This is a genomic window from Pseudomonas sp. B21-017 (assembly GCF_024749245.1).
Taxonomy (GTDB): Bacteria; Pseudomonadota; Gammaproteobacteria; order Pseudomonadales; family Pseudomonadaceae; genus Aquipseudomonas.
The window spans coordinates 5,070,287-5,125,896 of sequence record NZ_CP087194.1; the positions used below are offsets into that span (position 1 = coordinate 5,070,287).

A 55,610-nucleotide genomic window follows, 5' to 3' on the forward strand; every position below is an offset into this window, starting at 1 on the left:
TTACGTTGCTCCCAGTGCGGATGCACATAACGATACCCCGGTCGCTCCGGGACCCAATGGCCATGAACCGCGACATAACGCCCGCCTTCCCAACGCCAGTACCCCCTGGACCAGAGGTAACCCGGTCGCCCCGCGGGCTCTACCTCGACAACGCGTTCCGGCGGCGGCTGCGGTGCGATGACCTCAACATATTCACGCTCCACCGGACGCCGGTCATGAACGACCCGTTCCTGCACACAACCCGCTGCGGTAACCACCACTGCCAGCAACACCATGTAACGTAACAACATGCCGCCTCCTCTGGCTTGAAAGCCAAGTTGAGTGAACCAGCAAAAAAACGCCCCCTTTTCCACCATGCTCCTGCCTGGCTCACTGCTTTTTTAACAGGTCTTGTCTGTCTATTGCCTGAACCCGGATCACTTGACGATCGGAAAACACAGAGGATCTGGATGAGCCTTTTTTATCGCCAAATCGTAGGAAGTCATAACCTAAATGACCGTTCGTCGACCGACCAGCAAAGCAGTTTTGACAGTATAAAAATGGCATCTATAGTCCTATCGCGGCCTGTTGGAAGGAACCCACCCGTCATTTCAAGGCAAGGAGCAAGGCCAGCTCGTCCCCGTGATCGAGTGGGTTCCCCAGTAGTGTGTTCGCAACGGCCACAAGGCAAGCAAGCGTTGTCGTGCCTGGTAAGTAGCCAGACAATCACTATGTTAAAAGGAGCTTCACTATGTCTCGAGTCACGGATGTACTTGTTTCCATCGACACTGAAACCATTCTGAAAAACTACCCGAACATCAGCAAAAACCCTGCTTCGCCGACTCTGATCGACTGGAAGCACGTCTACATGGTCACCAATCAGGACAACGTGGTCAGCGGCCAGGCCGGTGGCGAGCTGGACCTCAAGGCCCAGGTTGGCGATCTGATTCGCTGGCGTGAAACCAGCCTGTCCCAGAGCTTCGAACAGGCCGTGATCTTCTACAAATTCATCGGCAACCAAGGCAACGATCTGATCTCCCCGCCTTCGCCACGCACGGCTACCGCTAGCGTTGCGGTACCCAACCCCAGCAATCCCTCGGTGCCTAGCTGTCAGAAAGTTGCCAACCACTACTGGTCCTCGGAGACCCTGGCGTGTGGTCGCGTGACCTACCATTTCAACTTCCTGATCGTCGACCGCAACTGTCAGATTGTCGGCTGCTGCTCGTGGGACCCGTTCATTTCCATCCATAACTGATGATGGAATCGACCCCTTGGCAACGAGGGGTCACCTCCAGTCCGTTGCCGCCTCGGCTGGAACAGGATGTCTTGCTTGAAACCGAAGCGGCTACCGTTTTGCGTCAACATCATGAAAGGAATCCATGATGACTTCCGAACCGATTACCCCCCCTTCGGCGAGTACCCTGACCGCCAATAGCGTGCTGCTGGTCGTCGATGCCGAATCGCTGCTTTCGCGCTATGCGCAACCCAGCCTTGACCCGCAAAAGCCGACCGTGATTGAAGATGGTTTCATCTTCGGCATCAGCGCTACACCAAAAACGAAAAATGTTAAAAATGACAGCAAAATTACACTGACCACCCACAACGGAAAAGTCTTTCATATTCGCGGCAGGACCGTCAGTTTGCTCGCCGAACACAGCGTGGTATTCCACAACATTACGGTGGACGATACCGGGATCCTTTCTCCGCCCAAGCTGATCGTCCACGGCGACCAGACCGTCCCCGCGCCCGACCCCGCCAACCCGAACCAGCCGGGCAGCCACAAGGCCGATGATCATTATTGGGAGTGCTCGCAACTGAGCACGGGCGTGGCAACTTGCGAACTGAGCTTCATGCTGATCAACCAGCGCTGCGAAGCGCTCGGGTATTTCAGGTGGAAGACTGAGGTGACGCTGTCGGCGTGAATAAAGATTATCGAGTAGGAGGCGGCTTCACAGCCGTCGTCCTCTCACACCACCGTAGGTACAGAAACAAGCAAGTCCAGGCATTTACAGTGGCAAGGTATTGCAGTGCTTGATCTCCTTGAGCGAAAAACCGGTGTACATTTCCTTGATATTGCCGAGCGTACGTATGCGATGCATGGCGACTTCATGGAATGCCTCCATGTCTTTGACGACTACCTGCAGGAGGTAGTCGTATTTCCCCGACACTTTGTGACAGGCAATAATGTTGGGCAGCGCCAGAACGCCCGCTTCGAAATGTTCCATGGCTTGCTCGGAGTGACTATCGAGGGTGACGCTGATGAAAGCGAAAAGTCCCAGCCCTATGGTCTTCGGGTTCAAGTGCGCGTGATACCCGACAATCACCTCCTCTTCCAGGCGCTTCAGGCGCTTCCAGCAGGCTGGCGCTGACAGGCAAACACGAGCGGCGATCTCGGCGTTCGTCAGGCGACCATTCATTTGCAGAATTTCCAGAATTGAACGATCAACCTTATCCATTTCCGCCATGTGTTCTCTCCCTTTAACAATGCGTACGCGGTAGGGCGATTGGCCCCATCCCGCAGGTCCTTGATCAAGCATCCATTTCTAGAAACTACAAATACTAGAAAGAAAATTACGTAAAGAACACATTTTGGATAATTAACGACTGAAAAATAACTAAATACAGACCCGTTTCGAAAACTAATTTTCGAGGCACTGAAATACAATTTCTTGTCATTTCCGACACCCAAGCCACTGGCTCTGACAATAAAAATAAGTAACAACGGAGGCAATATTGAGCATTTTCAGAACAAAAGACCTGGACGCAATGATTGCTGCTGCCCGAGCGCCTGCAGGGTTGAAAAAAGTGCTGGGGCCGATGGATTTGGTCCTGATTGGTATCGGTGCAATCGTGGGGACGGGCATCTTCGTATTGACCGGAACCGGCGCATTGACTGCGGGACCGGCCCTCATGGTTTCATTCCTGATAGCGGCGTTGGCCTGTGCATTTGCAGCACTCTGTTATGCCGAGTTCGCCTCATCTGTACCGGTAGCAGGCTCGATTTACACCTACAGCTACGCGACGCTGGGAGAGTTGGTGGCCTGGATGATCGGCTGGGATCTGATGCTCGAATACGGACTGGCCAGTTCGGCTGTGTCTGTTGGGTGGTCGGGTTACTTCCAGTCCCTGCTGAGCGGATTTGGGCTGAATCTTCCGGTTGTGCTTACGGCAGCTCCAGGCTCTTTGCCCGGCGTGGAAACCTGGTTCAACCTACCCGCGCTGGTGATTATGCTGGCAATTACCTGGATGCTTTCCATGGGCATCAAGGAATCCGCGCGCGTAAACAACGTGATGGTAATCATCAAAATCGCCGTGGTGCTGCTCTTCATCGCCGTTGGTGTGAGACATGTTCAGCCGGCTAACTGGCAACCTTTCTCTCCCTTCGGCGTCAATGGCATTTTGAGTGCTTCTGCCTTGGTTTTTTTTGCTTTCATTGGTTTCGATGCGGTTTCCTCTGCCGCCGAAGAAGTGAAAAAACCGGCGCGTGACCTCCCCATCGGTATTATCGGTTCCTTGGCCGTTTGTGCGGTGTTGTACGTTGCCGTTTCAATGATCATGACCGGCATCGTGCCCTATGCCCAATTCCTTGGCGTTGATCATCCGGTTTCATTGGCGTTGCAACATGCCGGTGAAAGCTGGGTTGCCGGGTTCGTTGATTTAGGCGCAATCGTTGGCATGACGACTGTCATTCTGGTGATGGCTTACGGTCAAACCAGAATCATCTACGCGATGTCGCGCGACGGACTGCTTCCCCAGCGCCTTTCCAGGGTTCATACACGATTCGGCACCCCATTTTTCGCCACCTGGATGGTCGGAATAGTCTTCGGGCTGATCTCGGCACTGATTCCGCTGAACGTCCTCGCCGAGCTGATCAACATCGGTACGTTGGCTGCATTCAGTCTGATCTCGGTGGCAGTGATCGTATTGCGCAAGACCCGACCTGATCTTCCTCGCGCATTCAGATGCCCGGGCGTGCCCATTGTTCCATTGCTCGCCATCGCGTTCTGCGTAACCTTGATGACCTTCCTCAAGCAGACGACCTGGTTGGCATTTGGGGCGTGGTTGGCAATTGGCCTGGTGATCTACTTTGCCTATGCGAGGCGCCGCTCGTTATTGCATTAATCCAGCATTTCGTCAGGTCTGGAGTATCAATCAACCTCCAATAGTTTTCAGGTGCGAAACTGCATTCCAGTTGCGCACCTGATTACATTCGCCTGTCAATCCTCACCTCATTTGTCCTGTTTTTAGCCCTAGGAGACCAGTGGCGCGCATTTGCAGTGGCACGCGAACTCTATTTATTCAGTTACCCCATTTAACTCATGACTTAGGCCCGCCACGGTGGAAGAGCCCCTTCGAAAAGTGAAAAGGCTCGATGCAGGAAACCGTTGAAGCGAGCAGCATCACGCCGCAGCCCTGCCTGTTGACCACCAATCAGGCACAGATGGGCCACCTGACCAATCACTTCTGCTTGGCCTGGCATATGGACCAAGCGGCGGCACGTGCGTATCGCGAAGTCCAGTCGTCTTGTATCAACACGCTGCTGAAACTCGCCTACCAACGGATCATGCAGCGACCAGGCTCGGATGGAAATTTCCCGCCCAGGTTGTTTCTCAGCGGCAATACTCAAGTAGCGTTTCAAGGTTTCGCCCGCGCTACGACCCTGCGCCGCATAAGCGAGCATGCGCTCCGTGTAGTCTTCTTCCCACGCGGCCAGCAAGGTGCGGACAAAGTCTTCGCGATTGCGGAAATGGTGATAAAACGATCCGCGGGTCACATTCAATCGGCGCGATAGACTCTCGGCCGAAACGCCAATGTGCCCGATTTGGTCGAGAGCCTCAAAACCAGCCGCGATCCAATGGTTACGAGTTAGTTTTCTCACCCGTTATTTCGCTCCATGTTTAGCGCCATACAGACTGTGTATGGTACGCAACCGATTGATACGCTGCGAACACCAGCAAAGATGGCCGTTGCGTTTTGCACGCCAGCACTTTTCATGGAGCTCGCCTTGAAGAAAATCGTTCTGGTTGCTTTCGACCAATTCACTGATATCGACCTATTCCTGATGTGGGACATCTTAGGCCGCAACACCGAGGACTGGCACGTCCGAATATTGGGTTCCAGCTCTATCGTGAGATCGGCGCACGGCCTGCCTGTTTCGGTGCACGGTCCGCTTTCCGAGGCCAATAGCGCCGACGCGGTATTGTTCGTCAGCGGCAAGGAAGGGATACCCGCTGCACTTGCCGCCCCAGATTTCCTGCCGTCGTTTGAACTTGACTCCAGACGCCAGCGAATCGGCTCAATATGCGCCGGAGCTTTCATTCTCGAACGGCTTGGGCTGCTCAGCGGCCAAGCAACTACACACCCGGATGCACGATCGAGCTTGCAAGCTCTGGGACTTGAGTCCATGGACCAGCCTCTTGTATGCCAGGGGAACGTTGCCACCGCTGGCGGATGCCTTTCGGCGCTCTATCTGGTGGGATGGTTGGTTGAATCCTGGTTCGATGTCGACAAGCGCCGTGCGACGTTGCTCCCTGTTCTGCCAGCTGGGCAGCAAGAGCTCTATGATGCCTTGATCGGGTTCAGCATCCGACAAGCACTTACAGGGCGACAAGGAGCGTTACACGACAAACCATCGCAACATGAAACGCGACATGGCATGTCGTCTAATTGGTAGTTAGAACTCAGGAGAGATCCCCGATGCCCCGAGAATTTGAGCTCATTATGTCCGTGCCGGTCCCCTCGAGGTCCGGCATCACCCACCTTTACGAGTCGATGCACCTAGCGGACGCTTTTGCGATTCGGCTCCCTGCGGGCACATCCAGCAATCCAGATTTGCTAGCTCGATTCATCCTTTCCCACCAGCCATCCTGGATCGGATGGCTCATGAAAGTCCGAGACACTATCGTTGCCTGTTTTGGTCTCAAAACCACCAAACATCTGGCATCACTTGCTAATCGGATTGGAATCTTCAAGGTCTACAGCACGAACCAGACTGAAATCGTGTTGGGAGAGGACGACAAACACCTCGACTTCCGGATATCGATCCTATGTTCTGGAGAGGCAGAGCCAGAAGGCAGTCGCCAACTCGTTTTTTCAACCGTGGTCCAGTGCCACAACCGTCTAGGCCGGGCCTACATCTTCGTTATTGCCCCATTTCACCGCTTGGTTGTTAAGGCCAACCTCCTCCGTGCAGCGCGCGTCGGTTGGCCTCTGGCTACCTGTCCCTAAGGCTGAGAGCTCTGTGCGCCCCCCTGAGGTCTAACCCTTCTATCGAAAGGCTGTTCTGGCAAGCCTGCCACTACACTCATGTCAAACGTCAGGCCTCTAAGACTCATTCAATATCTCTACGGCGCACCACAAAAAACCGGCCTCAAAGGCCGGTTCTTTTTATGGTACGTATCCAACAGTGCTAGTCGTAATAGCCAACAGTCTTCTTCAAGTGGTCCGAATAATCGTAAATCTCATCAACCGATCCAATCGGATGCCGCGTCTCGTTTTTTTCTTCGTCAAAAATCCCAATGTACTTTTGTGAACGATTGAAGTGAAGGCGACAAATCGGTTTGCGATTGTTGTCATCCAGCAAAATGCCAAAGTAGCTTTGCGTGTCGCGTTGCACTATCCGTTTAGCATCCACAACCGAACGAACCACTGCCCGGACAATGTGATACCCCTCCAACTCCTCCAGAGTCGTCAGTACTTTATCCTCTGATTCATCACGTTGACCTGTCTGATCACTGCCGCCAGCAGGAACCGGTACCGATGCCAGCGCAGGTTGAATGGCACCACTCATAGCTGATTTGAGTCGGTCATTGATCTGATCATTGAGAAACTGCACGACCGCTTTTCTCGTCAGCTCTTGAAACTGCTCACGGACTTTCTGGGTGATGACCCCGTCATACACTCGAGAGGCAAAGACTTTTACAAAGTCGTCATCAGGCTTGAGGACCTGCGAAGCAATGACCTTCTTGATCTGACTGACGTATTTCAACTCACCCGCGGCATTGATGATCGAATCCACATCGAATGCAGACTTGGTGAGTTTGATCAATTCGGGGACGGAGTACTCGTCGATATCCAGAAGATCGAGTTCAAGAAACGGTTTTTCATCCATCTTGTTGGGCGCATCCAGGTCGGTGAAGAATTTGTAGACCTGGCCGTTGGTGAGGATGGAGATTCGAGCGCTGGTGACATGGAAATAGCGAAACAGCTGGGAGGCATGATTGACGTGCAGCGGCTCGCCGATTTTTTTGCACTCGATGAGGATCTGTACCTCCCCTTCTTTCATGATCGCGTAGTCAATTTTTTCTCCTTTTTTCGTTCCGATATCGCAAACGAATTCCGGAGTCACCTCACTCGGATCAAAAACATCGTAGCCCAGCACTGTACTGATAAAGGGCATGACGAAAGCATTCTTGGTGGCCTCCTCTGTCTGAATTGCAGCGCTTTGCAATCGAACCTTGGCGGCTAGACTTGCTAACTTCTCAAAGAATTCCATGAGTGACCTCTTACTTGATGTCGATCCGTGTGTTTGCGTGCTGGCGAATTGACCTCTATTGATACTAGACACAAACCGGCACAAAGAAAGATTCCAATCAAAGATTCCAAATGCAGCAATTTCCCTTCAAAGCCCTTGGCTGTTCATCGACAGTGGGACTTTCCAGCAGAATTTTCATGACACCCGTGCGGTCTGAAAATCAGGCGCATCCCTGTAAGGAGCACGGCAATGAAATTCGCGAAAATCGCACAGAAACTCTCCCTATGGGCGGGCCAACCCCGGACATTTATGGGGGCGATCATTCTGATTGTCCTTTGGGGTCTGAGTGGGCCGATTTTTCATTTCAACGATACCTGGCAACTGATCATCAACACCTCGACCACGATCATCACCTTCCTGATGGTGTTCCTGATCCAGAACACCCAGAACCGTGACACGGACATTTTGCACCTGAAGATCGATGAGTTATTGCGGGTGACCAAGGACGCGCAGAACGCGATGCTGGGGCTCGAGTCCCTGGACCTCAAACAGCTGGAAGCGTTGAGAAAGAAATATCGCACCCTCGGCGAGGGGGAAACGATTTCCCTGGACGGCACGGTCGTCGAGGAAACCAAGAAGGATTCGAATCAGGATTGATCCCGGCAGCGGGTGACCGACGTCACCCGCGCAACAGACTGACTAACGACTGGCTTGCAGCGCCCTGGCCATTTGCAGATGGTTTTGCAGCTTGGGCAGGGTTTCTTCGGCGAACGCTTTGATTTGCGGCACGTCCGTGGTCTGCGCTTGTTGTTGAAGTTGCTCGATGGCTTCCTGGGTGGTTTTTACCTGACTGTCGACGTACGCCTGATCGAAAGAGGTATCGTCCTTAATCTCCGGTATCAAGGCTTTGGCCTTGTCGACCACCTCTTCGCGTGGTGCGACCGGTAAATCGAGTTGCTTGGCAATTTTCGCCAGATGCTGGTTGGCGGTGGTGCGATCGTTGATCACCACGATGGTGTAATCCTTGACCTCTTTGGATGCGGTTTTCTGGTGCGCCAGGCGGCTGGCTTCGATGTCGGCCATGCCTTGGGCCGACGCCTCATTGACGAATTCGGCGGGAGACTGGGCAAAGGCACTGCTGGCGCACAGGCCCAGTAACGTGGCAAAACCGGCATTGCGTAAACGGGTGGCCATCCGGCTCATGGTCGCGCCCTCCTTCCTGAAAATTCAAACGGGAGCTTGCGCCCCCGTCCATTAAACAAAACTACCTTCACCTATTACGGAGTTTTCTGACCGCCTTTGCGGCCCATGCCGCCTTTGGCAGGGTCTTTATCAACAGTCGTCGTGGTAGTTTTCCCACCTTTGCGACCGGCTTCAGACGCCTTCGTTCGATCGATGGCGCTACCCGGGGTCGGATGTTTTGAAGTAGGCATGGTTCTCATCCTCTTGGTGATGATCACAGCGAGCAGACGCCCGCATAGGATATGAATTTCCATGCCTGAAAAGGTTTAGAAAACCTGGCAGCATCGCGACGAACGGTGACGGATTTTCAGACCCCGAGACGTGAATGGTGCTGGCGCTTGGCGGCGTACATTGCCTCATCGGCATGCCTGAACAGCTGCTTTTCTTCGGTGCCATGTTCGGGGTATCGCGCGACGCCGATGCTCGGCTGGATCGTCAGGTTGTGCCCGTCCAGACGCAGGGGCTGAACCAGCACCTGGCGGATTTTCCCCGCCACATTCTCGGCATCTTCGGCAGCGTGGATGTTGTGCAACAACACGACAAATTCATCACCACCAATGCGCGCCACCGTGTCGGTTTCGCGCACGCAGCCCTTGAGCCGATTGGCGACCGCTTGCAGCAACATGTCGCCGACTGCATGACCGAGGGTGTCGTTGACTTGCTTGAAGCGGTCAAGGTCGACATAGAGCAACGCCATTCGACCGGAGTCTGCCCGGGCCAGCGCCAGCGAAGCTTTCAGGCGTTCGCGCAGCAATTCGCGATTGGGCAGCTGAGTCAGTTGATCGTACTGGGCCATGCGCTGGAGCCGGGCGTGCAATTGCTTACGCTCGATCGCGGTCGCGACCTGAGCGCAAACATACTGCAGCAACTCCTTGTCTTGCTCGGTGTAGCGCTCGCCGCCCGGCACGCTTTTGACGATCAGAGCGCCGATGGTGCCGTTTTGCGAACTCAACGGCACGCCCAGCCAGCAGGGTGAGTCCTGGCCCTTGACCAATGCCGCAAACCCTTCCGGCAGATTGTCCTGATCCGGGGTCAGCAGAATCGGCAAGCCACTGCGAATCACTTCTGCGCACAAACGCCCGGTAACAGTCCCGGGATCCTCGGGTTGCAGCTCATGGTCGTCGACGTGATAGGGGAAATTCAGCCGCGCGCAGTGCTCGTCATACAGTGCCACGGAGAAATTCAACGCCGGCAGCCATTCGCCGATGATCGAATGGATGCGTTTGAACAGCGCCAGCAAATCTTCCGCCGCGTGGGCTGCTTCGGAGATCGCATACAGCGCCGCTTGTCGGGACTCGGCCTGTTTGCGCTCGGTGATGTCGCGCGCCACGGCGATACGCAACTGATCGACCTCCGACCAACGTGCCGACCAGAGAATGTGCACCACCCGGCCGTCCTTGCGCAGGTAACGATTTTCAAAGTTGAGCTTGGGTTCGCCCCCCATGATCTCGCGCGCGGCGTCGAGGGTACGCTGTCGGTCGGCAGGGTGAACCAGATCGATCATCGACTGGCCGATCAGCTCGTCGGGGGTGTAACCGAAAATGCGCTCGCAGGCCGCGCTGACAAATACGAAGCGACCTTGTTTGTCCACCGCACAGACGGCGTCCAGCAAGAGATCGATGTAACTCGCCATTGGCGCGGAATTTCTGGTTTCCATGATGCAGAGAGCATGTCCGGACAATGCAACATTGAACAACCCTCCCTGACCGGTCATACGCCCGAGCGATGACTGTGCAGCCGACGCTTCCCTGCGTTCAGCCTCAAGCCTTGTTCGTCACCAGCCCCGGCAGCGCATGCACCAGGGCATTGATGGCGAAACCGATGAACATGACCCCGCACAAGCGGGTAATCGCCAGTTCATGACGCTGATACAACGTGCGCACCTGACGCGCACCGACGATGCCAATGAGAATAGCGTAGGCCAAAAGGCCACCAATGAAGCTCAAGATGATCAACCAGGGCAACATGGACCAATGCAGCAACTCTGCACGGCTGGACAAGGGGCGCAATTCTATCTCAGGACGCCGAACATCGACTCACTGATCGTCGAAGAACTTCATCCCCGCATAGGGTCGCTGCCGACAAGCCGCCAGCCGCGACGCCAGAGACCCGACATGCGCCTCGAGCTTGTGCCCATCCGGGTCGAGAAAATAGAACGACGCACCTTCGCTGCGGTTGTCCCGCCATTCCCGCACGTTGGCGGATCGCAGACGTTCGACGAACGGCAGGAAGTCCACAGCTTCGAGGCTGAAGGCGTAATGGGTGTAGTCGGCGGCGGGCGTGGATTCGCGCCGTGGATCGAAAGAAAGGCACAGCCACAGACCGGGTAGCGAGAGATAGGCACCGGTGTCCCAAGTGGCTGAAAGCTGAAGTTGCAGCAGATCGCGATAGAACGCCACGCTGCGGTTCAGGTCAGTGACGGCGAGGGTCAGGTGGTTGAGGCCGGTTAGCATGGGTTGGGTAACCTTGAGTCTCTCTGGGTGGTCGCGAGCGGAGAGTAAAGCTTAAACATCCTTGAGCGTACAGCCGACGGGGGCTTTGTTGGCTGAGAGTCAGTCTTCGCGAGCAAGCCCGCTCCCACAGGGAGTGGCGGCGGGCACGAATCCTGTGCCCGACGCGGTCAATGTGGGAGCGGGCTTGCTCGCGAAAGCGGTATTTCTGACGCCGCGAACTTCAGAACTTGTCGAGCGTGCGCAGCTTCTGCGGCAACCCCCACAGCAACAACGCAGCGGCGATCAGCGCGGCGACACCGATGACGTACAGCGCCGGGGTGGTGCTGCCGGTCAGGTCTTTGATCCGCCCGACCATGACCGGGCTGACGATCCCACCGAACTGGCCAAGGGTATTGATCACCGCGATCCCGCCAGCGGCGCCTGCCCCGGCACCGGCCAGGAGTTTCGGTGGCAGGGTCCAGAAGCTCGGGATGGACGCGATGATCCCGGCACCGAGCAAGCCCAGGGCAACAATCAGGAAAGTCGTGTGGTTGGCGAAAATTCCTGCGCAGAAGAAACCCACCGCACCTGCCGCCACCAGACCCGCGACAAACTTGCGCCGCTCACCGGTGGCGTCTGATAACCGCCCGATCACCACCATGCTGATGGCGCCGCAGATGTAGGGAATGGCGGTCAGCAAGCCGATCATCACCGGGCTCTCGGTGCCGGCACTGCGGATCAGTTGCGGCGCCCAGAAATTCAAGCCGTAAGACGCCACCTGAATCAGAAAGTAGATCAGCCCCAGCATCAGGAAACCCGGAATCCGGAGTGCGGCCAGCAAGGAGCCGCCGCTCTTGTGGGGTTCGTGGTGCGCGATACGGCTGGCGAGCAGTGTCTTCTCCGAAGGGCTCAACCAATGGGCATCTTCGATGCGGTCCTTGAGCACGGTCAGCACCAACAAGCCAAGGCCGATGCAAGGAACGCCACCGAGCAGAAACAGCCAATGCCAGCCGCGCATATCGAGGAAGCCATCAAGGTGTTGCAGCACCAACCCGGAGAACGGTGCGCCAACCAGCCCGGCAAACGCCGACGCGAGAAACAGCATCGAGGTGATGCGCCCCCGATAGTGCTGCGGGAACCACAGCGTCAGGTAATACAACACGCCCGGAGCAAAACCCGCCTCCATCGCACCGATCACGAAACGCAGGGCGTAGAACTGCCATTCGCTGTTGACGAAGACCATGGCCGCCGTCGCGAGCCCCCACGACATCATGATCCGGGCGATCCAGCGCCGGGCACCCACCTTGTAAAGCATCATGTTGCTCGGCACTTCAAAGATCACATAACCGACTACAAACAGCCCGGCGCCGAGGCCGTAAGCGGTATCGCTCAGGCTCAGGTCGGCCTGCAACTGGAATTTGGCGAAGCTGATGTTGATGCGGTCGAAAAACGCGAACAGGTAGCAGACCATGATCAGCGGCATCAGTCGCCAGGCGACTTTGCGGACCAGGGCTTTTTCGGCGTCGTGACTAACGGACGGGCTCACGCCCGCCTCCAGAACATTGAGGCTCATCGTGGTTTCTCCAGGCAGACGTCCCGTGGGCGTCCGATTGTTTTTGTTGTCTGGTTCGTTGTGGCTTTTTTAGGAGTTTGTTCGGTGGGTTCAGGACGGTGTCGGGTGCAGGTCGCAGTTACGTCCGGCCTTGGCGAGCTGCCCGGGCACTTCATGGCCCAGCAATGCGGGTAAGCCTCGCGACAATCGCAGCAACAACGGCAAGTCGATGCCGGTGTGAATCCCGACTTCATCGCACAGGTTGACCAAATCTTCGGTGCAGATATTGCCCGAGGCACCCGGTGCAAACGGGCAACCGCCAAGACCACCGAGGGCTGCGTCAAAGCGCCGGGCTCCGGCCTCGTAAGCTGCCAATACGTTGCACAGACCGAGGCCGCGCGTGTTGTGGAAATGCAGGGTCAGATCAGCCGGTGAAACCCGATGCAACACCCGTCGCACCAAGCGGTCGACCTGACGTGGATTGGCCATGCCGGTGGTGTCGGCCAGGGTAATGCCCGTAATGCCGAGCTCCTGATAAGCCTCGACAATCTGCAGCACGCGATCCTCATCGATCGTGCCTTCAAACGGGCATCCGAAGGTCGTGGCGATGCTGCCGTTGAGCCGCACCGGCGTGCTGCGAACGAACTCGACGATCTCGCCAAACGCGGCCAATGACGCCTCGCAACGCATCCGCATGTTTGCCAGGTTATGGGTCTGGCTGGCGGACATCACCAGGTTCAGCTCGTCAGCCCCCGAGTCCAGTGCTCGTTGTGCGCCTTTGAGGTTAGGGATCAACGCGACATAGATCACGCCCGGCTGTCGGGCGATGCCCTTGAACACTGGCTCGCCATCGCGCAGCGCCGGAATCGCCTTGGGCGACACGAACGAACCGGCTTCGATGCGGCTGAAACCCGCCAGCGACAACTGATCGATCAACGCAATCTTGTCGGCGGTTTCGACCCAGGTAGGCTCGATCTGCAAGCCGTCACGCGGGGAAACCTCCTGAACGATCAGCGTCTGGGAATAATCAGTGATCATTGCACCACCCCTTCAGCTTTCAACCGTTCGATGTCCTGGTCAGTCAGGCCCAGCCCCGCGAGGATGCCGTCGGTGTGCTGACCCAGACTCGGCCCCGACCAGTTCACGCCACCGGGGGTCTCTGACAGTTTCGGAACGATGCCCGGCATCTTCACCGAGGCACCACCCGGCAGTTCGGCGTTGAGCAGCATGCCCCGCGCTTGATAGTGAGGATCGGCAACGATGTCGGCCACCGAATAGATGCGCCCGGCCGGGACTTCGGCAGCTTCCAGAGCCGCCAACACCTCATCGATGGGCAGGCTGCTGGTCCAGTGAGTAATGGCTGCGTCGAGCACATTACTTTTGGCGGCGCGGCCATCGTTATGCGCAAACTCCGGCGCTTCGGCCAGGTCGGCCCGGCCAATCACCGTCATCAGACGCTTGTAGATCGGGTCGCTGTTGCCGGCGATCACCACGTAGGCACCGTCGGCAGTCAGGTAGGTATTGGACGGCGCAATACCCGGCAACGCCCCGCCGCTGCGCTCACGCACATGACCGAGCATGTCGTATTCCGGCACCAGGCTTTCCATGACGTTGAACACGCTTTCGGCCAACGACACATCAACCACTTGCCCGCCGCCCTGCCCGGTCTTGACCCGCAGCAGCGACATCAAGGCACCGATGACCGCGTGCAGCGAAGCCAGGGAATCCCCCAGACTCACCCCCACTCGGGCCGGCGGCGAACCGGGAGTACCGGTGGTATAGCGAATCCCGCCCATCGCCTCGCCGATCGCCCCGAAACCCGGACGATCACGGTACGGGCCGGTCTGGCCGTAACCGGAAATGCGCACCAGTGTCAGGCTGGGATTGAGGGCATGCAACACGTCCCAGCCCAGGCCGAGTTTCTCCAGGGCGCCGGGGCGCAGGTTTTCGATCAGCACATCGGCGTCGCTCGCCAGTTGCTTGACCAGTTCGATGCCTTCAAAGGATTTCAGATTCAGCGCCAGGGACTTCTTGTTTCGCGATTGCAGGTACCACCACAACGAAGTGCCCTCGTGCAGCTTGCGCCATTTACGCAGGGGATCGCCCTGGCCCATGGCTTCGATCTTGATCACTTCGGCGCCGAACTCGGCCAGCATGCGCGCGGCAAACGGCGCGGCGATCAGCGTGCCGATCTCGATCACTTTGATTGCACTCAAGGGGGCAGTCATCGCGGGGGTACCTCTTGTTCTTGGAATATGCGCCAAGGCTAGAGGACCGAGTGGCATGGAATCCAACCTTCTGTTGGCAACGACCGTTCGCGAAACGCGAATGCCCGTCCATGCAATCGAGAACTGTCAGGTCTGGCCGCGCAAATGCTCAAACAACATCCGGCTCACCGGCGACAGCGCCACTTCATCGCGCACCACCAGAATCAACGCACGATCCGACCAGTCATCCGTCAGCGGCACCGCGTGCAACCCCAGCGCCCGGCCAAACAGTTCGTAGGCCTTTAGCGGCAGGATGCCGATGCCCATGTTGGCCTGGACCATCCGGCACATGGCGTCGAACCCCGGCACATGGATCCGCAACCTCAGCACCTTGCCGGCCTTGCGCGCGGCCGCATGGGTACGCATGTTGATGGAACTGGCCGAATGCAGACCGACGTAATCGCTGTCCAGCGTGTCGGCAAAAGCCAAGGCCGAACGACTCGCCAGCGGATGATCGGCCGGCATCAGGACGACCAGTTTGTCCTGGCGATATACAACGCTGTGCAGCCCCTTGACGTCGCTGTCGCTGGAGCAGATCCCGAGGTCCGCCACGCCATCGAGCACGCCTTGAATCACCCCGCTGCTGGGGCGCTCTTCGAGGTCGGTCTTGACCTGCGGATGGCGCGCGGAAAAGTCCCGCAGGTCTTCGGGCAGGAATTGAATGATCGCCGACAGGTTGGCGAGCATCCGCACATAACCGCGCACACCGTGGCTGTGTTCGCCCAGTTCGAGGCCCATTTTCTCGACGTTGAACAGCATCTGCCGGGCATGGTGCAGCAGGGTTTCACCGGCCGGTGTCAGCGTCATGCCCTTGGCCTGGCGTACGAACAGGCTGATGCCCAGCGCCTCCTCCAGCTCCATCAACCGCTTGCTGGCCGCCGACACCGCGATCGCTTCGCGGGCGGCGGCACGGGTCAAGGTGCCCTCTTCGTGAACGGCCACAAACAGCTGGAGAGTGATCAGGTCGAGACGGCGGATCAGGCTTTTTTGCAGCATGGCAGGGCTCGATGATTTCGGTTCGACTGAGTCGGCAGGATAGCCCGGATTCGATTCGTGCCCGCCATCCAATTACCCACAGCACCCCAGGGCATCGCCCTACAACTAATTCTCTTACAACTCTCAGTACTACCGGAAACAGCCGATTCAAAGCCCATCGGGACTCTCTGTAAAGTCTGGCAACACACACAAACTGCAACAAACCCACGGATAGATTCATTCAAGGAATGTCACTTACACATGAGCCAGATACCGTACACGGCGCACACCTTCACCAACTACCGCAAACTCGTTTCATTGGCTGACCATGATTGGGAGGCCGCCGAAACCGGAAAAATCGCGGGGCTCAACGTTGAGATAAAAAGTGCCAACCGCATGCTGGATCAGTACGGGAGAGCGTTTCATGATTTCTGTACGACGTCATACCTGGGGCTGGATCACCATCCCGATATTCTCGACGGCGCCATGACCACGCTGTGGGAAACCGGCACACTTCGCATCGCCAATTCCAGGAACCGCTGCAAGCTGGCGATTCTGGACCAATACGAAACCGAACTGTCCGAGTTGTTCGGCGCCAGTTGCCTGAGCACTCTGTCGTGCAGCGCGGCGAGTGCCGGGATCCTGCCACTGCTGGCCAGCGGCGTATTCACGGAAAATAGCCCTCCGGTGATGGCTTTCGACCGGTTGGCGCATTACTCGATGAGCCACCTCAAAGCCGCCTGTGCCGATGAAACGAAGGTCGTGACGTGCCCGCATAACGACATGGACTTCCTCGAGACGCTGTGTCAACAGCACACCAGGGTCGCGTATGTCGCCGACGGCGCCTACCGCATGGGCGGGGTTGCGGACATGGACAGCCTTTTGTATCTGAAGGACCGCTATGGGCTGTTTCTCTATCTGGACGACTCCCACGCGCTTTCCTCTGTAGGAACATTCGGCGCCGGTCTTGTGCGTCCCAGGCTGCATACCCTGGATGATGACTGCCTCATCGTCGCCTCGCTGGCCAAGTCGTTCGGCGCCAGCGGCGGTCTGGTGATGCTGGGCAGTGAACGGCAGAAGAAGCTCATTGCGCGTTACGGCGGCCCCAGCAACTGGTCGCAAAGCCTGAACAGTGCAGCCATTGGCGCGGGCCGGGCATCCATCCAGCTACACCACACCCTGGAATTCGCCGAGCTGCAGGAAAAGCTTCAGGTTAATATCCGCCTCTTTGACAGCCTCATACGAACCGCACAACACAACAGCAACATGGCGATTCGACTGGTCAATTGCGGTGAGGCATCGCTGGCCAACCACATCGCCATTGAACTGGCCAATCACGGATTCTTCACCTCGGCAGTCTTTTTCCCGGTGGTTGCACAAGGCAAGGCAGCCATCAGAATCACCCTGCGCGCCGACATGGGGACAACGCTGATCCGCCATTTCTGTGGACTCATCACCGAGCTTTTACGTGCTCACGGCCGGGACATCGGCGGCTGAAAAAACAGGGAAGATTAAATGAAGAGCAGCACCACCCTCCTGATCACCTGCTGTACGGTTTTTCTCGCCCAATTGGGCATGAGCATTTATCTGTCGGCGCTGCCGGATATTGCCCGGGATCTGTCCGCAGATGCCTCACAGGTTTCATGGGGATTGGCGGTGTATCTGATCGGCATGGCGCTGCCGATGCTGTTCTGGGGCAGCCTGGGCCAACGCATTGGCCGCAAGCCGGTATTGCTCGCGGCGCTCGGCCTCTATGGGCTGGGCAACCTGGCCCTGCCTCTGGGCCAGACACTTGAATCGTTCCTGGTTTTTCGCCTGATTCAGGGGATTGGCGCCAGCGGGATTTCAGTCATGGCCCGGGTGCTGATCCGCGACAGTTTTCGCGGCGATCTGCTGGCCAAGGCGTTGTCCTGGATATCGATTTCCTTTGTGGTGGCGCTGGGTATCGGTCAATACCTGGGGTCGATCATCCAGGTGACACTGGGCTGGTCAGCGATTTTCTACTTATTGGGTGGTGTGAGCCTGTTGATGGCGCTGGTGGTGGTGCGGGTCACGTTCCCGATGCTGGCAGAAGAGAACACACCATCATCCGCCTGGACGAGCTACGGGCACATTCTGCGGCATCGGGCCTTCCTGTTACCGGCCCTCGCCGGTGGCTTGGGGTATGGGGTGATTGTCGCGTTCAACACCGCTGCACCGCTGATTCTGCAAGGCGCCTTCAAGTGGTCGGCAGTGGAATACGGCTTGTTGGGCTGGCCCATCAGCGCGGCGTACTTTCTCGGGGCCGTGGCGGTCAATCGCTTCGTACTGCATACCGGTCAGCAATGGCTGATGACGGCGGGCGTCGGGCTGATACTGGCCGGCAGCGCAGTCATGTTGCTGGGTAGCCTCGCAGGCACGTCTATCGCGCTGCTGTTCTGGTTGCCCTATTGTTTTGCAGTATTCGGCCAATCGCTGATTTACCCAATCAGCTTGTCCCTGGCCAACCACGGTTCCCCGGTCGGCGGTGCTTATGCGATGGCGTTGAGCGGTTTCATTCATCAACTGATGGCCGCCGTTATCGGCGGTATCGCCAGCCTGATAGCCAGCCAGCAGGCATGGCCTTTGTCGCTGTTATGCACCTTGCTGGCCTTGGGCGCGTTGCTTTGCGTAGCGCTCGCGCCCGGCCGTCGAACCGCTTAGAACGCGCTGCGGAAAATCTCCTCGATCTGCCGCTGATCCGCCGCCCGTGGGTTGGTCAGTCCACAGGCGTCTTTCAGGGCATTGCTGGCAAGGACCGGGATGTCATTGAGCCTGGCACCGAGCTCACGCAAACCGGCGGGAATGTCCACATCCCTGGCCAGGCTGCGGATCGCCGCGATCGCCGCCTGCGCGCCCTCTTCCGGACTGAGCCCGCGAATGTCAGCCCCCATCGCGTGGGCAACGTCGGTCAGGCGAGGGGCGCAAACCAGCGCGTTGAAGCTCTGCACGTGAGGTAGCAGCACCGCGTTGCACACACCATGGGGCAAGTCGTAGAACCCGCCTAACTGGTGGGCCATCGCGTGAACGTAACCAAGGGACGCATTGTTGAACGCCATGCCCGCCATAAATTGCGCGTAGGCCATGTTTTCCCGCGCGATCATGTCACTGCCGTCCCGCACCGCCTGGCGCAGGTTGTCGCTGATCAATGTGATGGCTTTCAGCGCACAGGCATCGGTAATCGGGTTGGCTGCCGTGGAGACGTAGGCTTCGACGGCATGGGTCAATGCGTCCATGCCGGTGGCGGCGGTCAGGCCCCTGGGCATGGCGACCATCAGTTCTGGGTCGTTGACTGACAGCAGCGGCGTAACGTTGCGGTCGACGATGGCCATTTTTACGTGGCGCGATTCATCCGTGATGATGCAAAAACGGGTCATCTCGCTGGCAGTGCCGGCGGTGGTGTTGATCGCGATCAACGGTAGCTGGGGTTTGGCCGACTGATCGACACCTTCGTAGTCACGGATCGTCCCACCGTTTGTAGCGCACAAGGCGATACCCTTGGCGCAGTCGTGAGGCGAACCGCCGCCCAGAGACACCACGAAATCACAGCGACTTTCCTTGAGCAGGCCCAGGCCGTGCTCGACGTTGGCGATGCTCGGATTCGGCTTGGCGCCGTCGAAAATCACCGAGTCGATGTCCTGCAACGCCAGTTTCTCGGCAATCCTCGATGCCACGCCAGCCTTGGCCAGCCCGGCGTCAGTGACTATCAGCGCCTTGCGAAAACCATACTTGCCAATGGCGTCCATGGCTTCGTCGAGGCAACCGGTGCCCATGATGTTCACGGCGGGGATGAAAAACGTACTGCTCATGCGCGAGTCTCCTGGCTGAAACCGAATCGGCAATGCCGATTCGGCGGGTGCGCACAGGGTCGACCGATCAGTCACGCGGTATGTTGATCTGGCTCAACGCCCGGGCGTGATAAAGTCGCCGTCCATCAGACCTTTTGCTTCGAGACGACAAACGCAATGACCGATTTCCAGGATGTCGATGCCCAACTTGAAGACTGGAACGCCTTGCGCACCACCGCCTCATTCGGCGGCCTGCTGGTGGGTAACGGCGCCAGCCGCGCCGTGTGGGACGACTTCGGCTACGACTCGCTGTTCGAAAATGCCCGCACCGTCGAAGAAAAACCGCTGAGCCAGTCCGAGCTGAGCGTGTTCGACGCGATGCAGACGCGCAGTTTTGAACAAGTGCTTGGGGCGCTGAAGACCACCAGCCGGGTCAACAAGGCCCTGGCCGTCAGCTCTGCGGCACCGCGCAATCGCTACTACGCGATCAAGGAAGCGCTGATCAACACCGTGCACGCGGTGCATATCCCGTGGCGGCTGGTGAAGCCTTCGACGCTGGCGACGATCAATCAGGAACTGGGCAGCTATCGGACGGTGTTCACCACCAACTACGACTTGCTCAGCTATTGGGCGATCCAGCATCGGCCGGACGTCGTGACCGACCTGTTCCAGGGTGCCGAACCCGGCTTCGATCTGAGCGCCAGCGCCACCGACAAACCACGTTTGCTGTACCTGCACGGCGGCCTGCATCTGGTGCGCAATCAGGACGGCACCGCGCGCAAGTTGATGTCGACCGAGGGAACGTTGCTCGGTAATTTCGCGATCAACAATACGATCAAGACCCTCGACGACGTGCCGCTGTTCGTCAACGAAGGCCCGGCGCAAGACAAACTCAAGACGATTCGCAGTTCGGATTACCTGTCGTTCTGCTACGACCAGTTACTCGGCCACGGTGACGGGTTGTGCATCTTCGGGCATGCCCTTGGCGAGCAGGACAGTCACATCGCTCATGCGTTGCGCCAGGCAAAGCCGAAGGTGGTAGCGATCTCGATTTACCCGCGCAGCAAGGCGTTCATCCAGCATCAGAAGCGGCATTACGCGAAGGTGTTCGAGGGGACGGGTGTGGCGTTGCGTTTTTTTGATTCGAAGACGCATGCGCTCGGTAACCCTAAGCTGACCGTGCCGGTCGAGGTCTGACCTGTGGCGAGGGGGCTTGCCCCCTCGCCACAAAAGCCCGATAACCTCATTCCTCGCTGCTATGCACCACCACCAACAACTGCGCCTGCACCTCGCCCACTGACCTGAGGCGATGCGGTTTCTGCGCGTTGAAGTGCAGCGCATCCCCACGATTGAGCAGCACCCGCTCGTTCATGAAGTCCACTTCCACCTGCCCTTCATGGACGAACAGAAACTCTTCCCCCAGGTGTTCCTTGAAGGTTTTGTCGGTGAACTCGCTCGGCGGGTAAATGATGAACGGCAACAGGCTGCGCTCACTGATCTGATGGGCCAACACCGCATAACCCGGGCTCTGGTCGTTGGCGGCCAGGGACTGGCGTTCGTCGTTGCGCACCAGGCTGTAGCTGTCGAGGCTGACGTTGTCTTCGGAAAACAATTCCTCGACCTTCACGTTCAGCGCCCTGGCCAGTTTCAGCGCGGCGGCGATCGACGGGGTATTCAACCCGCGCTCGACTTTCGACAGATAGCTCTTGGTCATGCCGGATTTTTCGGCCAGGGCCTCCAGCGTCACGCCAAGTTTTTTTCTCAATAATTTCAAACGGATAGACATGTAGAGCGATTAACCCATCAAGGAGGCAACGATTTATCCTTGCCAATGACACAAAGTGTCATATAGCCTCTTTAGTGTCATTTGCATGCCCCACCCAAAGGACACCGATATGGCCAAGACATTAGCACTACCCAAAGAGCAACTGGTCAAGCAAGCGCTGACACAGATGCAAAACACCCTGGCGGATAATACGTGGACCGACCGGCAAAAGCTGGCCCTGACCTGCCGCATTCTGTTCGAAAACGGCCACGACTCCGGCCTGGCCGGGCAAATCACCGCTCGCGGCCCGCAACCGGGCACCTATTACACCCAGCAACTGGGCCTGGGTTTCGACGAGATCACTTCAGGCAATCTGTTGCTGGTCAACGAAGACCTGGAAGTGCTTGAAGGCCACGGCATGCCCAACCCGGCCAACCGCTTCCATAGCTGGGTGTACCGCGCCCGACCGGACGTGAACTGCATCATTCACACGCACCCGACTCACGTCGCGGCGCTGTCGATGCTGGAAGTACCGCTGAAGATTTCCCACATGGACCTCTGCCCGCTCTACGACGACTGCGCGTTTCTCGAAGGCTGGCCGGGGGTGCCCGTGGGCAATGAAGAAGGCGAACTGATTGCCGGGGCCTTGGGCGACAAGCGGGCGATCCTGCTTTCCCACCATGGCCAGTTGTCCACCGGCGCGACCATCGAAGAGGCCTGTGTCATTGCGCAACTGATCGAACGCGCAGCGAAGTTGCAGTTGCTGGCCATGGCCGCCGGTGCAATCAAACCGATTCTTCCCGAGCTGGGCCGTGAAGCCCACGACTGGATATCCAAGCCCAAGCGCCACGCTGCCGCATTCAACTACTACGCCCGGCAGAACCTGCGCCAACACGCCGATTGCCTGCACTGACCCCACTCATTCTTGAAAGGAGAGACGCCATGTCGACCGTAAACATTCACGGCATCATCGGCTACACCATCACCCCGTTCACCGCCCAGGGCGAAGGCGTTGATCTCGACGCGCTCGGGCGTTCCATCGACCGCCTGATCGACAGCGGTGTCCACGCCATCGCCCCATTGGGCAGCACCGGCGAAGGCGCTTACCTGAGCGACGCGGAATGGGATCAAGTCAGCGAATTCAGCATCCGCCACGTCGCCAAACGCGTCCCGACCATCGTCAGCGTGTCCGACCTGACCACCGCCAAAGCCGTGCGCCGCGCGCGTTTCGCCGAGGCCCACGGCGCCGATGTGGTGATGGTGCTGCCGGCGTCGTACTGGAAACTCAGCGAGGCGGAAATCCTCGCCCACTACCGCGCCATCGGCGAGAGCATCGGCGTGCCGATCATGCTCTACAACAACCCGGCCACCAGCGGCACCGACATGTCGGTGGAGTTGATCCTGCGGATTTTCAACGCGGTCGACAACGTCACTATGGTCAAGGAAAGCACCGGCGATATTCAGCGCATGCACAAACTGCAACTGCTGGGCGAAGGCCGGGTGCCGTTCTATAACGGCTGCAATCCCTTGGCACTGGAAGCGTTCGCGGCCGGCGCCAAAGGCTGGTGCACAGCGGCGCCGAACCTGATCCCGCAGCTCAATCTCGACTTGTACGAAGCGGTATTGGCCAATGATCTGAGCAAGGCTCGCGAACTGTTCTATCGCCAGTTGCCGTTGTTGGACTTCATCCTCAAGGGCGGTCTGCCGGCGACCATCAAGGCTGGTTTGCGCCTGGTCGGGCTGGAAGCGGGCGACCCGCGGTTGCCGGTGTTTGCACTCGGCGAGACTGGCCGCAGTCAGTTGCAGGGTTTGTTGAACGCGTTGCGCTGATCGTCGGGAACACACAAAACCACTGCGGGAGAGAGCCGTCAGGCTCGCTCCCGCAGTGGGTATGCGGTGTGTTTAGAACACCGGCAAGGTCTTGTCCTTGATCACCGTGGTCGGGCCGTTGGCCTTGACGCTGGCGATGCCTTTTTCCCTCGCGGCATCGGATGAATAAGACTCGCTGCTGCCGATGATTTGATGGTTGGCGGCCTTGAGGTTGAAGTAAGGATGGCCATCCTTGGTGGCTTTTTTCTCGTAGCGTTCGTCCAGCGGGCTATTGGCCTGAACCGAGGCGATTCCGCTATCGACCGCACCGCGCGTGGTGTACAGCTCACTGACCAGAATGGTTTCGGCGTTGGCCGCTTTCAACACAAACTTGAACTGACCATTGCTGGTTTTGCTCACTTCGTACCATCCAGACATGCTTGTTCTCCTTGGCGATTGAGAGGTTTCGCGCTTCAGAGTAAAGACCAAGCCAGGTTTTCTGTCGCCGGTAAGGTCCAAACAAAACCGCCCTACTTCACCACCGTCCGCACCACCGACAACTCAGGTGCCTGCACCCGGCGCTGGCTCAAATAGCGCATGCAACTGACCCGCAAGAACGAGGCGAAATTCACCACCTCGCCGCGGTAGTCCATCACCTCTTCATACAGTTTGGCGATCAACTGATTGGTGGTCATGCCGTCGACCTCGGCGATTTCGCTGAGGATGTCCCAGAACTGGTTCTCCAGCCGCAGGGTGGTCACCACCCCGCAGATGCGCAGCGAGCGGGAGCGCGATTCGTAGAGAATCGGATCGGCCTTGACGTAGAGCTCGCACATGGGCAGGTCCCTCGTTACAGCGTGATTTTGGTGCCCAGCAACCCGAGAAAACCGGCCAGCCAGCTCGGGTGCGCCGGCCAGGCCGGGGCTGTGGCCAGATTGCCTTGAACGTGGCCTTCCGTCACCGGGATATCGATGTACGTGCCGCCAGCCAGGCGCACTTCCGGGGCACAGGCCGGGTAGGCGCTGCACTCGCGACCTTCAAGAATGCCGGCAGCGGCCAGCAATTGCGCGCCGTGACACACGGCCGCGATCGGTTTGCCAGCCTTGTCGAACGCTTGCACCAGCGCCAGGACTTTTTCGTTCAGGCGCAGGTACTCCGGCGCACGACCGCCCGGGATCAGCAGCGCGTCGTAGTCCGCCGCATCGACCTTGGTGAAATCAAAGTTCAGGGCAAACAGATGACCGGGTTTTTCGCTGTAGGTCTGGTCGCCTTCGAAGTCATGAATCGCCGTGCGCACAGTCTGGCCGGCGGTTTTGTCCGGGCAAACGGCATGCACCGTGTGGCCGACCATCAGCAGCGCCTGGAAGGGCACCATCACTTCGTAGTCTTCGACGTAATCGCCAACCAGCATCAGGATTTTTTTAGCAGCCATGGGGAGGACTCCTCTGGAAAATGCGTGGGCCTGCAGGAGTATTCAAGGTAGTCCTTATCCGGCGGGTCGGGTAATAACCGACTACTACGGACGATATGAACTGGATTGGCTTTTTGTGGCGAGGGAGCTTGCTCCCGCTGGGGCGCGAAGCGGCCCTACCGGCTTCGTCAATCAATCGATGGTCTCTGGTTTTGCGACTGCTGCGCAGCCGAACGGGACGGTGCGGCGATCCGACAAGCTCCCTCGCCACAGGGACCGCGCTTAACTGTACGGATAACTCTGCACCCAGCTGTAACAGCGGAAAGCCTCGGGTTTATGGCTAGATGAAGGCTCTTCCCGCCACCCTCGATTCTGGTTGCCATCATGTCCTCGCGCGAAAACACCGGCATGGCCCTCGGCCTGCTCGGCGTCGTTATCTTCAGCCTGACCCTGCCCTTCACACGAATCGTCGTGCAAGAACTCCATCCGCTGCTCAACGGCCTCGGCCGGGCGCTGTTCGCGGCGATTCCGGCAGCGCTTTTATTGCTGTGGCGCCGGGAAAAGTGGCCCACCTGGAAACAGGTCAAAGGCCTGACACTGGTGATCGCCGGGGTCATCCTCGGCTTCCCGGTGCTGTCGGCCTGGGCCATGCAGACACTGCCCGCCTCCCACGGCGCACTGGTCAACGGTTTGCAACCGCTGTGCGTGGCGCTGTATGCCGCGTGGCTGTCCCATGAGCGTCCGTCGAAAGCCTTCTGGGCCTGCGCCGCGCTGGGCAGTGCGCTGGTGCTCGGTTATGCGCTGATCAGCGGCGCCGGCAGTATTCAGGCCGGTGACTTGCTGATGCTCGGGGCGATTGCCGTGGGTGGGTTGGGCTATGCCGAAGGCGGCCGGTTGGCCAGGGAGATGGGCGGCTGGCAGGTGATCTGCTGGGCGTTGGTGCTGTCGACGCCGTTGCTGATTGGGCCGGTGTTGTACCTGGCGCTGCAACATCAGGGCGAGATTTCGGCCAGGACCTGGTGGGCCTTCGGTTATGTCTCGCTGTTTTCGCAGTTCATCGGCTTCTTTGCCTGGTACGCCGGGCTGGCCATGGGCGGCATCGCCCGGGTCAGTCAGATCCAGTTGCTGCAGATCTTCTTCACCATCGCGTTTTCGGCGTTGTTCTTCGGTGAGCACGTCGAGCCGATTACCTGGCTGTTTGCGGCCGGGGTGATCGTGACGGTGATGCTCGGGCGCAAGACCGCAGTGCGCCCGGCGCAACCGGGCACGTTACCGGCGGGGGTTCAGCTCAAGCCTTAGCGACCAGGAACCCGTCAGCCCGCAGCAGGGTTTCCAGGCAATGTTCGCTGATGTGGTAGAAATCCTTCAGCTCCTGAATCTTCACCAACAGCTGAGCCGGGTCCACCGGCTCGGCGCGTTTGACCGCCAGAATCATCTTGTTCTTGTTGGTGTGGTCCAGTGAGATGAACTCGAACACCTTGGTCTCGTAGCCGCAGGCTTCCAGAAACAACGCACGTAAACTGTCGGTGACCATTTCCGCCTGCTGGCCCAGGTGCAAGCCGTATTGCAGCATCGGCTTGAGCAATGCCGGGCTCTGGATCTGCAGGCGTATCTGCTTGTGGCAGCACGGCGAGCACATGATGATCGCAGCGCCGGAACGGATGCCGGTGTGAATCGCATAGTCGGTGGCGATGTCGCAGGCATGCAACGCGATCATCACGTCCAGCTCGCTCGGCGCCACGCTGCGCACGTCACCGCATTTGAACACCAGCCCCGGATGTTCCAGCTTCGCCGCCGCGCTGTTGCACAGCTTGACCATGTCTTCACGCAGCTCGACACCGGTCACCTCGCCCTCGGCTTTCAGGGTGTTGCGCAGGTAGTCATGGATCGCGAACGTCAGGTAACCCTTGCCCGAGCCGAAATCCGCCACTCGCACCGGTTTGTCCAGCGCCAGCGGCGAGGAGGTCAGCGCATGGCTGAAGACTTCGATGAACTTGTTGATCTGCTTCCACTTGCGCGACATCGCCGGGATCAGCTCATGCTGGGCGTTGGTCACGCCGAGGTCTTTGAGGAACGGCCGGTTCAGGTCGAGGAAGCGGTTCTTCTCGCGGTTGTGCTCGGCGGACGGCACTTCACGCAATTGCTGAGGTTTGCTCTTGAACAGCGAAGATTTGCCCTTTTTGCTGTATTCGAGCTGGGCTTCGTCGGTCAGTGACAGTAAATGCGCATTTTTGAACGATGCCGGCAACAGCGCGGCAATGGTCGCCACACCTTCGGCAATCGGCAGGTTCTTGGTGATGTCGCGGGTCTTGTAGCGGTAGACGAAGGACAGGCACGGCTGATCCTTGACCGTCAGCTGCTTGATGATCAACCGCTGCAAGTCCGCTTCGCCACCAACGTACTTGGCCAGCACCAGTTTGATGAAGGCATTGGCGTCCAGGCTGGTTTGCAGCAGGTCGATGAACTGGGCGTGGTGATCCGGCGCGAGGCTGGCGGGAGTGGCGGTGACAGACATGGAAAAAACGGCCTCGGGCGGTGCGAATCGGGGAATGGCGGGTATTTTAGGGGGGATGCGGTTCAGGAACACTGTTATTTGCCAAACGGCAAAGATTCTGTGGCGAGGGAGCTTGCTCCCGCTCGGCTGCGCAGCAGTCGCAAAGCAGACAACGAGGTGTGTCTGACAGCGTGTGTTTGCCGGTTTTGGGGCCGCTTCGCAGCCCAGCGGGAGCAAGCTCCCTCGCCACAAAAGCTGCCGAAAGCTCGGGCCGCGTTCGGACGATTTTTTGATTCAGCTCAACACCACCAACCGATTCGGCAATTCATTGCGCACCTGGGTCACCGGCACGTGCACCTTGAGCAACTCGCCGCACGCCTCGATGCACGTCACAAACCCCTGCAACGTCTGCCCCTGCTTCACCTGCTGGGTAAACGTCGCCACAATCGCGTCCCAATTCTTGTTGTCCAGCCGTTTGGAAATCCCTTCATCCACCAGAATTTCCACGTAACGCTCGGCCTCGGAGACAAAAATCAGCATGCCGGTGCCGCCCACGGTGTGGTGCAGGTTCTGCTCCAGGAACTGCCGACGCGCCAGGTTCGACGCACGCCAGTGACGGACCGAGCGCGGGATCAGGCGCGTGGTGACTTTCGGAATCCGGAACACCAGGCACAACACGATGAAGCTGACCCATTGCACCAGCAACAGACTGTGCATGGTCAGCCAACCGGTCAGGTAATGCACGATACCCGGCACCACCAGCGCCAACAGGCTGGCCCAGAGCAGCGGGATATACGCATAGTCGTCGGCGCGGGCCGCGAGCACTGTCACCAGTTCGGCGTCGGTGTCGCGCTCGACCCGGGCAATCGCCTCGGCGACTTTGCGTTGTTCGTGTTCAGTCAGTAATGCCATGTTTATGAATGCCTGCTCGCTATTGTTGTTGTGTTTCCCGCCGTGTCATCACCAGCCGCCCGACGAACCACCGCCGCCGAAACTGCCCCCGCCGCCACTGAAGCCCCCGCCACCGCCGCCAAAACCTCCGCCACCGAAACCACCCCGACCTCTACCCCCTCCACTTGGCAGAATACCGAACATCTGGCCGACGAAAATCGTCAGGATAAACAGCAGCACCAGGAACACGAATATTCCCGGATGCCGCGCAACGAAATCGCTCTCCTGATTGCCACGCGGCTCATACACCGTCGACGGCTCGTTCAGCGGATTGCCCCCCAGCACCACCAGCATCGCCGAAACGCCATCGCTGATGCCCTTGCTGAAATTGCCGGCCTTGAACGCCGGCGTGATCACCTGATTGATGATCACCGAACTCTGCGCATCGGTCAGGCGATCTTCCAGGCCATAACCGACTTCGATCCGCAATTTTCGCTCGGCACGCGCGACAATCAGCAGCGCGCCGTTGTTCTTGTCCTTCTGGCCAATGCCCCAGTAGCGTCCCAGTTGATAACCGAAATCCGCGATGTCGGCGCCCTGCAGGTCCGGCAACGTGACCACCACCAACTGCTCGCCGGTGGACTTCTCGTGGGCATTAAGCTGCTGAACCAGCTGCTCGCGCACCGCTGGCTCGATCATTTGGGCGTTGTCCACCACCCGTCCGGTCAGTTCCGGAAACTTCAACCCGGCCTGGGCCGTCAGGGCAAAGACCCAGAACAACAGCATCAGGCCCACTTTCATCACGCGCATTGGCAACCTCTTCCTTGGTGGCACTTCAAACCCGGTCCGGCGCCTACTGGAACTTCACTTCAGGCGCTTTTTCGGCACCGGGGCTGGTGGCCTCGAAAGTTTCGCGGATCGGCAAGTCGCTGTACAACACGGTGTGCCACAAGCGACCGGGGAAGGTACGAAGCTCGGTATTGTACTTCTGCACCGCGAGGATGAAGTCGCGACGCGCCACGGCGATGCGGTTCTCGGTGCCTTCAAGTTGCGATTGCAGCGCCAGGAAGTTCTGGTTGGCCTTGAGGTCAGGATAACGCTCGGACACCACCATCAACCGACTCAGCGCGCCGGTCAGCTGATCCTGCGCCTGCTGGAACTGTTTGAGTTTTTCCGGATTGTCCAGCGTGCTCGCATCCACCTGGATCGACGTCGCCTTGGCCCGGGCTTCAACCACTGCGGTCAGGGTTTCTTCCTCATGCCGGGCATAACCCTTGACGGTTTCCACCAGATTGGGGATCAAGTCGGCGCGGCGCTGGTACTGGTTCTGCACCTGGCCCCACGCGGCCTTGGCCTGTTCGTCGAGGGTCGGGATCGTGTTGATGCCGCAACCGGCCAGCAGAGCGGTCAGCAACATCAAGGCTGCAACCTGCAGGCTCGACCGATAGGGGTGTCGTACATTCATCTGGTTGATGCTCCCTTGCACATTGCGTTGATGAAACAACCGGCGAACTTCGAACCCGGCTCTTGGGGCATAATCTGCGCCGCTACTGGATTGCATCGAGCCAATGGGCTAAAAGATGCCCAGCGAAAAAACAGTAAGAAGTGTGCTGCATTTTTCTAAGCAACACCCAAACAACAATAGTCGCTCCCAAAATTTTGGCTGACCGGCGCGTATTCACTGCCGCTTGGGCCTTTTGAGAAGAACATTCATGAAGAAGCTGTGTTTGCTGGGTCTGTTCGTCAGCCTGGCCAGTCATACTGTATTGGCCGCCACGACGCCCGCACCGATAGAGAACAAGGACGCCTTCATCAGCCACCTGATGAAACAAATGACCCTCGATGAAAAAATCGGCCAGTTGCGCCTGATCAGCATCGGCCCGGAAATGCCTCGGGAGCTGATCCGCAAGGAAATCGCGGCCGGTAATATCGGTGGCACCTTCAACTCGATCACCCGCGCCGAAAACCGTCCGATGCAGGACGCGGCCATGCGCAGCCGGTTGAAGATCCCGATGTTCTTCGCCTATGACGTGATCCACGGCCACCGCACGATTTTCCCGATTCCCCTGGCCCTGGCCTCGAGCTGGGACATGGACGCCATTGGCCGGTCCGGGCGCATCGCCGCCCAGGAAGCCGCGGCGGACAGCCTCGACATCACTTTCGCGCCGATGGTCGATATCTCCCGCGACCCACGCTGGGGCCGCACCTCCGAAGGCTTCGGCGAAGACACCTACCTGGTTTCGCGGATCGCCGGCGTGATGGTCAAAGCCTTGCAGGGCAGCGGTGCGAACGCGGCCGACAGCATCATGGCCAGCGTCAAGCATTTTGCCTTGTACGGCGCGGTCGAGGGCGGTCGCGACTACAACGTCGTCGACATGAGCCCGGTCAAGATGTACCAGGATTACCTGCCGCCCTACCGCGCCGCCATCGACGCCGGTGCCGGCGGGGTGATGGTTGCGCTGAACTCGATCAACGGCGTACCGGCCACCGCCAACACCTGGCTGATGAACGACCTGCTGCGCAAGGAATGGGGCTTCAAGGGCCTGGCAGTCAGCGACCACGGGGCGATTTTCGAGCTGATCAAACACGGTGTCGCCCGCGACGGTCGTGAAGCGGCGAAGCTGGCAATCAAGGCTGGCATCGACATGAGCATGAACGACACGCTCTACGGCAAAGAGCTGCCGGGGCTGCTCAAATCCGGCGAGATCGAACAGAAAGACATCGACAACGCCGTGCGCGAAGTGCTCGCCGCCAAGTACGACATGGGTCTGTTCAAAGACCCGTACCTGCGCATCGGCAAGGCCGAGGATGACCCGGCCGACACCTACGCCGAAAGCCGCCTGCACCGCGCCGAGGCCCGTGATGTCGCGCGCCGCAGCCTGGTGTTGCTGAAGAACCAGGGCGATACCCTGCCCCTGAAGAAAACCGCGAAAATCGCCCTGGTCGGCCCTTTGGCGAAAGCACCGATCGACATGATGGGCAGTTGGGCTGCCGCCGGTAAACCTGCGCAATCGGTCACCCTGTTCGACGGCATGACAAATGCCCTCGGCGCGCAGTCGACGCTGATCTACGCCCGTGGCGCGAACATCACCGACGACAAGAAAATCCTCGATTACCTGAACTTCCTCAACTTCGATGCCCCGGAAGTAGTGGACGATCCGCGCCCGGCCAATGTGTTGATCGACGAAGCGGTAAAAGCCGCCAAGGATGCTGATGTGGTAGTGGCTGCGGTTGGCGAATCCCGTGGCATGTCCCACGAATCGTCGAGCCGCACCGACCTGAACATCCCGGGTAACCAGCGCGAGCTGATCAGGGCGTTGAAAGCCACCGGCAAACCACTGGTGCTGGTGTTGATGAACGGTCGTCCGCTGTCGATTCTCGAAGAGAAAGAGCAGGCTGACGCGATTCTGGAAACCTGGTTCAGCGGCACCGAAGGCGGTAACGCTATCGCTGACGTACTGTTCGGCGACTACAACCCGTCGGGCAAGCTGCCGATCACCGTTCCGCGCTCGGTGGGTCAGATTCCGACCTACTACAACCACCTGAGCATTGGCCGGCCGTTCACTCCCGGCAAACCGGGCAACTACACCTCGCAGTATTTCGAAGACACCACCGGGCCACTGTTCCCGTTCGGCTTCGGCCTGAGCTACACCCAGTTCAGCCTGACCGACATGGCATTGTCGTCGACCACGCTGAACAAGACCGGCAAGCTCGACGCCAGCGTCGTGGTGAAGAACACCGGCAAGCGTGACGGCGAAACCGTGGTGCAGTTGTACATCCAGGACGTGACCGGCTCGATGATCCGCCCGGTCAAGGAACTGAAGAACTTCCAGAAAGTGCTGCTCAAGGCCGGCGAACAGAAAGTCGTGCACTTCACCATCACCGAGGATGACCTGAAGTTCTACAACGCCCAGCTCAAGTACGCTGCGGAACCGGGCAAGTTCAACGTGGAGATCGGCCTGGATTCCCAGGACGTGACGCAGCAGAGCTTTGAGTTGCTGTAACCCCGCCTGAAAGCAAAAGATGATCGTTCCCACGCTCTGCGTGGGAACGATCTGAAAAAGTGTTCAGCCCCGCCGATCCAGCAGATTCACCACCACCCGATCCACCCATCCCCAAACCCTTTGCTTGACCCGCCGCCACAACGGTCGGCGCTTCCACGCCTCGAGACTGACTTCCTGGCTCAAGGCAAAGTCATTCTCGAAACTCGCCGCCACCGCTCGGGTCAGCCCAGGGTCCAGAGCTTCGAGGTTGGCCTCCAGATTGAAGCGCAGATTCCAGTGATCGAAATTACATGAGCCGATGCTCACCCAATCGTCGATCAACACCATTTTCAGGTGCAGGAAACACGGCTGGTACTCGAAGATCTTCACCCCGGCCCTGAGCAGTCGCGGGTAGTAGCGATGCCCGGCGTAGCGCACCGACGGGTGATCAGTACGCGGCCCGGTCAGCAGCAGACGCACATCGACGCCGCGATTCGCCGCCCGGCGCAGCGAGCGGCGGACTTTCCAGGTTGGCAGGAAATAGGGCGTGGCCAGCCAGATTCGCTGCTTGCCGCTGTTCAGCGCGCGAATCAGCGATTGCAGAATGTCCCGGTGCTGGCGGGCGTCGGCATAAGCGACCCGGCCCATGCCCTCGCCCATCACCGGCACTCGCGGCAGGCGCGGTAGACCGAAGTGTGAAACCGGTTTCCAGGCACGCCGATAGCGGTTGGCGATCCATTGGCGGTCGAACAGCAATTGCCAGTCGATGACCAGGGGACCGGTGATTTCCACCATCACTTCGTGCCATTCGCAGGTGTCTTCGCCCGGCGACCAGAACTCATCGGTGACCCCGGTGCCACCAACGACCGCCAGGGATTGATCCACCAGCAGCAACTTGCGGTGATCGCGATAGAAGTTGCCCACCCAGCGTCGCCAGCTCAGGCGATTGTAGAAACGCAACTCGACCCCGGCGGCCATCAGGCGCTGACGCAAAGTCAGGGTGAAGGCCAGGCTGCCATAGTCATCGAACAGACAGCGTACCCGCACGCCACGCTCGGCCGCCTGGACCAGCGCCTGAACCATCGCCTCGGCGCACGCTCCCGCCTCCACCAGGTACAGCTCCAGTTCGACTTGTTCTTCGGCACGGGCAATCGCCACCAGCATGCGCGGGAAAAACTGCGGGCCGTCGATCAGCAGTTCGAAGCGATTGCCTTCGCGCCACGGAAAAATTGCACCACGCATTTCAGCGCGCCGTGAAAATCAGCACCGCACCCACCGGTACCGACAGACTGATGGCCGACAAACCGGCGAGCTTGCGCAAGCTTTCCAGGCCTGGGGCCAGGTCGAAATCTTCGGCGCTGATCACCAAAGGCTCGAGGGTCACTACTTGAAAGCGCCGGTCATCGAGACGGGTCGCCAGCAGTTCGGCGTTGTATTGGTGTTGCTTGCCATGCAGGTTGACGGTCACCGGCAAGCGCAGTTCCAGTTGCGCACCGGGCGCCAGGTCGTTGATTGGCCGCAAATCGATTTGCGTGGTGATCAGCGCCTCGGGAAACGTCTGGATCTGGAACAGTTCCTTGCGCATGCGTTCGTCACGCAGCGGAATGCCACTATTAACCGACTCCAGCTCGACTTCCACCTCGGCCAGCCCCTTGGGGTCGACCTTGCCATGCAGCACCAGAAAGCGCTGCACTTCGGAGATGTTGGCGTTTTTGGTGCTGACAAACGACAGCCGCGAGGACTCGCCGTCCAGATACCAATTGGCCTGGGCCGACACGGTGACACCGGCCAGCAGCAGGGAAGCGAGGGTTTTGTAGATGAACCGCTTGAACATAGAAACTCGGGGGCAGATAAACCTGAGCGAACCTTAACTGGCTTGAGGCAGGTTGCAAACTTTCTGTGACTTCGCCCCAATCTTTGTGGCGAGGGAGCTTGCTCCCGCTGGAGTGCGAAGCGCTCCCGAAATCAGACAATGAGTTCCTCCAATCAGATCTCCGCCGCTGGCATTACGACTGCTTCGCAGCCGAGCGGGAGCAAGCTCCCTCGCCACAACGAGTACGACCACGTCAGGGTTGCAGGCGGCAGCCCTGGCGCTCGCCGATCCACTGTGCGCTGTTGCTGCGCCCCAATCCGCCGACCGTCACCCGCTTGCTCGCGGCATCATCGACGAAACCGCTGGTGGGTAAATACTGCTTCACATAACCCTGGCAATACGCCGCCGGATTGTTCATCACATACCGGCACGAGCAGTATTCCTTGGCGGTGTAAGCGCTGATGATGTCGGGAAAAGCCCACAGCGCCACGCGTTCCTGCCAGCCCCAGCCGAGCAAAGCGGTCAGCAGCACCAGCAACAATGTGCTGAACGGCCGACGGCGAATGAAACTGCGACGGCTCATGGCTGCACCTTCATGGCAAACGCCTGGAGCGCGAGTTTGAGCAGTTCGTTATGCCGGTAACTTCCATCGCGATCATCGCCGTAGCGGACGATCACCAGTTTTTCGCTGGGAATCACGTACATCGCCTGGCCCCAATGGCCCAGCGCGGCGAAGGTGTCGACGGGCGCATCGGGCCAGGGTTGTGCCGCACCATCCACCGCTCGATTGAGCCACCAATGCCCGCCGGGCACCGCTTCATCCTGGTTGGCTCGGTAGCGGTCGAACGGCTCACGGCTGAAGTCGACCCACGCCTTGGGCAGCAGCTGCCGCTCGCGCCAGCGACCGTCGCGCGCCATCAACAGGCCAACCCGTGCCAGGTCCCGGGCGGTGAGGTAGGCATAGGACGAGGCGACAAATGTCCCCGTGGCATCCGCTTCCCAAACCGCGCCGCGAATGCCCAAGGGTTCGAACAATGCGGTCCACGGATAATCCGGATATCGGGCCGGGCCAACAATGGCTTTCAACGCGGTGGAAAGCAGATTGCTGTCGCCGCTGGAGTAGCGGAAGGCCTGACCGGGCCTGGCGTACGCGTCATGGTCGGCGGTAAACGCAGCCATGTCGCGATGACCTCGGGTGTAGAGCATCGCTACCACCGAGGACTTCAACGGTGCGTACTCATAGTCTTCCTGCCAATCCAGGCCCGAGGCCCAATGCAGCAAGTCGGCCATGGTCATGGCGGGGTGTTTTTCCAGCGCTGGATAGAACTGCACCGCCGGGTCCTGCAATTTGAACAGACCTTCGCCATAGGCCACGCCGAGCACCGTGGCCATCAGGCTTTTGCTGATCGACCAGGTCAGGTGCGGGGTGTCGGCACGGGTCGGGTCGGCGTAGCGCTCGTAGACGAGTTGGCCGTCATGGATCACCAGCAAGGCATCGGTGCGGATGCCCTCGCGGGTGGTGTCGTTGCGGAGTGGGAAAGCGTAGTTTTCCAGGGCTTGAACGGCCGGACCGGTGACTGTCGGGCCGGGCAACCATTGCTCGGCCGGCCAGTTTTCGGCCTGGGCCGTGAAGCTGAACAGCAGGATGGAAATCAGCGACAAGCCTTTGAACATGGAGGACGCTCGGAGGATGAACCTGCTGAGCCTAGTCGAGGTTGATGACAGTTTTGGGAGGCCCGTCACCCTAACGAAGATCCCGCCAACGCCTTGGCCAACCGCTTGCCCCGAGCCCCTGCTGCCAGATCCATTACAGCCTGATCGCGCTGCCACACCGCCGCCCATTGCGGCGGGCCATCGGTCATGGCCTGATTCACTTCAGCCTTGAGCCCGTCGAACTGTGCGAACAAACCGCCCAGCAACACATGCCCGGCCGGATTGTTCGGCGCCTGGCGGCTGACTTCCGCGCACCCGGCCAGCAGCGCCAGCAAACGCAGTTGCAAGGTGTGCGGCCAGTCGTTGTCCTGGCCAATGCCGAACAGCCACGCGGTCATCGCACTCAGCACATAAATGTCTTCCAGGGTGCGGAACGGTTTGACGTAAGCATCCCAGCCGTCCCCCGCCAACAATTCGCACAGCGCGTTATCGAGAAACAGCCGACCGTGGCTGATCTCGGGCATCAACGGCAACGGCGCGAGTTTCTCCAGACGCACGCCCGGTTCGCCGGGGTAAACCACCGCCAGACTCAGGCGCGGATCGCTGCCTGGCTCTTCGCTGCGAGCGGCGACCAGCAGCCAGTCGGCGGCATCGCCGGCGGTGACGAAATCCTTGCGTCCGCTCAGACGCAGATCGCGCAGCCGGGTCTGCATGTCCGCCACCCGCAAGCTGCGTTGCTCGGTCGCGCACAACGCACCGAGGCTCAGCGGCGCGCTCGGCCAGAGCATCCGCAGCGCCGCTTGATACCCCACCAGAAACGCCAACCCCGGAGTCGCCATCAGCCGTCCGCCGTTCACCGCCAATTCAAACGGGGTGACCGTGCCCAAGCGGTGCAACAAGGTCGCGAAGCCTTCGCCAAGATCGGGGTCGGCGGGCAGGCGATCGCTGCGGTTCAACAGGGTTTGCCAGGGCATAAGAGGCTCCTTGTGGGCTGTCATATAAGCATCACCAAAGCTTCATGGCGATGACACCGGGGCTACATAGCCTGACTTTGCACAACACGGCTGCATAAAGAAAGTCGATCGGCTGCAACCCAAGACGGGTGGCCAGCCCGTACGGAGATTCGCAATGACTCAGATCGCCCGCATCAGCGACACCGGCAATGAACGCCGCCTGCAAGCCGAACGCCTGGTGGGCGCCGAGGCACTGCAGGAAGCCCAGGCCTTGCGCTTCAACGTGTTCAGCGGCGAATTCAACGCCAGGCTGAAAGGCGCGGAATTGGGTCTGGACATGGATGACTATGATGTTCACTGCGCCCACATCGGCGTACGTGACTTGAACACCGGGCGCCTGGTGGCGACCACTCGTTTGCTCGACCACACGGCCGCCAGCAGCCTGGGCAAGTTCTACAGCGAAGAAGAATTCAGCCTGCATGGCCTGGTTCATCTGAAAGGCCCGATCCTGGAAATCGGTCGCACCTGCGTCGACCCGGCCTACCGCAACGGCGGCACCATCGCCGTGCTCTGGGGTGAACTGGCCGAAGTGCTGAACCAGGGCGGCTACAGCTATCTGATGGGTTGCGCGAGCATTCCGATGCAGGACGGCGGCATCCAGGCCCACGCGATCATGCAACGCCTGCGCGAACGTTACCTGTGCACCGAACACCTGCGGGCCGAGCCGAAGAAGCCATTGCCGACGCTGGACATTCCATCGAACGTCATCGCCGAAATGCCGCCGCTGCTCAAGGCCTACATGCGCCTGGGCGCAAAAATCTGCGGCGAGCCGTGCTGGGACGAAGACTTCCAGGTGGCCGACGTGTTCATCCTGCTCAAGCGCGACGAGCTCTGCCCGCGTTACGCCAAGCACTTCAAGGCGGCTGTGTAATGAGCCGCTTGCGGGTGTACGCGCGAATTGCGCGAGTGCTGATGGTGGTGGCGCTGGGCTTGACCATGGCCAGTGTGTTCGGCGCGTTCGAACAACTGGGGATTGCCCATTCAATGGTCCGTCGCCAGCGCTGGTCGCGGTTTTTCATGGCGCGGCTGAGCAATGCCCTGCCCTTTCATGTCACCGTCCATGGTCAATTGCCGAAGGCGCCGATGCTCTGGGTCAGCAACCATGTGTCCTGGACCGACATTCCGCTGCTGGGCATGCTCACGCCGCTGTCGTTCCTGTCCAAGGCTGAAGTGCGCACCTGGCCGGTGGCGGGCTGGTTGGCGGCCAAGGCAGGCAGCCTGTTCATTCGCCGTGGTTCAGGCGACAGCCAGTTGATCCGCAAACAGATGACTCGCCATCTGGAACAGGAACACCCGCTGCTGATGTTCCCGGAAGGCACCACCACCGATGGGCGTTCGCTGCGCACGTTTCATGGTCGTTTGCTGTCAGCGGCGATCGATTCCGAAGTGGCGCTGCAACCGGTGGCGATTCGTTATCTGCGCAACGGCGAGCTGGATACCCTGGCACCGTTCATTGGCGATGATGATTTGCTGTCACACCTGATGCGCTTGTTCGCCAATGATCGGGGTGAGGTGGAGATTCACCTGCTCAAGCCGATCGAGTGCCAGGACCGGGAACGCGCGGCGCTGGCGTTCGAGGCGCAGCAGGCGGTGCAGAAGGCGTTGTTTGGTGAAGTCGCGAAACCTGCCGAGCCACGGCGTGCCGGCGAACTGATCGCCGCCTGATTTTGCGTTTGTAGGAGCGAGGCTTGCCCGCGAAGCTTTTGGCGCCCTCGAGGACCGCTTCTCGGGCAAGTCGGATCGCCGCACCGCTCGCTCCTACAAAGAAGGATTGGTGTCAGCGGTTTTGTGCGAAGTCTTGAAGCTGCGGATAGAACAACCGGAAATCCTCGCTCAACGGTTCATACAACCACCGCAACTCCTGCATTGCCGCGGCCAGTTCCTCGGGCCGCGTCAGTCTGCGTGAAATCCCCCGCAGTACCTGCTCAAGCACTTCGAACTCCTGATAAGCCCCCAACCAGTCATTGGCCACCATGTGCGGCGCAATCTTCGCCAGGCGCTCCGGCAACTGCGGCTCGGCCAGCAGCACCCGGTAAACATCCGAGGTGAACTGCGTAAGCGGACGGTCGGCGTACAGCGCCCAGTCCCGCGCCAGGCAGTGGTCGAAAAACACGTCGAGCACGATCCCCGCATAACGCCTGCGCGTGATGGAAAACCGTGACAACGAGACATCCACCAACGGATGACGGTCGGTGAAGACATCGATGCTGCGATGCAACTGGATGGCCGCCTCGACCTCCGGATCGAACTGCCCCTGCAGCCGTCCCTTGACGAAGTCGCCATACAGACTGCCGAGCATTTGACCGGGGCGTTGGCCACCGAGGTGCAGATGTGCGAGATAGTTCATGGGCGCAGCTTAGCACTGCCTCACCAATATCGTTATAACCCGATATACCGATTTACGCAGTCATCAGACCGAAATCATATTGGTATATCGCGAAATACCGATTTAAAGTTCGCCCCATCGCGATATAACGTTTTACTCATCACGAGTCCCAAGCCATGAACCTCGACCTCGACGAAATAATAAAAGCCCTGGCACACCCGGTACGGCGAGAAATCCTGCACTGGCTCAAAGACCCGGCCGTCGAATTCCCCGACCAGACCCACAGCAACGAGCACGGCGTCTGCGCCGGGCAGATCGATCAACGTTGCGGTTTGTCGCAGTCCACGGTGTCCGCACACCTGGCGACCCTGCAACGCGCCGGCCTGATCAGCAGCCGCAAAGTCGGCCAGTGGCATTTTTTCAAACGCAACGAGGAAACCATCCAGGAGTTCCTTCGTACCTTCAGCAAAGAGCTCTGACCCTTTGGCCGATAAGGAATCAATCATGCCCCTCTCGCTACTCATTCTGGCCTTGAGCGCCTTCGCCATCGGCACCACCGAGTTCGTCATCATGGGCTTGCTGCCCGATGTGGCGGCGGACCTCGGTGTGTCGATCCCCGGCGCCGGCTGGCTGGTGACCGGTTACGCCCTGGGCGTGGCCATCGGCGCGCCGTTCATGGCACTGGCCACCGCCAGGCTGCCGCGCAAGGCCGCGCTGGTAGCGTTGATGGGGATTTTCATCATCGGCAACCTGCTCTGCGCCCTGGCCAGTGACTACAACGTCCTGATGTTTGCCCGTGTGGTCACCGCCTTGTGCCATGGCGCGTTCTTCGGCATCGGTTCGGTGGTGGCGGCAGGCCTGGTGCCGGCCAACAAACGTGCGTCGGCCGTGGCCCTGATGTTCACCGGCCTGACCCTGGCCAACGTCCTCGGCGTACCGCTGGGCACCGCGCTCGGCCAGGAAGCCGGCTGGCGTTCGACCTTCTGGGCAGTGACCGTGATTGGTGTGATTGCGCTGATCGGTTTGATCCGCTTTCTGCCGGCCAAGCGCGATGAAGAGAAACTCGACATGCGCGCCGAACTGCGCGCCCTCAAGGGGGCCGGTATCTGGTTATCCCTGAGCATGACCGCCTTGTTCGCCGCGTCGGTCTTCACCTTGTTCACCTATGTCGCGCCGCTGTTGGGCGAAGTCACTGGTGTTTCCCCGCGTGGCGTGACCTGGACCCTGGTGCTCATCGGCCTGGGCCTGACAGTCGGCAACATCATCGGCGGCAAGCTGGCTGACAAAGGCATGGCGGCGACGCTGATCGGTGTGTTCATCACCATGGCGGTGGTCTCCACCGTGCTGACCTGGACCAGCGTGGCCCTGATCCCGACCGAAATCACCCTGTTCCTCTGGGCCACCGCGTGCTTTGCCGCCGTGCCGGCACTGCAAGTCAACGTGGTGACCTTCGGCAAGGCTGCACCGAACCTGGTGTCGACCCTGAACATCGGCGCCTTCAACGTCGGCAACGCACTCGGTGCCTGGGTCGGCGGCAGCGTCATCGCCCACGGCTTCGGCCTGACCCGGGTGCCGCTCGCGGCAGCCGCATTGGCGGTGCTCGCCCTGCTGGTGACCCTGATTACTTTCCGTCAGAGCGGCGATGCCGAGCTGGCCCCCGCTACCCATTAATCGCTAAAAGAGAGCTATTAAATGACGACAATTTTCGATCCGATCAAACTGGGCGACCTCGAGTTGGCCAACCGCATCATCATGGCACCGTTGACCCGCTGCCGCGCCGACGAAGGCCGTGTGCCGAACGCGCTGATGGCCGAGTATTACGTGCAGCGCGCCTCTGCCGGCCTGATCCTCAGCGAGGCCACGTCGGTCACGCCGATGGGCGTCGGTTACCCGGACACTCCCGGCATCTGGTCCAACGACCAGGTGCGCGGCTGGAGCAACGTGACCAAAGCGATTCACGGCGCGGGCGGCAAAATCTTCCTGCAACTGTGGCACGTGGGTCGGGTTTCCCACCCTTCGTACCTGAACGGCGAAGCACCGGTCGCACCGAGTGCCATCCAGCCTAAAGGCCATGTCAGCCTGGTTCGTCCATTGGCCGACTACCCAACTCCGCGCGCCCTGGAAACCGCTGAAATCGCCGACATCGTCGACGCTTACCGCGTGGGGGCCGAGAATGCCAAGGCCGCCGGTTTCGACGGCGTGGAAATCCACGGTGCCAACGGTTACCTGCTCGACCAGTTCCTGCAAAGCAGCACCAACCAGCGCACCGACAACTACGGTGGCTCCCTGGAAAACCGTGCGCGCCTGTTGCTGGAAGTGACTGACGCCGTGATCGAAGTCTGGGGCGCTGGCCGCGTCGGCATGCACCTGGCACCGCGCGCCGACTCCCATGACATGGGCGACGACAACCTGTCCGAGACCTTCACCTACGTCGCTCGCGAACTGGGAAAACGCGGCATCGCGTTCATCTGCTCGCGCGAAAAAGAAGGCGCCGACAGCCTCGGCCCGCAATTGAAAGAAGCCTTCGGCGGCCCGTACATCGCCAACGAGCGTTTTACCAAGGACAGCGCCAACGAGTGGCTGGCCAGCGGCAAGGCCGACGCGGTGGCGTTTGGTGTGCCATTCATCGCCAACCCGGACCTGCCAGCGCGCTTGAAGGCCGATGCACCGCTGAACGAGCCGCGTCCGGAACTGTTCTACGGCAAGGGCCCGGTCGGTTATATCGACTATCCGACGCTGTAAGCCTCGACCGTTGAAATGCAAAAGCCCCGACTCGAAAGAGCCGGGGCTTTTGCGTATGGAAGATCAAAGGTCACTGAGGCAAATGCGATGCCTTTGGTCGGCTATTCGGCGCCCTTGTAGCCGGGGCGTTCACACTCATTCACATACTCGACACAAAATCCCTACAAAATACGTAGCTCGCTACCTATCAACCTGGCGAACGTACGTATATAAAAGCATCCCATTGCAAAAAGGCGCGCGAAGCAGGGACATTCCCCGCGTCATGCCTTGACAAAAACGGATCCAATTACGCATTTTGTTTCAATTGCGCAGGCTGGGACTCAAGCGCAGCATATCCAAACCTGTGTCGACCCAACGCTCGGCTTCGATGTGCAGTTGAAAACTGTCGGGAGCCAACAGCCACTGATACAGGATGCCATCGATGTAGGCATGCAAGCTGATGGCCGCGCGGGCAGCGTCGAGGTTTTCCGGTAACTGCCCGCGATTCACCGCATTACTCAGGGCCAGCGCGATTCGCACATTGCAATCGAGGCTGACCGTTTGGCGCTGCTGGCGCAGGTCGCACATTTCATCGGTGAATTCGCACTTATGAAACAGAATCTCGTTGATGCGTCGGGTTTTCGGGTCCATGGCAACTTGATGAAACAAATGAATCAGCAGTTTGCGCATGCAGCCCAGCGGGTCGAGTTCGTCTTGGCTTTCACTGGCCTTGGCCATTTCATTCAGCGGCTCGTGCAGGGTATCGAGCATCGCCTGCAGCAGATCCGCCTTGTTACTGAAATGCCAGTAGATAGCCCCGCGAGTCACCCCGGCCAGGGTAGCGATATCCGCCAGCGTCGTGCGTGCCACGCCCCGCTCGAAAAAGGCTTTTTCTGCCGCTTCGAGTATCTGGCTTCGGGTTTCTTGAGCTTCCTCTTTGGTGCGACGGACCATGGCAGTAAAACCTCAATCAGGGTGCCTCAGCGATGTCTGAGCATCCGCTGAATAGAAGTGAGGCGAGCGCTTTCGGGCTTCGTCTCAGGCCTACAATTCAAATCTTTGGACGGCTTTTGTAACGGTGTGGGTACGCCGCCAAGGTATTTACAAACAAGCATGAATGTAAGTATATTCCTTAGCAAGCTACTTATCCACCCGGTAAAATTTTTTAACCTTCCACCTTTCTTGTGCGCAACTTGCGCGCCTGACCCGAGGATCTTCATGCAATTCAAGCCAGCTGTTACCGCTCTGGTTACTGCCCTCGCCCTGGCATCACTGCTCAGTGGATGTAAAAAGGAAGAGGCGGCACCTGCCGCACCCACCCCTCAGGTCGGCGTCGTAACCCTGCAACCACAAGCCTTCACCCTGACGTCCGAACTTCCGGGGCGCACCAGTGCGTTCCGTATTGCCGAAGTTCGCCCACAGGTCAACGGCATCATTCTCAAACGACTGTTCAAGGAAGGCGGCGACGTCAAGGCCGGTCAGCAGCTGTATCAGATCGACCCGTCGGTCTATGACGCGACCCTGAAAAGCGCCGAAGCCAACCTGCGTTCGACCAAGTCGATCTCCGATCGCTACAAGCAACTGGTCGACGAACAGGCCGTCAGCCGTCAGGAATACGACACGGCACTGGCCAACCGCCTGCAATCGGAAGCCTCCCTGCAGACCGCCCAGATCAACGTGCGCTACACCAAGGTCTACGCACCGATCTCCGGTCGAATCGGCCGTTCGTCGGTGACGGAAGGCGCGCTGGTCAGCAGTGGCCAGAGCGACGCCATGGCGGTCATCCAGCAACTGGACCCGATCTATGTCGACGTGACCCAGTCCTCGGTGGAGCTGCTTGAGCTGCGCCGCGAACTGGAAAGCGGTCGTCTGCAAAAGGCGGGCGACAATGCCGCCGCGGTCAAGCTGACCCTGGAAGACGGCAGCCAGTACGCCGTGGACGGCAAGCTCGAGTTCTCTGAAGTCTCGGTAGACCAGACCACTGGTTCCGTGACTCTGCGCGCGGTGTTCCCGAACCCTGATCACACCCTGCTGCCGGGCATGTTCGTTCACGCTCAGTTGCAATCCGGCGTGAACAGCGCGGCGATTCTGGCGCCGCAACAAGGCGTGACCCGCGACCTCAAAGGCACCCCGACCGCGCTGGTCGTGGGTCCGGACAACAAGGTCGAACTGCGTCAGCTCAAGGCCAGCCGTACTGTCGGCAACCAATGGTTGATTGAAGACGGCTTGAAGGCAGGCGATCGCCTGATCACTGAAGGGCTGCAATTCGTCAGACCTGGTGTTGAAGTCAAGGCCACTGAAGCCACCAACGTCAACGCCAAGAGCCCGGTCCCCGCACAGGCAGCCAAAGTCGCTGTCGGCGGCAAAGGGGAGTAAACCATGTCGAAATTTTTTATCGACCGTCCGATTTTCGCCTGGGTAATTGCCCTGGTGATCATGCTGGTCGGGGCTTTATCGATCCTCAAGCTGCCGATCAACCAATACCCGAGCATTGCGCCTCCGGCCATTGCGATCTCCGTGACTTACCCCGGCGCTTCTGCACAAACCGTGCAGGACACCGTGGTGCAGGTGATCGAGCAACAGCTCAACGGTATCGACAATCTGCGTTATGTCTCGTCGGAAAGTAACTCCGACGGCAGCATGACCATCACCGCGACCTTCGAGCAGGGCACCAGCTCCGATACCGCGCAGGTTCAGGTCCAGAACAAACTGAACCTGGCCACCCCGCTGCTGCCACAAGAAGTGCAGCAGCAGGGTATCCGCGTGACCAAGTCGGTGAAAAACTTCCTGATGGTCATCGGTGTGGTGTCGCGTGACGGCAGCATGACCAAGGACGACCTGTCCAACTACATCGTGTCGAACATGCAGGACCCGATCTCGCGGACCGCCGGTGTCGGTGACTTCCAGGTCTTCGGCGCCCAGTACGCGATGCGGATCTGGCTCGACCCGGCCAAGTTGAACAACTTCAACCTGACCCCGGTGGACGTGAAAACCGCCATCGCGGCGCAGAACGTCCAGATCTCGTCCGGTCAACTCGGCGGCTTGCCCGCCCTGCCCGGCCAGCAACTGAACGCTACGATCATCGGCAAGACCCGCCTGCAGACTGCCGAGCAGTTCAAGGAAATCCTGCTCAAGGTCAACAAGGACGGCTCGCAGGTTCGCCTCAAAGACGTCGCCGAAGTAGGCCTGGGTGGCGAGAACTATAGCGTCAGCGCCCAGTTCAACGGCAGCCCGGCTTCCGGTCTGGCGGTGAAGCTGGCCAACGGTGCCAACGCCCTCGATACCGCCAAGGCCCTGCGCAAAACCATCGATGACCTGAAGCCGTTCTTCCCGCAAGGGATGGAAGTGGTGTTCCCGTACGACACCACCCCGGTGGTGACCGAGTCGATCAAAGGAGTGGTTGAAACCCTGGTCGAAGCGATCGTGCTGGTGTTCCTGGTGATGTTCCTGTTCCTGCAGAACTTCCGCGCCACCGTCATCACCACGATGACCGTGCCGGTGGTATTGCTGGGTACATTCGGGATCCTCGCGGCATTCGGCTTCAGCATCAACACCCTGACCATGTTCGGCATGGTGCTGGCCATCGGCTTGCTGGTGGACGATGCCATCGTCGTGGTGGAAAACGTCGAACGGGTCATGAGCGAAGAAGGCCTGTCACCCAAGGAGGCCACCAAGAAATCCATGGGGCAGATCCAGGGTGCGCTGGTCGGTATTGCTCTGGTGCTGTCCGCGGTACTGCTGCCGATGGCGTTCTTCAGTGGCTCCACCGGTGTGATCTACAAGCAGTTCTCGATCACCATCGTTTCGGCCATGGCCTTGTCGGTGCTGGTTGCATTGATCTTCACCCCGGCGCTTTGCGCCACCATGCTCAAGGCGATTCCGAAAGGCGAGCACGGCACGCCGAAACGCGGCTTCTTCGGCTGGTTCAACCGCAACTTCGACCGTGGCGTCAAAAGCTACGAGCGCGGCGTCGGCAACATGCTCGCTTACAAGGCTCCGTACCTGCTGGCGTACCTGATTATCGTGGTCGGCATGATCTGGCTGTTCACCCGCATTCCAACGGCGTTCCTGCCGGAAGAAGACCAGGGCGTACTGTTTGCCCAGGTGCAAACCCCGGCCGGTTCCAGCTCCCAGCGCACGCAGGTGGTCGTGGATGAAATGCGCGAGTTCCTGCTGCGTCCGAGCAAGGATGGCGGCGAAGGCGATGCAGTGGCCTCGGTGTTTACCGTGACCGGCTTCAACTTCGCCGGCCGTGGCCAGAGTTCGGGCATGGCGTTCATCATGCTCAAACCGTGGGACGAACGTAACGCCGACAACAGTGTGTTCAAACTGGCGGCCCGTGCCCAACAGCACTTCTTTACCTTCCGCGACGCCATGGTGTTTGCCTTTGCGCCACCAGCGGTACTGGAACTGGGTAACGCCACCGGTTTCGACGTATTCCTTCAGGACCGTGCCGGCATCGGTCACAACAAGCTGATGGAAGCCCGTAACCAGTTCCTCGGCATGGCGGCGCAAAGCAAGGTCCTGTCGCAAGTCCGTCCGAACGGCCTGAATGACGAGCCGCAGTACCAGCTGGAAATCGACGATGAGAAGGCCAGCGCCCTGGGCGTGACCCTCACCGACATCAACAACACCCTGTCGATTGCCCTGGGCAGTAGCTATGTGAACGACTTCATCGACCGCGGTCGTGTGAAGAAGGTTTACGTGCAAGGCCTGCCCGGCGCTCGCATGAGTCCTGAAGACCTGAAGAAGTGGTACGTGCGCAACAGCGCCGGCACCATGGTTCCGTTCTCGGCGTTCGCCAGGGGTGAATGGATCTACGGTTCACCGAAACTGGCCCGTTACAACGGCGTGGAAGCGATAGAAATCCTCGGTGCCCCGGCGCCCGGCTATTCCACCGGTGAGGCCATGGCCGAAGTCGAAGCTCTGGCCAAGAAACTGCCGGCCGGTGTCGGTATTTCCTGGACCGGTCTGTCGTACGAGGAACGTCTGTCCGGCTCGCAAGCACCAGCGCTGTACGCCTTGTCGCTGTTGATGGTGTTCCTGTGTCTGGCGGCGTTGTATGAAAGCTGGTCGATCCCGATCGCGGTCATGCTGGTCGTGCCGCTGGGGATCATCGGTGCGCTGATGGCGACCAGCCTGCGCGGCCTGTCCAACGACGTGTACTTCCAGGTGGGGCTGTTGACCACCATCGGTCTGGCGGCGAAAAACGCCATTCTGATCGTCGAGTTCGCCAAGGAACTGCATGAGCAAGGGCGTAGCCTGCGCGATGCAGCGATCGAAGCCTGCCGGATGCGTCTGCGACCGATCATCATGACCTCGCTCGCATTCGTGCTCGGCGTGGTACCGCTGGCCATTTCCACGGGCGCAGGTTCGGGTAGCCAACATGCGATCGGTACCGGGGTGATTGGCGGTATGCTCACGGCCACGATCCTGGCGATCTTCTGGGTTCCGTTGTTCTTCGTCACCGTGTCGTCCATGGGCCAGCGCAAAGTCGCCGACCAGGATGACGCCATTGAAACTCCTCAAGAGGCTGGCTAATGAGCAAGTCGCTACTCTCCCTGGCAGTCACCGCTTTCGTGCTGAGTGGCTGCTCGCTGATACCCGATTATCAGCGGCCTGAAGCACCGGTGGCGGGCCAATACCCGCAAGGCCCGGCGTATTCGCCGGCCCAGGCGCCCAACCAGGCCGCCGCCGAACAGGGCTGGAAGCAGTTTTTCCACGACCCTGCGCTGCAGCAGGTGATTCAGACCTCGCTGGAGAACAACCGTGACCTGCGCGTCGCGGCGCTGAACATCGACGCTTATGCGGCTCAATACCGCATCCAGCGCGCCGACCTGTTCCCGGCGGTTTCGGCCACCGGCAGCGGCAGTCGTCAGCGGGTTCCGGCACGGGCCTCGCAAACCGGCGAAGCGAACATCAACAGTTCCTACTCGGCCACCGTCGGCATCAGCGCCTACGAACTCGACCTGTTCGGTCGGGTGCGCAGCCTGAGCGAAGAGGCCCTGCAGAAGTACTTCGCCACTGAAGAAGCACGGCGCAGCACGCAGATCAGTCTGGTGGCCAGCGTGGCCAATGCCTATCTGACCTGGCAGGCCGACAAGGAACTGCTGAAACTGACCCAGGAAACCCTCGGTGCCTTCGAGGAGAGCTACAAGCTCACCTCGCGCAGCAACGAAGTGGGCGTAGCCTCGGCGCTGGATCTGGCCCAGTCACGTACCTCGGTGGAAAACGCCCGTGCGCAACAGGCCAAATACACCCGTCAGGTCGCCCAGGATGAAAACAGCCTGGTGTTGCTGCTCGGCACCGGCATCCCGGCCAATCTGCAAGCAGCCAAGCCACTGTCGGACGACCTGCTGAGCGACGTGCCGGCCGGCCTGCCGTCGGACTTGCTGCAACGTCGCCCGGACATCCTCCAGGCCGAATACAACCTCAAGGCCGCCAACGCCAACATCGGCGCGGCGCGGGCTGCATTCTTCCCGAGCATCAGCCTGACCGCCAATGCCGGCTCCCTGAGCCCGGACCTGTCCGGTCTGTTCAAGGGTGGTTCGGGCACCTGGTTGTTCCAGCCGCAAATCAACCTGCCGATCTTCAACGCCGGCAGCCTGCGTGCCAGCCTGGATTACTCCAAGATCCAGAAAGACATCAGCGTGGCGAACTACGAGAAGTCCATTCAAACGGCCTTCCAGGAAGTCGCCGATGGCCTGGCCGCACGCCAGACCTACACCGAGCAGTTGCAGGCTCAGCGTGATTTCGTCAACGCCAACCAGGACTACTACCGTCTGGCCGAGCGTCGTTATCGCATCGGGGTCGACAGCAACCTGACCTTCCTCGACGCCCAGCGCCAGCTGTTCAGTGCCCAACAGGCGCTGATCACCGACCGCCTGGCGCAGCTGACCAGCGCGGTCAACCTGTACAAGGCGTTGGGCGGTGGCTGGAATGAACAGACGGCGAAGAACGAGCCGTTGAAAGAAGAAGCGCCGAAGATGAAGTTGTTCTGATAGCGCCGTAAATACGAAGCCCACCGTTTGGTGGGCTTTTTGTTGGTCGTGAAAAAAACCAGCCTGTTCGCTTCACCCTCCGACTCCATTGACCAGAAACACCGGCTCTTCCAGATAATCGAGCCCCAAGCGGTTTTCGAACATTTCGTCGCGTAACGCTGCGGTAGTGAAACTGCCCAGGCCCAGCGCGGTGGCCAGCAGGGAAAAGGTCTGACTCAGATGCCCGGCATCCATCAGCGCCACCCGCAGTGCGCGGCTGAATTCGTATTTCCAGGCCATTCGCTCGACCCGCGCCGTGGAAACGAACACCGCTGCCGCATCCTTGATCCACGCCTGTCCACCACAAGCCTCGCTGATCCAGGCTCGCGGATCTTCCAGGGAAAGCAGCTCAAGCCCATGACGGCGTACCGAATAGTGGTAAAGCCCCCGCTCGAAACCCTGCACGTTCATCAGCACCGCATACACCTCGGTGCCCTGCAGCGAACCGCCGGCCGGCGAGGTTTTCTTCAGGAAATAGTCACCCATGCGGTTGTGCTGCACGACGGTCGCGCCCCAGGTGTAGTAGAGCAACAAAGACAGTTGTTCCGAACTCAACGGCTGATCACTGAAGGTTCGCGACGTGCGGCGATTGCACAGCGAGCCCAGCAGCGTCGGCTGAGCAATCGCACAGGCAGGCAGCAGCGGGTTTTCCAGGGCGATGAACGGATGGGACCAGTAGTCCTTGAACGCCGACGGCTGAGGTTGCGCCGAGGCCTTTTGCTCCAGCTCCGTTTCCAGCTCGGCAACGCTGATGTAGGGCGTGTGCGAGCCGGTGCGGGTACTCAGGTAAAACTCCAGCGCTGCATCCCAACGGGTCCAAAGGTTGAGCGGATGCTTACCTTCGTTACAGGTGACCGAACCCGATTGATTCGCCACGGGCAGCAAAACACCATGGCTGACCAGTGTCCTCAGAAACGCCAGGTTGTCGTCCTGTGCAGGACTTTGCATAACCCCCGGCAGCAACAAGGCACTCTCCAGCGTCTGTGGGCTCAGGAAGTGGCGCAATAACGGCAGCAACGTCACGTCAAACTCCAGGCTCAAGTCCTGCTGCCGGTCTCGGATAAAAAACGACGCCGAGCCAACGCTGAGCCAGGTGCTTTCCCTGAGTTTCAGCAGGGTCTGCGCGTCCTCCGACGGCGTCTGTTGATCACCCTGTTGATCAAGCTCCTGCCAGAACAGGGCCTTGGGCCTCAAGGACTTGATGGCCTTGATCAAGGTCAACAGTTCCGCGTCATCGGTTTTGCGCGAAATATCCCACTCCAGGGTGATCGCTTTCACCGGGGATGATCTGAACAGCTCACGCAAAATGTCCCAATCCCGCCGTGGATGGCTGGTGTGAATTTCAATCAACCGGTCCAGCGGCAACGAACGCAAATAGTCGTTCAGGTCGTAACCCTGGGTTCTGGCGGTCGTGATCGCGCTGTCGAGATCCAGCAAAAATCCCGAGCCGCTGCGCTCCACCACACTGGAAATGAACTCGCCTTCGGACTGCTCTTGTGCGCCCGGCAATGAAAACAACCGCGGTGCGTTTTCCAGCACCAGCAGTGTGGCCGTGAGCTCGCGCAATTCGATGGCATTGGCCACCACCGTGTCAGCCACCTCTTGGGCCAGGGTCGGCAAAATGAAATGCTGCGTGTCGCCACCGTGGAAACGCGACCAGGAAATATGCTCGGCCAGCCACGGCGAGCGGGTTTTGTCGCACAGTCTCCGCGTCATGTTCAGAAATTCGCGATCCATCGCGATGCCCACACTGCCCAGGGACAAACTGGACGAGTGCAGCAGGCTCGGTACTCGAGCGCTGACGTCAAGTAAACGAGGCTGCAGGATGCAGTGGGTCGGCTGAAACTCGACGTAATCGAAATGCGGCAAACCCTCAGCGAGAATTCGCTCGACCGTCGGGTCAAGTCCATCCTCCGACCGGTCATCCTGTGCCCTGCGCCGTGGCAAATGGTATTCCAGCCCTACTCCGGCCTCGGGATAGGACGAGGCATCAAACATCCCCATGTGAGCCTCCCCGGCTTCAGGCGGTCAGACCCAGCAAGCGTTGTTGCTCAGTATCAGTCCCCGATATCGCCAACAGCCCGGCATATTGGTTTTCCTGCGCTCTGACCTCTTTGGCGAGGTTTTCCAGAAGTTGACGTCCTTGTGGGGTGAATTCAGTGCTGGCCTCAAAGTCCGGCAATGCCTTGATCAAGCCTCGCAGAATGTACAGAAGACGGTTTTGCGCCCGTTGCAGCTCATCGGTCGAACGCGAACGAACCCGCCCCAGGTATTTGACCAACGCGATGTACACGTAAAACGCGTGGAAGTAGCCATAAAAGTCACGCTTCTGTCCCGACCACGGCAAGGTGTACAACGGCTCCCGCGAGGTCTCTTCCTTAACGACCGGGCACGCCTCGACAATGTGATAGAGCAACTGATGGGTGGCCTCATGCACCAGGGACTCTTCCAGATCGAGTATCGAATCATCCCGGCTCGACAACAGGATGATTCCGGTGAAACGGGACGCCGAACAGCTTCGAAATGAACCATCGGGTAAATAGAAAATCGACTTGACCAGTTTTTTGATTTGCTCACGGCAGGCGGGCCATGTGTGCTCTATGCGCAACAGGGCAATATTCACCACGTCGCAAAAAAAACGTACGGAGTAACCGCTACGCTCCAACTGTTTGCGGACGGCTTCATCCTCCGGAAACTCATAACTGGGCGGCATTACTATCGCTACCAGCGGATCGACATCAAACCGATGCACAGGGGGGCAATAATGATTCACGCGGGAACTGTCGGATGCTTTGACACGCACTAACATCTCAGGAAATTCGCACAGCATTTTTTCCAGCTCACTCCTGTCCTCGGTCTTTTTCGTGATGACCAGATTGGCATAATGAGCCGTCAGTACATTCCACACTTGAAACACCGGATCATTAATAATCAAGCGCTGTTCACGGGTCGGAGGGACGATAAGATTAAATGCCTGTTCAAAAAACTCTGCCAGATGTGGCGCGTTGGGAAACAACTGAAAAAGTTCGGTGTACAGCGCAACAAAGCTGGTGTATCGATTTCGACTGACACGCTCCAGCAAGACTTCAAATCGCGAAGGCTCCGAATCCGCAAGGAAGGTCGTGCCCTGAAATAAATCCTCGACCGAGAGCTCACGTTGACCACTGTTACCGATGTCCATTTCTCAACCTTCCCTTAGGTTGGCGGCAACGGCTTCGCCATTGTCAGACTGGCAATGCCATAACCCAGTTGTTCATAAAGACGACGCGCCGCATCGTTGCGACCAAAGACATGCAACCGCACTTCCTTGCATCCCGCCTGGCTCGCCCATGATTCCAGGGCCAGCAGCGATTGTTTTGCATAACCCTGGCGGCGCTCGCCGGGGTCAATGTAAATATCCAGAATGAAGGCGATCCGACCGGCGCCAGCGTGTCGTTCGGCAACCCATAATTCACCGATGCGCCGCGCTTGATCCTGGATTACCCAGAGTTGATTCTTTTCAGTCAATCGCCCTTGCGGCAACAATTGCTCGAAGACGCTTCGTGCCCTTTGCGACGCCTCCTCCTGGCCCCACTCGCCGGCGGCGACCATCCCGTCGCCATATTCAGCAAGGGCTCTGTCGGCGAACGTAGCAAAGTCCGCGTCATTCATTGGAGCCAAGGTGACAGACATGCGTCATTCACTCCGTGCCCGAGTGCTTCAGGTCATGGGTCTGATAAGGCCATTCGGCGTACCACCGTAAAAGCCCACCTTTCGTGGCACGCCAAATGGCATCACCCACCGTTAATCCATGCGCGCTTGTTGCTGCTGGTTCTGTGTATCGAATACCGCGCGTATCCCCAGGTTGCTCCGAATGCTGGAGGAAGCTGCCGTCAGTTTTGCAGCATCAATACCTTTAACCGCCGCGATCTCGTCAGTACTTAAGTGCACGCCAATATTTTTAGCCGCCCCTGCCGGATCACTGTGTAAGGCGTTGGCAAATTTTTCGTCCAGCACGGCCCGTCCCAGAACCGAGGCCAAACGTTCCTGATTGACTTTATTACCCATGGTACTTCTCCTTGTTATTTCGGCATGACGAAAAACATCCCCTGACGAAGCAAGAGAGTTTCTTTTGCCCGCCTGAGGAATTTGAATATAGCAAGGCCTCTTTTCTTTTCCAGCCAAGCCCATGGCTCTCTTTAAATCTTTTTACGATAACCAACAACACCAATTCTTAAGTTTAACCGGCGACTATTGATCTACCTTTAATGACAGCCAACACTGTAGGAAACGTCTTACAACTAAAGCAATAAACACTTCCATCTAACATCAAAAAAAACAACAAGGCGCCATTAATAGAACACACCTGCGGACGCCCCTTATCAACCCGAATAACTATGGGATTTTATTAGGAATGCCTCATACCGTCCGCGCCCACGCTGACGTCGATTAGTGTTCGTTAATCGCCCAAAACCCCATCCCCCCCAATTGAATCCCCCCGCCCATCCCTCGCACCATTGTCCGCACCTGCAAAAATCAATAACAACAAGGTCCGACACCATGACTACGCGCCCTCTGCGCTCCGGCTGATCTCGCCCGCCCCCTTATCCGAATTCGATTTTTTGTCTGCGACCCCTTGGTTGCGGCTGTGTACTGCCTTATCCCTGACAATTAGAGAGACCCGAGTCCATGACTTCCTCCACCACGCAGTATTTGTTCCCCAGTCTGATCGCCATCGCACTGGCCGGCGCGGCCCTGCCCGCCTTGGCCGAGGAAGCAGGCTTTGTCGAAGGTGCCAAGGTCAACCTGAACCTGCGTAACTTCTACATCAACCGTAACTTCACCAATCCGACCAAGAGCCAGGGCAAGGCTGAAGAATGGACGCAAAGCTTTATCCTCGACGCCAAATCCGGGTTCACCCAGGGCACCGTCGGGTTCGGCATGGACGTGCTGGGGTTGTATTCGGTCAAGCTCGACGGCGGTAAAGGCACCGGCGGGACGCAATTGCTGCCGCTGGATCACGATGGCCGCCCGGCGGACAACTTCGGTCGCGCCAACGTGGCGTTCAAGGCGAAGCTGTCCCAGACCGAAGTGAAGGTCGGCGAATGGATGCCGGTGCTGCCGATCCTGCGCTCGGACGACGGTCGCTCGCTGCCGCAAACCTTCCGTGGCGGCCAGATCACCTCGAAGGAAATCGACGGCCTGACGCTCTACGGCGGCCAGTTCCGCGCCAACAGCCCGCGCGACGATAGCAGCATGAATGACATGTCGATGACCGGCAAAGCGGCGTTCACCTCAGACCGCTTCAACTTCCAGGGCGGTGAATACGTCTTCAACGACAAGCGTACTCAGATCGGCCTGTGGAATGCTGAACTCAAGGACATCTACAGCCAGCAATACGTCAACCTGATCCACACCCAACCGCTGGGTGACTGGACGCTGGGCGCCAATCTCGGGTTCTTCTACGGCAAGGATGACGGCAGCGCCCGGGCGGGCGAGCTGGACAACAAGACCTGGTCGGGTCTGTTCTCGGCCAAATACGGTGGCAACACCTTTTACGTCGGCCTGCAAAAACTCACCGGCGACAACGCCTGGATGCGGGTCAACGGCACCAGCGGCGGCACCCTGGCCAACGACAGCTACAACTCCAGCTATGACAACGCCAGGGAAAAATCCTGGCAAGTGCGCCACGACTACAACTTCGCCGCTCTGGGCGTGCCGGGCCTGACCCTGATGAACCGCTACATCAGTGGCGACAACGTCCACACCGCCACCACCAGCGACGGCAAGGAGTGGGGCCGCGAAAGCGAACTGGGTTACACCGTACAAAGCGGCGCACTCAAAGACCTCAACGTCAAATGGCGCAACTCCACCATCCGCCGTGACTTCAGCAACAACGAGTTCGATGAGAACCGGTTGATCGTCAGCTATCCGATCAGCCTGCTGTAAGACTCTAAAACGCCTTCGCGGGCAAGCCTCGCTCCTACAGATCACACCACCTGTAGGAGCGAGGCTTGCCCGCGAAGACGTCAGCTCAAGCAACACAACTTTCGCGGATCACTCCCGCGACTCAACCCCCAACTCATCCCACACCGACTCGGCCAGGTGGAACGTCGCGTTGGCCGCCGGAATTCCGCAATAGATCGCGCTCTGCATGATCACTTCCTTGATCTCGCCACGGGTTACGCCATTGTTGGCGGCGGCGCGCAGGTGCAGTTTGAGTTCTTCGTTGCGGTTCATGCCGATCAGCATGGCGATGGTGATCAGGCTGCGGGTGTGGCGCGGCAGGCCCGGACGGGTCCAGATGTCGCCCCAGGCGTGGCGGGTGATCATCTCCTGGAACTCCGAGTTGAACTCGGTCAGCGCGCTCAGGCTGCGGTCGACGTGGGCGTCACCGAGCACTGCGCGACGGACTTTCATGCCCTCGTCGTAACGTTGTTTCTCGTCCACAAAAAATTCCTCAATGACCTGAAAGAAACGCCAGCACCCGCTCGCTGAACGCAGCGCCGGCCTGGACATTGGACAGGTGCGCGGCGTAGAACTCGGCGTACTCGGCGCCCCGCACATGTTCCTGAATGAAATGCCCGCCAGACGGCGGTGTGACCGCATCTTCGGTGCCGGCGATCACCAGCAGCGGCGCCTTGATCGAGGACAACTGATCACGGAAATCGGCATCGCGCACCGCCGCGCAATTGGCCGCGTAACCTTCAGGCGAGGTAGCCGCGAGCATGTCGGTGATCTGCTTCGCCGCTGCCGGATTGGCAGCGGAAAAATCCGGGGTGAACCAGCGTGCAATCGACGCATCACGCAATGCCACCATTGCCGCCGCGCCGTCGCGCAGCACGGTTTCGATCCGAGGGTTCCACACCGATGGATCGCCGATTTTCGCCGCGGTGTTGCACACGATCAGTTTGTTCAAACGTTGACCGGCGTTGATCCCCAGCCATTGACCGATCAACCCGCCCATGGACAGACCGCAGAAATG

The 55,610-nt window shown here is 59.1% G+C and carries 56 protein-coding genes and 1 pseudogene (2 of these 57 running past the window's edge); 22 read left to right on the forward strand and 35 right to left on the reverse strand.

Annotation, left to right across the window (positions count from 1 at the left end; translation table 11 throughout):
* A protein-coding gene (locus LOY28_RS22880; protein ID WP_018926816.1) for a YXWGXW repeat-containing protein crosses the window boundary here: on the reverse strand, window positions 1–290 show its 5' portion. 40 nt of this gene lie to the left of the window's left edge; only the first 290 of its 330 coding nucleotides appear in the window; its start codon is at window positions 288–290; its stop codon lies off the left edge, out of view.
* 440 nt (window positions 291–730) lie between these two features.
* Between LOY28_RS22880 and LOY28_RS22885 the strand changes: the two genes are divergently transcribed.
* Entirely contained in the window at window positions 731–1,234 is a 504-nt protein-coding gene (locus tag LOY28_RS22885; protein ID WP_258612588.1) for an inclusion body family protein, read from the forward strand.
* 127 nt (window positions 1,235–1,361) lie between these two features.
* Window positions 1,362–1,901, forward strand: coding sequence for an AidA/PixA family protein (locus tag LOY28_RS22890; RefSeq protein WP_086944820.1), 540 nt, complete (start codon window positions 1,362–1,364; stop codon window positions 1,899–1,901).
* 84 nt (window positions 1,902–1,985) lie between these two features.
* On the opposite strand, the gene LOY28_RS22895 is transcribed toward LOY28_RS22890, so the two are convergent.
* Window positions 1,986–2,516: an Lrp/AsnC family transcriptional regulator gene (locus LOY28_RS22895; protein ID WP_225603008.1), complete on the reverse strand. Its 531-nt coding sequence runs from the start codon at window positions 2,514–2,516 to the stop codon at window positions 1,986–1,988.
* Between the two features lie 196 nt (window positions 2,517–2,712).
* Here LOY28_RS22895 and LOY28_RS22900 point away from each other — a divergent pair, with 196 nt between their 5' ends.
* A complete protein-coding gene (locus LOY28_RS22900; RefSeq protein ID WP_309475731.1) occupies window positions 2,713–4,101 on the forward strand; it encodes an amino acid permease in 1,389 nt (462 codons plus the stop codon).
* Between the two features lie 202 nt (window positions 4,102–4,303).
* Here the strand turns inward: LOY28_RS22900 and LOY28_RS22905 are convergent, their stop codons facing one another.
* Window positions 4,304–4,858 (reverse strand): TetR/AcrR family transcriptional regulator, encoded by a 555-nt coding sequence (locus tag LOY28_RS22905; RefSeq protein ID WP_081625760.1) that lies wholly within the window; start codon window positions 4,856–4,858, stop codon window positions 4,304–4,306.
* Window positions 4,859–4,984: 126 nt separating this feature from the next.
* On the opposite strand from LOY28_RS22905, the gene LOY28_RS22910 reads away from it, so the two are divergent.
* Window positions 4,985–5,653, forward strand: coding sequence for a DJ-1/PfpI family protein (locus tag LOY28_RS22910; RefSeq protein WP_258612589.1), 669 nt, complete (start codon window positions 4,985–4,987; stop codon window positions 5,651–5,653).
* Window positions 5,654–5,676: 23 nt separating this feature from the next.
* On the forward strand, window positions 5,677–6,207 hold the full coding sequence (locus LOY28_RS22915) for a DUF2867 domain-containing protein (protein WP_309475732.1): 531 nt from the start codon (window positions 5,677–5,679) through the stop codon (window positions 6,205–6,207).
* 181 nt (window positions 6,208–6,388) lie between these two features.
* Here the strand turns inward: LOY28_RS22915 and LOY28_RS22920 are convergent, their stop codons facing one another.
* Entirely contained in the window at window positions 6,389–7,474 is a 1,086-nt protein-coding gene (locus LOY28_RS22920) for a type I restriction endonuclease (protein WP_258612590.1), read from the reverse strand.
* 228 nt (window positions 7,475–7,702) lie between these two features.
* Here LOY28_RS22920 and LOY28_RS22925 point away from each other — a divergent pair, with 228 nt between their 5' ends.
* Window positions 7,703–8,110 (forward strand): low affinity iron permease family protein, encoded by a 408-nt coding sequence (locus tag LOY28_RS22925; RefSeq protein ID WP_086944816.1) that lies wholly within the window; start codon window positions 7,703–7,705, stop codon window positions 8,108–8,110.
* 42 nt (window positions 8,111–8,152) lie between these two features.
* Here the strand turns inward: LOY28_RS22925 and LOY28_RS22930 are convergent, their stop codons facing one another.
* The 9 genes and pseudogenes from LOY28_RS22930 to LOY28_RS22970 form a co-directional block, all read right to left on the reverse strand.
* Window positions 8,153–8,656 (reverse strand): DUF4142 domain-containing protein, encoded by a 504-nt coding sequence (locus LOY28_RS22930; protein WP_086944815.1) that lies wholly within the window; start codon window positions 8,654–8,656, stop codon window positions 8,153–8,155.
* 74 nt (window positions 8,657–8,730) lie between these two features.
* Window positions 8,731–8,886, reverse strand: a complete 156-nt coding sequence (locus LOY28_RS22935; protein ID WP_081791039.1) for a stress protein — start codon at window positions 8,884–8,886, stop codon at window positions 8,731–8,733.
* Between the two features lie 116 nt (window positions 8,887–9,002).
* Complete coding sequence (locus LOY28_RS22940; protein ID WP_258612591.1) at window positions 9,003–10,352, reverse strand: diguanylate cyclase domain-containing protein; 1,350 nt, start codon at window positions 10,350–10,352, stop codon at window positions 9,003–9,005.
* Between the two features lie 103 nt (window positions 10,353–10,455).
* Window positions 10,456–10,695, reverse strand: a pseudogene (locus LOY28_RS22945) (LysE family translocator); the annotation flags it as partial.
* A 36-nt stretch (window positions 10,696–10,731) separates the two neighbouring features.
* Window positions 10,732–11,148, reverse strand: coding sequence for a fosfomycin resistance glutathione transferase (gene fos, locus LOY28_RS22950; RefSeq protein ID WP_258612592.1), 417 nt, complete (start codon window positions 11,146–11,148; stop codon window positions 10,732–10,734).
* A 220-nt stretch (window positions 11,149–11,368) separates the two neighbouring features.
* Window positions 11,369–12,700 (reverse strand): MFS transporter, encoded by a 1,332-nt coding sequence (locus LOY28_RS22955; protein ID WP_258612593.1) that lies wholly within the window; start codon window positions 12,698–12,700, stop codon window positions 11,369–11,371.
* Window positions 12,701–12,790: 90 nt separating this feature from the next.
* Window positions 12,791–13,717: a hydroxymethylglutaryl-CoA lyase gene (locus LOY28_RS22960; RefSeq protein WP_258612594.1), complete on the reverse strand. Its 927-nt coding sequence runs from the start codon at window positions 13,715–13,717 to the stop codon at window positions 12,791–12,793.
* Window positions 13,714–14,907: a CaiB/BaiF CoA-transferase family protein gene (locus LOY28_RS22965; protein WP_258612595.1), complete on the reverse strand. Its 1,194-nt coding sequence runs from the start codon at window positions 14,905–14,907 to the stop codon at window positions 13,714–13,716. The genes LOY28_RS22960 and LOY28_RS22965 overlap by 4 nt, the downstream gene beginning before the upstream one ends.
* A gap of 126 nt (window positions 14,908–15,033) precedes the next feature.
* A complete protein-coding gene (locus tag LOY28_RS22970) occupies window positions 15,034–15,942 on the reverse strand; it encodes a LysR substrate-binding domain-containing protein (RefSeq protein WP_018926832.1) in 909 nt (302 codons plus the stop codon).
* Between the two features lie 240 nt (window positions 15,943–16,182).
* Here LOY28_RS22970 and LOY28_RS22975 point away from each other — a divergent pair, with 240 nt between their 5' ends.
* Both LOY28_RS22975 and LOY28_RS22980 read left to right on the forward strand, forming a co-directional pair.
* Window positions 16,183–17,418, forward strand: coding sequence for an aminotransferase class I/II-fold pyridoxal phosphate-dependent enzyme (locus LOY28_RS22975; protein WP_258612596.1), 1,236 nt, complete (start codon window positions 16,183–16,185; stop codon window positions 17,416–17,418).
* Between the two features lie 18 nt (window positions 17,419–17,436).
* Complete coding sequence (locus LOY28_RS22980; RefSeq protein WP_258612597.1) at window positions 17,437–18,603, forward strand: MFS transporter; 1,167 nt, start codon at window positions 17,437–17,439, stop codon at window positions 18,601–18,603.
* Here LOY28_RS22980 and yiaY read toward each other — a convergent pair.
* Entirely contained in the window at window positions 18,600–19,748 is a 1,149-nt protein-coding gene (gene yiaY / locus LOY28_RS22985) for an L-threonine dehydrogenase (protein ID WP_258612598.1), read from the reverse strand. The genes LOY28_RS22980 and yiaY overlap by 4 nt on opposite strands.
* Before the next feature lie 156 nt (window positions 19,749–19,904).
* Between yiaY and LOY28_RS22990 the strand changes: the two genes are divergently transcribed.
* Entirely contained in the window at window positions 19,905–20,924 is a 1,020-nt protein-coding gene (locus tag LOY28_RS22990; protein WP_018926836.1) for a DUF4917 family protein, read from the forward strand.
* Between the two features lie 46 nt (window positions 20,925–20,970).
* Here LOY28_RS22990 and LOY28_RS22995 read toward each other — a convergent pair whose 3' ends face one another.
* Window positions 20,971–21,513, reverse strand: coding sequence for a helix-turn-helix domain-containing protein (locus LOY28_RS22995; protein ID WP_018926837.1), 543 nt, complete (start codon window positions 21,511–21,513; stop codon window positions 20,971–20,973).
* Between the two features lie 109 nt (window positions 21,514–21,622).
* Between LOY28_RS22995 and LOY28_RS23000 the strand changes: the two genes are divergently transcribed.
* Both LOY28_RS23000 and LOY28_RS23005 read left to right on the forward strand, forming a co-directional pair.
* Complete coding sequence (locus tag LOY28_RS23000) at window positions 21,623–22,405, forward strand: aldolase (RefSeq protein ID WP_258612599.1); 783 nt, start codon at window positions 21,623–21,625, stop codon at window positions 22,403–22,405.
* A gap of 29 nt (window positions 22,406–22,434) precedes the next feature.
* The gene (locus tag LOY28_RS23005) at window positions 22,435–23,322 is read left to right on the forward strand and encodes a dihydrodipicolinate synthase family protein (RefSeq protein ID WP_018926839.1); all 888 of its coding nucleotides are present in this window, start codon (window positions 22,435–22,437) and stop codon (window positions 23,320–23,322) included.
* Window positions 23,323–23,394: 72 nt separating this feature from the next.
* Here LOY28_RS23005 and LOY28_RS23010 read toward each other — a convergent pair whose 3' ends face one another.
* The 3 genes from LOY28_RS23010 to LOY28_RS23020 form a co-directional block, all read right to left on the reverse strand.
* On the reverse strand, window positions 23,395–23,739 hold the full coding sequence (locus tag LOY28_RS23010) for a YegP family protein (protein ID WP_019580886.1): 345 nt from the start codon (window positions 23,737–23,739) through the stop codon (window positions 23,395–23,397).
* A gap of 92 nt (window positions 23,740–23,831) precedes the next feature.
* A complete protein-coding gene (locus LOY28_RS23015; protein ID WP_019580887.1) occupies window positions 23,832–24,137 on the reverse strand; it encodes a ribbon-helix-helix domain-containing protein in 306 nt (101 codons plus the stop codon).
* A 14-nt stretch (window positions 24,138–24,151) separates the two neighbouring features.
* Window positions 24,152–24,733 (reverse strand): DJ-1/PfpI family protein, encoded by a 582-nt coding sequence (locus tag LOY28_RS23020; RefSeq protein WP_018926842.1) that lies wholly within the window; start codon window positions 24,731–24,733, stop codon window positions 24,152–24,154.
* Window positions 24,734–25,096: 363 nt separating this feature from the next.
* Here LOY28_RS23020 and LOY28_RS23025 point away from each other — a divergent pair, with 363 nt between their 5' ends.
* Complete coding sequence (locus LOY28_RS23025) at window positions 25,097–26,011, forward strand: DMT family transporter (RefSeq protein WP_086944807.1); 915 nt, start codon at window positions 25,097–25,099, stop codon at window positions 26,009–26,011.
* Here LOY28_RS23025 and LOY28_RS23030 read toward each other — a convergent pair.
* The 4 genes from LOY28_RS23030 to LOY28_RS23045 form a co-directional block, all read right to left on the reverse strand.
* Window positions 26,001–27,227 (reverse strand): SAM-dependent methyltransferase, encoded by a 1,227-nt coding sequence (locus LOY28_RS23030; protein WP_064619840.1) that lies wholly within the window; start codon window positions 27,225–27,227, stop codon window positions 26,001–26,003. The two genes, LOY28_RS23025 and LOY28_RS23030, sit on opposite strands and share 11 nt — an antisense overlap.
* A gap of 273 nt (window positions 27,228–27,500) precedes the next feature.
* Window positions 27,501–28,118, reverse strand: coding sequence for a TPM domain-containing protein (locus tag LOY28_RS23035; RefSeq protein WP_018926845.1), 618 nt, complete (start codon window positions 28,116–28,118; stop codon window positions 27,501–27,503).
* Between the two features lie 48 nt (window positions 28,119–28,166).
* Window positions 28,167–28,907 (reverse strand): YgcG family protein, encoded by a 741-nt coding sequence (locus LOY28_RS23040; RefSeq protein ID WP_064619843.1) that lies wholly within the window; start codon window positions 28,905–28,907, stop codon window positions 28,167–28,169.
* A gap of 43 nt (window positions 28,908–28,950) precedes the next feature.
* Window positions 28,951–29,562: a LemA family protein gene (locus LOY28_RS23045; RefSeq protein ID WP_138866209.1), complete on the reverse strand. Its 612-nt coding sequence runs from the start codon at window positions 29,560–29,562 to the stop codon at window positions 28,951–28,953.
* 247 nt (window positions 29,563–29,809) lie between these two features.
* Here LOY28_RS23045 and bglX point away from each other — a divergent pair, with 247 nt between their 5' ends.
* Window positions 29,810–32,101, forward strand: a complete 2,292-nt coding sequence (bglX, locus tag LOY28_RS23050; protein WP_018926848.1) for a beta-glucosidase BglX — start codon at window positions 29,810–29,812, stop codon at window positions 32,099–32,101.
* Window positions 32,102–32,164: 63 nt separating this feature from the next.
* Here the strand turns inward: bglX and LOY28_RS23055 are convergent, their stop codons facing one another.
* The 5 genes from LOY28_RS23055 to LOY28_RS23075 all read right to left on the reverse strand — a co-directional run bounded on the left by LOY28_RS23055 (window position 32,165) and on the right by LOY28_RS23075 (window position 36,520).
* Window positions 32,165–33,322: a phosphatidylserine/phosphatidylglycerophosphate/cardiolipin synthase family protein gene (locus tag LOY28_RS23055; RefSeq protein ID WP_018926849.1), complete on the reverse strand. Its 1,158-nt coding sequence runs from the start codon at window positions 33,320–33,322 to the stop codon at window positions 32,165–32,167.
* Window position 33,323: 1 nt separating this feature from the next.
* Entirely contained in the window at window positions 33,324–33,914 is a 591-nt protein-coding gene (locus LOY28_RS23060; protein WP_096479639.1) for a YceI family protein, read from the reverse strand.
* A 232-nt stretch (window positions 33,915–34,146) separates the two neighbouring features.
* A complete protein-coding gene (locus tag LOY28_RS23065) occupies window positions 34,147–34,476 on the reverse strand; it encodes a hypothetical protein (protein WP_018926851.1) in 330 nt (109 codons plus the stop codon).
* Window positions 34,473–35,567, reverse strand: coding sequence for a serine hydrolase (locus LOY28_RS23070; protein ID WP_258612600.1), 1,095 nt, complete (start codon window positions 35,565–35,567; stop codon window positions 34,473–34,475). The genes LOY28_RS23065 and LOY28_RS23070 overlap by 4 nt, the downstream gene beginning before the upstream one ends.
* 65 nt (window positions 35,568–35,632) lie before the next feature.
* Window positions 35,633–36,520 carry an acyl-CoA dehydrogenase family protein gene (locus LOY28_RS23075; RefSeq protein ID WP_138866212.1) on the reverse strand — a complete coding sequence of 296 codons (888 nt, stop codon included), beginning with the start codon at window positions 36,518–36,520 and terminating at the stop codon, window positions 35,633–35,635.
* 154 nt (window positions 36,521–36,674) lie between these two features.
* Between LOY28_RS23075 and olsB the strand changes: the two genes are divergently transcribed.
* Together olsB and LOY28_RS23085 are read left to right on the forward strand one after the other, a co-directional pair.
* The gene (gene olsB, locus LOY28_RS23080; RefSeq protein ID WP_019580897.1) at window positions 36,675–37,430 is read left to right on the forward strand and encodes an L-ornithine N(alpha)-acyltransferase; all 756 of its coding nucleotides are present in this window, start codon (window positions 36,675–36,677) and stop codon (window positions 37,428–37,430) included.
* A complete protein-coding gene (locus LOY28_RS23085; protein WP_258612601.1) occupies window positions 37,430–38,224 on the forward strand; it encodes a 1-acyl-sn-glycerol-3-phosphate acyltransferase in 795 nt (264 codons plus the stop codon). The genes olsB and LOY28_RS23085 overlap by 1 nt, the downstream gene beginning before the upstream one ends.
* Before the next feature lie 112 nt (window positions 38,225–38,336).
* On the opposite strand, the gene LOY28_RS23090 is transcribed toward LOY28_RS23085, so the two are convergent.
* Complete coding sequence (locus LOY28_RS23090; RefSeq protein WP_018926856.1) at window positions 38,337–38,906, reverse strand: ACP phosphodiesterase; 570 nt, start codon at window positions 38,904–38,906, stop codon at window positions 38,337–38,339.
* Between the two features lie 155 nt (window positions 38,907–39,061).
* On the opposite strand from LOY28_RS23090, the gene LOY28_RS23095 reads away from it, so the two are divergent.
* The 3 genes from LOY28_RS23095 to LOY28_RS23105 are packed head-to-tail and all read left to right on the forward strand — an operon-like array spanning window position 39,062 to window position 41,627.
* Window positions 39,062–39,364 carry a helix-turn-helix transcriptional regulator gene (locus LOY28_RS23095; RefSeq protein WP_018926857.1) on the forward strand — a complete coding sequence of 101 codons (303 nt, stop codon included), beginning with the start codon at window positions 39,062–39,064 and terminating at the stop codon, window positions 39,362–39,364.
* A 25-nt stretch (window positions 39,365–39,389) separates the two neighbouring features.
* A complete protein-coding gene (locus LOY28_RS23100; protein ID WP_018926858.1) occupies window positions 39,390–40,556 on the forward strand; it encodes an MFS transporter in 1,167 nt (388 codons plus the stop codon).
* A gap of 21 nt (window positions 40,557–40,577) precedes the next feature.
* Window positions 40,578–41,627, forward strand: a complete 1,050-nt coding sequence (locus LOY28_RS23105; protein ID WP_018926859.1) for an alkene reductase — start codon at window positions 40,578–40,580, stop codon at window positions 41,625–41,627.
* 300 nt (window positions 41,628–41,927) lie between these two features.
* Here LOY28_RS23105 and emhR read toward each other — a convergent pair whose 3' ends face one another.
* The gene (gene emhR, locus LOY28_RS23110) at window positions 41,928–42,560 is read right to left on the reverse strand and encodes an efflux system transcriptional repressor EmhR (protein WP_258612602.1); all 633 of its coding nucleotides are present in this window, start codon (window positions 42,558–42,560) and stop codon (window positions 41,928–41,930) included.
* A 264-nt stretch (window positions 42,561–42,824) separates the two neighbouring features.
* Between emhR and LOY28_RS23115 the strand changes: the two genes are divergently transcribed.
* The 3 genes from LOY28_RS23115 to emhC are packed head-to-tail and all read left to right on the forward strand — an operon-like array spanning window position 42,825 to window position 48,607.
* Window positions 42,825–43,982, forward strand: a complete 1,158-nt coding sequence (locus LOY28_RS23115) for an efflux RND transporter periplasmic adaptor subunit (RefSeq protein WP_018926861.1) — start codon at window positions 42,825–42,827, stop codon at window positions 43,980–43,982.
* A gap of 3 nt (window positions 43,983–43,985) precedes the next feature.
* Complete coding sequence (gene emhB, locus LOY28_RS23120; RefSeq protein WP_018926862.1) at window positions 43,986–47,147, forward strand: efflux RND transporter permease subunit EmhB; 3,162 nt, start codon at window positions 43,986–43,988, stop codon at window positions 47,145–47,147.
* Complete coding sequence (gene emhC / locus LOY28_RS23125; protein WP_258612603.1) at window positions 47,147–48,607, forward strand: efflux RND transporter outer membrane subunit EmhC; 1,461 nt, start codon at window positions 47,147–47,149, stop codon at window positions 48,605–48,607. Before emhB ends, emhC begins: the two co-directional genes overlap by 1 nt.
* A gap of 72 nt (window positions 48,608–48,679) precedes the next feature.
* Here emhC and LOY28_RS23130 read toward each other — a convergent pair whose 3' ends face one another.
* The 4 genes from LOY28_RS23130 to LOY28_RS23145 all read right to left on the reverse strand — a co-directional run bounded on the left by LOY28_RS23130 (window position 48,680) and on the right by LOY28_RS23145 (window position 52,693).
* Complete coding sequence (locus tag LOY28_RS23130) at window positions 48,680–50,650, reverse strand: DUF692 family multinuclear iron-containing protein (RefSeq protein WP_258612604.1); 1,971 nt, start codon at window positions 50,648–50,650, stop codon at window positions 48,680–48,682.
* Window positions 50,651–50,666: 16 nt separating this feature from the next.
* Window positions 50,667–51,827, reverse strand: coding sequence for an aKG-HExxH-type peptide beta-hydroxylase (locus tag LOY28_RS23135; RefSeq protein ID WP_018926865.1), 1,161 nt, complete (start codon window positions 51,825–51,827; stop codon window positions 50,667–50,669).
* A 14-nt stretch (window positions 51,828–51,841) separates the two neighbouring features.
* Window positions 51,842–52,318, reverse strand: a complete 477-nt coding sequence (locus LOY28_RS23140) for a GNAT family N-acetyltransferase (protein ID WP_026286480.1) — start codon at window positions 52,316–52,318, stop codon at window positions 51,842–51,844.
* 111 nt (window positions 52,319–52,429) lie between these two features.
* Complete coding sequence (locus LOY28_RS23145; RefSeq protein ID WP_018926867.1) at window positions 52,430–52,693, reverse strand: Os1348 family RiPP precursor; 264 nt, start codon at window positions 52,691–52,693, stop codon at window positions 52,430–52,432.
* Between the two features lie 621 nt (window positions 52,694–53,314).
* Here LOY28_RS23145 and LOY28_RS23150 point away from each other — a divergent pair.
* Entirely contained in the window at window positions 53,315–54,574 is a 1,260-nt protein-coding gene (locus tag LOY28_RS23150; RefSeq protein ID WP_064619875.1) for an OprD family porin, read from the forward strand.
* A 108-nt stretch (window positions 54,575–54,682) separates the two neighbouring features.
* Here LOY28_RS23150 and pcaC read toward each other — a convergent pair whose 3' ends face one another.
* Both pcaC and pcaD read right to left on the reverse strand, forming a co-directional pair.
* A complete protein-coding gene (pcaC, locus tag LOY28_RS23155) occupies window positions 54,683–55,075 on the reverse strand; it encodes a 4-carboxymuconolactone decarboxylase (RefSeq protein WP_018926869.1) in 393 nt (130 codons plus the stop codon).
* 10 nt (window positions 55,076–55,085) lie between these two features.
* Window positions 55,086–55,610 carry the 3' portion of a 3-oxoadipate enol-lactonase gene (gene pcaD / locus LOY28_RS23160; RefSeq protein WP_258612605.1) on the reverse strand. It continues 282 nt past the right edge of the window, so 525 of the gene's 807 nt are visible here — the last part of the coding sequence; the start codon falls outside the window, past its right edge — the gene reads right to left on this strand; its stop codon occupies window positions 55,086–55,088.

What these genes read in the sequence shown, in the direction of transcription:
- LOY28_RS22960 (WP_258612594.1), bottom strand. Translation starts at nt 13,717, where the DNA reads ATGATCACTGATTATTCCCAGACGCTGATCGTTCAGGAGGTTTCCCCG.
- LOY28_RS23075 (WP_138866212.1), bottom strand. Translation starts at nt 36,520, where the DNA reads ATGCCCTGGCAAACCCTGTTGAACCGCAGCGATCGCCTGCCCGCCGAC.
- LOY28_RS23015 (WP_019580887.1), bottom strand. Translation starts at nt 24,137, where the DNA reads ATGTGCGAGCTCTACGTCAAGGCCGATCCGATTCTCTACGAATCGCGC.
- LOY28_RS23095 (WP_018926857.1), top strand. Translation starts at nt 39,062, where the DNA reads ATGAACCTCGACCTCGACGAAATAATAAAAGCCCTGGCACACCCGGTA.
- LOY28_RS23035 (WP_018926845.1), bottom strand. Translation starts at nt 28,118, where the DNA reads ATGGCATTACTGACTGAACACGAACAACGCAAAGTCGCCGAGGCGATT.
- LOY28_RS22980 (WP_258612597.1), top strand. Translation starts at nt 17,437, where the DNA reads ATGAAGAGCAGCACCACCCTCCTGATCACCTGCTGTACGGTTTTTCTC.
- yiaY (WP_258612598.1), bottom strand. Translation starts at nt 19,748, where the DNA reads ATGAGCAGTACGTTTTTCATCCCCGCCGTGAACATCATGGGCACCGGT.
- olsB (WP_019580897.1), top strand. Translation starts at nt 36,675, where the DNA reads ATGACTCAGATCGCCCGCATCAGCGACACCGGCAATGAACGCCGCCTG.
- LOY28_RS23000 (WP_258612599.1), top strand. Translation starts at nt 21,623, where the DNA reads ATGGCCAAGACATTAGCACTACCCAAAGAGCAACTGGTCAAGCAAGCG.
- bglX (WP_018926848.1), top strand. Translation starts at nt 29,810, where the DNA reads ATGAAGAAGCTGTGTTTGCTGGGTCTGTTCGTCAGCCTGGCCAGTCAT.
- LOY28_RS23030 (WP_064619840.1), bottom strand. Translation starts at nt 27,227, where the DNA reads ATGTCTGTCACCGCCACTCCCGCCAGCCTCGCGCCGGATCACCACGCC.
- LOY28_RS22930 (WP_086944815.1), bottom strand. Translation starts at nt 8,656, where the DNA reads ATGAGCCGGATGGCCACCCGTTTACGCAATGCCGGTTTTGCCACGTTA.
- LOY28_RS22965 (WP_258612595.1), bottom strand. Translation starts at nt 14,907, where the DNA reads ATGACTGCCCCCTTGAGTGCAATCAAAGTGATCGAGATCGGCACGCTG.
- fos (WP_258612592.1), bottom strand. Translation starts at nt 11,148, where the DNA reads ATGCTAACCGGCCTCAACCACCTGACCCTCGCCGTCACTGACCTGAAC.
- LOY28_RS22970 (WP_018926832.1), bottom strand. Translation starts at nt 15,942, where the DNA reads ATGCTGCAAAAAAGCCTGATCCGCCGTCTCGACCTGATCACTCTCCAG.
- LOY28_RS23090 (WP_018926856.1), bottom strand. Translation starts at nt 38,906, where the DNA reads ATGAACTATCTCGCACATCTGCACCTCGGTGGCCAACGCCCCGGTCAA.
- LOY28_RS22915 (WP_309475732.1), top strand. Translation starts at nt 5,677, where the DNA reads ATGCCCCGAGAATTTGAGCTCATTATGTCCGTGCCGGTCCCCTCGAGG.
- LOY28_RS23140 (WP_026286480.1), bottom strand. Translation starts at nt 52,318, where the DNA reads ATGTCTGTCACCTTGGCTCCAATGAATGACGCGGACTTTGCTACGTTC.
- LOY28_RS23105 (WP_018926859.1), top strand. Translation starts at nt 40,578, where the DNA reads ATGACGACAATTTTCGATCCGATCAAACTGGGCGACCTCGAGTTGGCC.
- LOY28_RS23020 (WP_018926842.1), bottom strand. Translation starts at nt 24,733, where the DNA reads ATGGCTGCTAAAAAAATCCTGATGCTGGTTGGCGATTACGTCGAAGAC.
- LOY28_RS23145 (WP_018926867.1), bottom strand. Translation starts at nt 52,693, where the DNA reads ATGGGTAATAAAGTCAATCAGGAACGTTTGGCCTCGGTTCTGGGACGG.
- LOY28_RS23135 (WP_018926865.1), bottom strand. Translation starts at nt 51,827, where the DNA reads ATGGACATCGGTAACAGTGGTCAACGTGAGCTCTCGGTCGAGGATTTA.
- LOY28_RS23060 (WP_096479639.1), bottom strand. Translation starts at nt 33,914, where the DNA reads ATGTTCAAGCGGTTCATCTACAAAACCCTCGCTTCCCTGCTGCTGGCC.
- LOY28_RS22895 (WP_225603008.1), bottom strand. Translation starts at nt 2,516, where the DNA reads ATGCTTGATCAAGGACCTGCGGGATGGGGCCAATCGCCCTACCGCGTA.
- LOY28_RS23085 (WP_258612601.1), top strand. Translation starts at nt 37,430, where the DNA reads ATGAGCCGCTTGCGGGTGTACGCGCGAATTGCGCGAGTGCTGATGGTG.
- LOY28_RS22990 (WP_018926836.1), top strand. Translation starts at nt 19,905, where the DNA reads ATGACCGATTTCCAGGATGTCGATGCCCAACTTGAAGACTGGAACGCC.
- LOY28_RS23045 (WP_138866209.1), bottom strand. Translation starts at nt 29,562, where the DNA reads ATGAATGTACGACACCCCTATCGGTCGAGCCTGCAGGTTGCAGCCTTG.
- LOY28_RS23010 (WP_019580886.1), bottom strand. Translation starts at nt 23,739, where the DNA reads ATGTCTGGATGGTACGAAGTGAGCAAAACCAGCAATGGTCAGTTCAAG.
- LOY28_RS23150 (WP_064619875.1), top strand. Translation starts at nt 53,315, where the DNA reads ATGACTTCCTCCACCACGCAGTATTTGTTCCCCAGTCTGATCGCCATC.
- LOY28_RS22995 (WP_018926837.1), bottom strand. Translation starts at nt 21,513, where the DNA reads ATGTCTATCCGTTTGAAATTATTGAGAAAAAAACTTGGCGTGACGCTG.
- LOY28_RS23130 (WP_258612604.1), bottom strand. Translation starts at nt 50,650, where the DNA reads ATGGGGATGTTTGATGCCTCGTCCTATCCCGAGGCCGGAGTAGGGCTG.
- LOY28_RS23100 (WP_018926858.1), top strand. Translation starts at nt 39,390, where the DNA reads ATGCCCCTCTCGCTACTCATTCTGGCCTTGAGCGCCTTCGCCATCGGC.
- LOY28_RS23025 (WP_086944807.1), top strand. Translation starts at nt 25,097, where the DNA reads ATGTCCTCGCGCGAAAACACCGGCATGGCCCTCGGCCTGCTCGGCGTC.
- LOY28_RS22890 (WP_086944820.1), top strand. Translation starts at nt 1,362, where the DNA reads ATGACTTCCGAACCGATTACCCCCCCTTCGGCGAGTACCCTGACCGCC.
- LOY28_RS22920 (WP_258612590.1), bottom strand. Translation starts at nt 7,474, where the DNA reads ATGGAATTCTTTGAGAAGTTAGCAAGTCTAGCCGCCAAGGTTCGATTG.
- LOY28_RS23065 (WP_018926851.1), bottom strand. Translation starts at nt 34,476, where the DNA reads ATGAGCCGTCGCAGTTTCATTCGCCGTCGGCCGTTCAGCACATTGTTG.
- LOY28_RS22935 (WP_081791039.1), bottom strand. Translation starts at nt 8,886, where the DNA reads ATGCCTACTTCAAAACATCCGACCCCGGGTAGCGCCATCGATCGAACG.
- LOY28_RS23055 (WP_018926849.1), bottom strand. Translation starts at nt 33,322, where the DNA reads ATGCGTGGTGCAATTTTTCCGTGGCGCGAAGGCAATCGCTTCGAACTG.
- emhB (WP_018926862.1), top strand. Translation starts at nt 43,986, where the DNA reads ATGTCGAAATTTTTTATCGACCGTCCGATTTTCGCCTGGGTAATTGCC.
- emhR (WP_258612602.1), bottom strand. Translation starts at nt 42,560, where the DNA reads ATGGTCCGTCGCACCAAAGAGGAAGCTCAAGAAACCCGAAGCCAGATA.
- LOY28_RS23115 (WP_018926861.1), top strand. Translation starts at nt 42,825, where the DNA reads ATGCAATTCAAGCCAGCTGTTACCGCTCTGGTTACTGCCCTCGCCCTG.
- LOY28_RS22975 (WP_258612596.1), top strand. Translation starts at nt 16,183, where the DNA reads ATGAGCCAGATACCGTACACGGCGCACACCTTCACCAACTACCGCAAA.
- emhC (WP_258612603.1), top strand. Translation starts at nt 47,147, where the DNA reads ATGAGCAAGTCGCTACTCTCCCTGGCAGTCACCGCTTTCGTGCTGAGT.
- LOY28_RS22885 (WP_258612588.1), top strand. Translation starts at nt 731, where the DNA reads ATGTCTCGAGTCACGGATGTACTTGTTTCCATCGACACTGAAACCATT.
- LOY28_RS23005 (WP_018926839.1), top strand. Translation starts at nt 22,435, where the DNA reads ATGTCGACCGTAAACATTCACGGCATCATCGGCTACACCATCACCCCG.
- LOY28_RS23070 (WP_258612600.1), bottom strand. Translation starts at nt 35,567, where the DNA reads ATGTTCAAAGGCTTGTCGCTGATTTCCATCCTGCTGTTCAGCTTCACG.
- LOY28_RS22925 (WP_086944816.1), top strand. Translation starts at nt 7,703, where the DNA reads ATGAAATTCGCGAAAATCGCACAGAAACTCTCCCTATGGGCGGGCCAA.
- LOY28_RS22940 (WP_258612591.1), bottom strand. Translation starts at nt 10,352, where the DNA reads ATGGAAACCAGAAATTCCGCGCCAATGGCGAGTTACATCGATCTCTTG.
- LOY28_RS22955 (WP_258612593.1), bottom strand. Translation starts at nt 12,700, where the DNA reads ATGAGCCTCAATGTTCTGGAGGCGGGCGTGAGCCCGTCCGTTAGTCAC.
- LOY28_RS23040 (WP_064619843.1), bottom strand. Translation starts at nt 28,907, where the DNA reads ATGCGCGTGATGAAAGTGGGCCTGATGCTGTTGTTCTGGGTCTTTGCC.